Source organism: Vitreoscilla sp. C1, assembly GCF_002951955.2.
Taxonomy (GTDB): domain Bacteria; phylum Pseudomonadota; class Gammaproteobacteria; order Burkholderiales; family Neisseriaceae; genus Vitreoscilla; species Vitreoscilla stercoraria.
The window spans coordinates 570,654-628,324 of record NZ_CP019644.2; the positions used below are offsets into that span (position 1 = coordinate 570,654).

Genomic DNA, 57,671 nt, shown 5'->3' on the forward strand with positions numbered 1-57,671 from the left:
TATTCGATACACAATGTGGTGTTGCAGCATATTTTGCGTGAAAGCGGCCTGAAAGTTACTGAAAAAACGCCTAAAAATGCGCAAGAAGTGCGTTTGTCGGTGATGGCACCTGCGGACATGGTGGCGGCGTTGGCTGCCAAAACCATTGCAGGTTTCATCGTGGCAGAGCCGTTTAATGCGGTGGCGGAAGTCAAAGGCGTGGGCAAAATCTTGCGTTTCAGTGCCGATGTTTGGCGCGATCATGCGTGTTGCGTGACGCTGATGCACGAACACGATGTGCAAAACCGTCCTGAATGGGTCGGTTCGGTGGTGGATGCATTGGTTGAAGCGCAATTGTGGGCAAATGCAAACCGCGCCCAAACCGCGCATTTGATGAGTAAGCAAGGGCAAAACAAATTCACGCCACACGAAGAAAAAGTGTTGCAACGCGTGTTGTCGCCTGACAGTGCGCAATGGCAATCGTATGTCGACAGCGGCATCATTCGCCATCCCGATTGGCAGCAACACCGCATTGATTTTCAACCATATCCTTTCCCAAGTTATACCGAATCCTTGGTAGACATGCTCCAACAAACGCATATTGCTGGTGTGAACACGTTCTTAAATGATTTGGATGGCAAGCAAGTGGCGCAAGATTTGGTGGACACACGTTTTGTCAAAGCGGCTTTGCAGCGCCAAAATGCGTTTGAAAAATTTGCTTTACCGCCATCTTTGCAACGCCAAGAAACCATCATTGTGTAAGGTCTTTGTATGAATCAGAAAAATTTGTTGTTGAACCTTGCAGGTTTGGCGGTTTTGTTGCTGTTGTGGTCGGTGGGCGTGGCGGCTTTGGGGCAAAATTTGCCATTGGCAAAATTATTATCACCAACGGCGACATTCAGTCATTTATACCATTTGTTGGCTGAAAATTTACTGACTGAGCATATTTTAGCCAGTTTGCAGCGTGTGGGCATTAGCTTAGGTTTGGCTTTGGCTTTGGGCGTGCCCATTGGTTTGGCAGTTGGACAATCGCGTTTATTGGAGACGGCCAGTAGCGGCTCGTTTCAATTGTTGCGCATGATTTCGCCATTATCATGGATGCCGATTGTGGTGATGCTTTTTGGCATTGGCAATGCGCCGATTTACTTTTTGCTGACCTTTGCAGCGATTTGGCCGATTATTTTGAATACTGCCACAGGTGTTAAAAACATTGATCCGCATTGGTTGCAACTGGGTGCATCTTTAAGTGCCACACGTTGGGAAATGCTGACTAAAATCACTTTGCCCGCCATCATAGGCCCGATTCTAACTGGTTTGCGTTTGGCCATAGGCGTGGTGTGGATTGTGCTCGTACCATGTGAGATGTTGGGCGTGAACGAAGGTTTGGGTTATTTTATTTTGGATACGCGCGACCGTTTGGCCTATTCAGAATTGATGGCGGCGATTATTTTGATTGGCGTGATTGGTTGGGCATTGGACAGCAGCGCTCGCGCTTTACACCGTTATTGGTTGCATTCATAAATTAGGTTATATCTATTCTAAATAAGCGTCCTGTAAATATTTACAGGACGCTTTGGTTTTTGTATGGTGCTGAAATAAAATTGAATAAGACAATGCAAAATGAATGAAAAAATGAAAATAGCCGTGTTGTACACAGGTGGTACAATCGGCATGTATGCGGGTGAGAATGGTTTGCGTCCGAGCCAAGAGACTGTTTTACAAGCTTTGAAGGTTTATCAAACACAAGCCGATTTTGACGTGACGGTGTGTCATCCATTGATAGACTCATCGCAAGTGACACAAGTGCATTGGTGCGAATGGCAGCAATGGTTGCAACAGCAAACTCATACAGATGCCATTTTGATTTTACATGGCACCGATACGATGGCGTATACGGCGAATGTATTGGCGTTGGCAATGGGCAGCTTGCGTGTGCCTGTGGTGTTGACAGGTTCGCAATATCCGTTGGGCACCGAAAATGGCGATGCTGAAACCAATTTAGAAGCGGCGGTACAAGCATTGTTGCAAAAAGCCGCGCCCAAACAAGTGAGTGTGGTGTTTGCAAACCAAATGTTGGCAGCCATTGGCAGCCGTAAAATCAGCACACAAAGTTTGGATGGTTTTGCCAATAAGCATCACCCACCTTTGAATGAATTTCAAAACGCTTTATGGTTGAAATCTTTATGCGAAACCAATGTGGCGTTGATGCCAAAAACTGCTATGACACCGCTCAACCCCAATATTCGTATCGCCAGTCATTATTGCGTGCCAGCAAGTGAGCAATGGGCGCTGCGTGCTATTTTGCACAGCGGTGCAGATGCCGTGATTTTGCAAAGTTTTGGTCATGGCAATGGTTGGTTTAGCCAAGCAGATGTGCAAGTGATGCAAGCGTATCAAGCGCAAGGCGGTATGATTATCAATGTTTCACAAGTTTTTGATGGACATGTCGCAGCGCAATATGAAGCTTCCAAAGCTTTGTTAGATGCGAAGGTGTTTATGGCGGGAGCTTGGACAGTGGAAACCGCTTATGCCAAAGTATGGGTGGGATTGAGCCAAGGTTTGCGTGGACATGCATTGCAGCATTATTTACAACAAGATGTGTTGGGTGACGCAGGTTGTGGGTCTTGATGCTGCGACAACAGATGATTAAAAGCGTCCTGTAAACTTTACAGGACGCTTTTTAATGGGTTTAACCATGTATGTCTAAGTGTTTGCGCATCAATTGGCATTGCACAGTCACTTGTTCATTCAAATTCAATTCGGCATCACCCAAAGCATGGTAATCGTTCAGTTCATAAAATGGCACTGAATTGAGCGATGCATACAGTTTCACAAAGCCCAAACCTGCATCAAACGCGACTTTTTCAGCTCTTTGTAGCAAAGCCGTACCCAAGCCTTGTTTGAATACAAACGGATGCACATACAAAGCATCCAATTGTGCTTCTTGGGTATCGAGCTGGAAAAAGCCTTGTACATGCCCTTTGTATTCAATCACCCATAAGGCTTTGTGTGGCAAAGTCATGGTTTCCAAATAGCTCTCAGGCGACAACAACACAGACCACGCATTCAAAATCGTGTCATTGTATGTGCTGGCGCAGGTATAACGCACCGCATACAAATGGGCATGATAAATCTCATCACAATCGGCAACAGTAGCAGGGCGAATCACAGTAGGTAAAGGCATGCAGTCAGGCTTTCTGAATCTATCGCATTACATGCGTGACAATTCGTTTTGCAAGGCTTGGACGTTTTGCATGCGATCATCAACCGCACGTTGCAAGCTGGCCAAGTTTTGTTGTTGGCGTTGGTCATTGTCTGAGCGGATCAATCGTCCATTGCTCAAAGCCAAACGGGCTTGTGCCAAGGCTTTTTTCTCATTGGACAATTCGGTGGTGAGAATGTCTCGTCGACCTTGGTCACGATGGTTTTGCGGATGATTGACAGGTTTGGCAGTGGCCGCCGCAGGCGCGGGTGTTGCTGCGTGTGTCGCGGCGGCGGCGGTTTGGGTACGAGCTTTGGGTGCGGCAGCGGGTGGATTGGCTGCGCTGGCATGATTGGCTTCATTTTGGCGAGCTAAAATCGTTTTATCGCTGGTATAAGAGCCAATTTTCTCTAATTTTGCCGTTTGACAATTGCCACTGGGCTTATTGGTGTAGACGTTTTGACCGTTGACCACACAATGATAAACGTTTGCTTGTGCCGCAGACACCGATAACATGCCAAAGCCGACACAAGCCAACCACAAGATGGGCTTCATGTTCATACTCCTGTTTGATTATTCACCGAATTGGGCTTGTATGTCGGCAGTCAATTGTTCTAATTCGTCTTGCCACATCAGCCAATCTTCTTCTATTTGTGCCAATTGTGCTTTGATTTCACCCAAGCGTGTGGCACTTTGCTGCATTTGGGCTTTGTTTTCGGGCGCATAAGCTTCTTCAGAAGACAAAAAGCTTTCTAAGCTTTGTTGTTCGTCTCCCAATTTTGCCATTGTCGTTTCGGCGGTGGCAATTTTTTTCTGCAAAGGCTTGGCTTGTTGTGATAATTGTTGGCGTATTTGCGCTTGCTGGCGTTTTTGGTCTTTGCGATTGCTGCTGCTCGAAGGCGTGGCATTGGCGTTGCCTGTGGATTGGTTGGCAGCTTGTTCTTGTTGCAAACGCCATTGGCGGTAATCGTTCAAATCGCCATCAAATTGGTGCAATTGATGGTCGTGAATGAACACAAAACCATCGGTCGTGGCTTCGAGCAAGCTTCTGTCGTGCGACACCACAATCAAAGCGCCCTGAAAGCTTTGTAAAGCCACTGTTAAAGCGTGGCGCATGTCCAAATCCAAATGGTTGGTCGGCTCGTCCAATAACAATAAATTCGGTTGTTGCCACACAATCATCGCCAAAGCCAAACGCGCTTTTTCACCGCCTGAAAACGGGGCAATCGCTTGCATCGCCATCTCGCCTTGAAATTGAAAACCGCCTAGAAAATTGCGAATTTCTTGTTCACGCACTTGCGGGCTCAATTGTTGAATGTGCCAAATCGGGCTTTGGTCGGAGCGCAGCGTTTCCAATTGGTGTTGGGCAAAATAGCCAATATTGAGTTTTTCAGCACGGATGATTTGACCTGCCAAAGCAGGAATTTCGCCTGAAATGGTTTTGATTAAAGTCGATTTACCGCTGCCATTGACGCCAAGCAAGCCAATGCGCGCGCCACTTTCTATCGAGAGCGACACTTTTTTCACAATGGTTTTGTCAGCATAACCCAAATCCACCTCGTCCAATTTCAACAAAGGATTGGGCAAATGTGCCGGTTCAATGAATTCAAAGGAAAATTCACTGTCCAGATGGGCAGGTGCAATGCGCTCCAAACGTGCCAAAGCTTTGATGCGGCTTTGCGCTTGTACGGCTTTGGTGGCTTTGGCTTTGAAGCGGTCGATGAACGATTGCAAATGGGCAATGTGCGCTTGTTGTTTCACATAGGCTGATTGTTGTTGTGCCAAACGCTGTGCGCGTTCTTGTTCGTAAAAATCGTAATTGCCGCCGTAAACCGTCAATTTTTGTTGGCTTAATTCCACGGTCGTGTTGGTCACAGCATTCAAAAAATCGCGGTCGTGCGAAATGATGATTTGAGTGCAATTTAAATTCGCCAAATGTTGCTCGAGCCACAACACCGTTTCTAAATCCAAGTGGTTGGTCGGCTCGTCAAGCAATAATAAATCCGCGCGACACATCAATGCTTGTGCCAAATTCAAACGCATGCGCCAGCCGCCCGAGAAAGTTTTAACGGCATTTTGTTGCTCTTCGGTGGAAAACCCCAAACCGTTGAGCAATTTTCCCGCACGAGCAGGCGCGCTGTAAGCATCAATTTCGTCCAATTGTGCCAACACATGCGCCATTTCTTCACCGTTATTGCTGTCTTCGGCTTGTTTCAAAGCGTCCTGTAAACGTTGCAATTGCGCATCGCCTTGCAAGACATAATCGATGGCTGAACAATCCAATGCAGGCGTGTTTTGTGCCACAGAAGCGAGCAGCCAATGCGCAGGCACAGAAGCATCGCCGCCATCGCTGTGCAATTCGCCTTTGAGCAAGGCGAACAAAGACGATTTGCCCGTTCCGTTTTTACCAATCAAGCCGATGCGTTGATTGGGATTGATGGTCAGATTGGCTTGGTCAAATAAGACTTTATTGCCGCGTTGTAAGGTCAGGTTTTGAATGTAAATCATGATGGCACACAGAACAAATGAGCCACCATTTTAACACCATCTGCCCATCATGATGTATGGATTACAGGACGCTTTTTAACGCATCGCGTTTGCCAGTGCTTGAATATTGTGGCGCATCAATCCCAAATAAGTATTGGCAGGCGCTTGCTGGCTCAAAGCATCGGCATACAATACGCCGCTTTGGCGTGTATGGGTTTCTTTGGCAATTTGCTGCACCAGTTTGGGATTGACCATATTTTCCACAAACACCGCCTTGATTTTGTCCCGTTTGATTTGTTGGATGAGTGCCGCCACGCTGGCTGCACTGGCGGCATCATGGGTAGAAATGCCTTGCGGTGCATAAAAATGAATGTGGTAGCGCTTGCCCAAATAAGCAAACGACTCATGTGCCGTCAAAGCTTTGCGTTGTGCCTGTGGAATGTTTTGAAACTGTTGCGCTGCCCAAGTGTGCAATTGCTGCAATTGGCTTTGGTATTGTTGCAAACGCTGTTGGTAATACGCTTTGCTTTGCGGGTCTATTTGTATCAATGCTTGGCTGATATTGCGGCTGTAAGTTTGCATCAAAATCGGGTCATGCCAAACGTGTGGGTCGAATGCACCGTGTTCGTGACTTGCATGGTGTTCGTGTTCTGCCATAGGCAATGCAGGTAAACCAGCAGCAGCGTGAACGATTTTTTTACCACTGTTTTGAGTAGCTCGGCGAATGTCTGCGCGCTCAAAACTCAAACCATTGAGCACAATCAATTGAGCGGCCTGAATCTTTTGCATGTCTTGCGCACGCAATTGATAAGTATGGGCATCGGTATTGGGACTTATCAGCGTGGTGACCTGAACCCGATTGCCACCTAATTGCTGCGTGATGTCTTGCAAAATACTGAAACTGGTCACAATCGCAATGGGTTTTTGAGCCCAAACCATCACAGGCATGAAAGCCAGCATAAGTATAAGAATCCAACGTTTAAAAATATTCATTTATAGGTCTTTCATTGCCAATTGAAATGGTCTTAATCATGGAGAGAATCGATAATCAGGCTTTACAATTGAAATGTTATAACATAACATAAATTAACAGCAAGCAAATTCGATTCAAAACATTGGGAGTCATGAATGAAGAAAACAGCAGTTTGGGTGGTATTGGGTTTGGTCGCAGCACAAGCGGCATCGGCACATGAAATGTGGGCAGCAGCCAAACACACACATGGCGGCGAAATGTTGCAAGCGGCGATTGGTTATGGACATTTTCCCAAGCAAGAGCCGATTGTGGCGGAGCGTTTGGCGATTTTCAAAGCCATGGAATTGGTTGGACGTGAAGGCAAACAAACGCTGAAGCAACAGGGTAAAAATTATCAATATGTCAGCAAAAAACCATTAAAAGAAGGCTCGTATTTGTTGTTGGCGACGTATCAGCCGACATTTTGGTCGGAAAACCAACAAGGTTGGAAGCAGCAATCTTTGTTGCAAATGAGAGATGCCCATTATTGTGAACAATCGGCGATGTATGGTAAGGCTGTTTTGAATATCGGTCATGGCGTGACCGACAATGCTGTTATCAGCCGTCCTGTAGGGCAAATGCTGGAGATTGTGCCTTTACTCAATCCTGCCAAAGTGCATGTGGGTGAAAAAATGCCGGTGCAAGTGTTGTTCAAAGGTGAGCCATTGGCGGGCGCGACTTTGGTGGCGACGTTCGATGGTTTTAGCCCAAGAGATTCTAACGATAAAAGCCATGCTTTGGGTGCACAAGCATTTTCGGATCAAACCGATGCTCAAGGCATCACACACATCATTCCTTTGCGTGAAGGGCATTGGAAGGCGAAAGTAGTGCACAAAGCCGATTATGCCAATTTAAGTGAATGTCAAAAATTGGCGGCTTATGCCACGTTGACTTTTGAAATTGGTTCTGCACACTGACAAGCATTCTTGTTGTAAGATGTGTCGATGACTGTTTGGCAAGCAGCAACAAACAGCTTTTTATCACCACACATGGGAGCAAATACATGGCAACAGTGAATTTACAAGGTAGCGCAGTACAATTGAACGGTGAGTTTGCACAAGTGGGTCAAGCGGCAACGGATTTTCAGCTGACCGCAGCGGATTTGAGCGATAAGGCTTTGGCAGATTTTGCAGGCAAACGCAAAATTTTGAACATTTTCCCAAGCGTGGACACGCCTGTGTGCGCCAATTCCGTTCGCAAATTCAATCAAGAAGCGAGTGCTTTGGACAATGCAGTGGTATTGTGTATTTCTGCTGATTTACCGTTTGCGCAAGCGCGTTTTTGTGGTGCTGAAGGTTTGGACAATGTGGTGAATTTGTCGACTTTCCGCAGCGCCTCGTTCCAAAGCGATTACGGTGTTGACTTGGCAGAAGGTCCTTTGAAAGGTTTGTGCGCTCGTGCGGTGGTGGTGTTGGATGAAAACAACCAAGTCATTCATGCGCAATTGGTGCCTGAAATCAAAGAAGAGCCAGATTACGCTGCGGCGTTGGCGGTGTTGTAATTGTATTGAATGGCTATAATATAAGCGTCCTGTAAACTTTTACAGGACGCTTTTGATGTGCGCTTAACGTGTGGCAATCAATGGCCAGCGCGGTTTGACATCAAAGCCGCCAACCGTTTGCGCTTTGTGCAAATTCATCGCCCCTGCAAACGCAATCATCGCGCCATTGTCGGTACACAAAGCCAAAGGCGGGAAAAACACCTTGGCAGGCAATTGTTTTAAATGTTCACGCAATTTCCAATTGGCACCGACGCCACCGGCAACGACCAAAGTATTGAAGCCTGTTTGTTTCAAAGCGTCTTGTACTTTGCGTGTTAATACATCGACCACAGCGTCCTGAAACGCCAAACAAATGTCTTTGCGGGTTTGTTCATCAATTTCGCCTTGTTCGGCTTTGATTTTGTTTACCGTGGTCAAAACAGATGTTTTCAAACCAGAAAAACTCATATTCAAATCGTGTGAATGCAACATCGGACGAGGAAATTCAAAGCGTCCTGTAACACCTTCTTTGGCCAATTGCGATAATTTGGCACCACCTGGGTATGGCAATCCGAGCAGTTTGGCGGTTTTGTCGAATGCTTCACCTGCAGCATCGTCAATGCTTTCGCCTAGCAATTGATATTGTCCGACATTGGTCACCGCCATGATTTGCGTGTGACCGCCTGAAACCAATAAAGCGACAAATGGAAATTCAGGTTTGTCATCGGCCAACATCGGTGACAATAAATGACCTTCCAAATGGTGTACCGCAATCACAGGTTTGTCATTGGCAAAAGCCAACGCATTGGCAAAACTGGTGCCTGTGAGCAAAGCGCCACCCAAGCCGGGACCTTGTGTGTAAGCGATGGCATCGATGTCGGCAATGTTGACATTTGCTTCTGCCAAACACGCTTGCGTCAATGGCACCAAACGGTGGATGTGGTCACGACTAGCCAATTCAGGCACCACGCCGCCGTATTCGGCATGCATCGCCATTTGCGTGTGCAATTGGTTGCCAATCAAGCCACGTTCGGTGTCATACAAAGCGACGCCAGTTTCATCACAAGAAGATTCAATTCCCAAAACCAACATGTTGCATATCCTATTTTTACAGACCGTTATTGTAGCCCAAATTGCCACAGCTTGCCCGCATGTGTGAGAGCTTATGGCAATGGTATTGATTGATGGATTTTGATGGTTTTTAAATCAGGGAAATGGGCGATGAGGATGAATGTGATGGTCGATGAAGTGTGGTGTTGTGGCTGATTGGAGGTGTGGCGTGTGTGGTTGAATATTTGAATAGAGTGGCTTAATCAGCTGATTGTATAAATTGTTGTTTGGATTGAACTGGCTATGGATTTTTTTGGAAGCGCGTCATGATAAAGCCACGGAGATGGTGAAAAACGCAGAAATGACTTGTCAGCTTAGAAAAAACGAAGTTTAATGGTCGGCAAGTTTACCGTCATAAATCAGTCAAACTTTATAGGCTTGACCCACGTCATTACATACATTCCAACGTGGGTGAAGGTCAGTCAACTTTATGGAATACAATTATGAAAAAAACACTTCTGGCATCTTCAATTGTGGTTATGTTTTTAGCGGCATGTGGTGGCGGTAATAGCAATGCAACACAAACGGCGCCATCTGAAACAAACAATGCTCCAGCGGCCAGTAGTGGTGCAGCAGCCGCACCTGTGGCAGCGGCAACAGGTGATTTGAAAATTTACAATTGGTCTGATTATGTTGACCCAGAAACCATCAAAGAATTTGAAGCTGCCAACAGCGTAAAAGTCACTTACGATGTGTATGACAGCAACGAAGCATTGGAAGCCAAAGTATTGACCGGCAAATCAGGTTACGATTTGGTGGCACCAAGCAATTCATTTGCAGGCCGCCAAATTAAAGCGGGCGCTTATTTGAAATTGGATAAGAGCCAAATCCCTAATTACAATAATATTGACCCATCTTTGTTGAAATTGTTGAATGAAGTCGATCCTGGCAATGAATATGCCGTGCCTTATTTCTGGGGCATCAATACTTTGGCGATTAACAAAGACAAAGTAGAAGCGGCTTTGGGCGGTCCATTGCCTGACAATCAATGGGATTTGTTGTTCAAGCCTGAATATTCGAGCAAATTGAAGTCTTGTGGCGTCAGCATTTTGGACAGCGCTGCTGAAGTATTCCCAATGGTTTTGAACTATATGGGTAAAGACCCACACAGTGACAAAGCGGAAGATTTGAAAGCCGCGCAAGAAGTGTTGATGAAGGCTCGTCCGAACATCCGCCGTTTCAGTTCGTCAGGCTATATTGATGACATGGCGCGTGGTGATTTGTGTGTGGTGTTGGGTTACGGTGGTGATTTGAACATCGCTGCACGCCGTGCCAAAGAAGTCGGCAGCAATGTGAACATTGATGTGTTGGTGCCTAAAGAAGGCTTTGGTGTGTGGATTGACTCTTGGATGATTCCAAAAGATGCGGCGAATGTGGCCAATGCTTACAAATACATCAATTCTACTTTGGATGCCAAAGTAGCGGCTAAAAATGGCAATTTTGTGACTTATGCGCCTGCGAGCAAAGGTGCGAAAGATTTGATGGAAAAAGAATATGCTGATAACCGTTCTATTTTCCCAACAGAACAAGATTTGCAAAATGGTTTTGTGATGATTCCAATGAATCCTGACAGTTTGAAATTGGCTGTGCGCTTGTGGCAAGACATCAAAAAAGGCAGCTAAAGTGATGGTTTTAAACAAAAGCCCGCGTGAATGCGGGCTTTTTTGTGTTTAAGGCATTTAAAAAGCGGTTTCTAAGGCAAAACGTGGAACGATTTGATGGTGGTGTTCAACCGATTCGGTAAACATCTTGAAAGGTCGCACCCACAAACCATAATCACCATACAAAGCACGGTATACCACGAGTATTTCTTCGGTTTCGCTGTGACGGGCACAATCTAAAACTTCGTACAATTGACCTTTGTAATGGCGGTAAATGCCTCGGGCAAGGATAGACATGAAAGCTTCTTTCTTAATAAATGCAAATGGTAGTAAATGATACAAGACAAGCGTCCTGTAACATTTGCAGGACGCTTGTTATTTGATGGAATGGGCATCAACGTTCGTTCATGCGCCGATTTTGAAATTCACGCGCTTGGCGATTTTGTTGGTATTGTATTTGACGATTTTGCTGCGTTTGGCGCATGATTTCTTGGCGTTGCGCCGCATTCAAATTAGGCCCCATTTTTTGTGGCGCAGGTCGATTTTGTTGGGCATTCGGACGCTGTTGGACGGTTGGTCGAGTGAGCTGTGGTCGATTTTGATTCACTTGTGGTCGTTGCTGATTGACCTGTGGTTGATTGGGTCTTACTTGTTGTGTATTGGGGCGACCATTGTTTGGGCGTACGTTGGGTCTGTTTTGATTTGGACGTTGTATGTGCGGTGGCGTTGGGCGATATTGGGGATCAAAAGACGAGGTTTGATTGTGTTTCCAATGATTCATTTGTGCCGCATTCAAATTGCGGTAACGCGCATTGGGATGGTACATCGAAGGGCGGTTAAAATCAGGGCGGTAATAACGGCGGTTATTATTGGTGTAATAATTCACTGGATAATAGCGGTCGTTCCAGTAATAAGCGTTGCCAATCAAAAAACCTGTGGTCAAGGCGGCAGCAGAATGGGTATAAACGGTTTGGGTGCTTACCGTATTGATAGGGTGTACTGTGGTGCCAGTGTAGTCGTAATCCACACCAGAATAATAAGGATCTATCACGCATGCGGTCGTGCTCAAAACTGCCATAGCAGCACAAATTTGCAGGCTTCGTTTGAACAAGAGATTCATATGGGTACTCCTAAAAAGATGCAGTCAAAAATTGCGAATGTACAAAGCTGCATCTGGGTGGTGACAGACAACAATATGATAACATTTGTTTTTTCTATTTTATCAAGGCAATGTTTGGTTTTACTTAGTTTTATGCTTATTCACATTGAGTAGGCAGCGTTAAGAAGGGTATAAAATCAAGACCACAGACAAGCTCACAAACATCATCAAAGTGGTCAATAGTAAAACCGCCGCGCTGCGTGGACCAATGCCATATTGCTGTCCAAACAAACTGAAAACCGTTGCCATTGAAATCGATGCAAGCAACACGCCTGCCATTTCCATTTCGGCGCTGACATTGGGTAAAAATTGAAACACCAACCAAACGGTCGCCGGCATCAACACCAATTTGATTGCGCTGATGAATAAAGCATGTTTGCCAGCGGCCTGTATGGATGTGCCTGCCAATGAACCACCAATGACCAATAATGCAATCGGTGAAGCGCACATGCTGATGAGGTTTAATACCCGTTCTATTGGGGCACCGACGCTGATTTTGAAGCCTGATAACAGCAAACCTATCACCAAACCAATGACTAATGGATTTTTGATGACGCTTTTGAAAGTTTGCAAAGCGATTTTGCTCATAGAAGCCGTGCTGTTTTGCTGTTTTCCCCATTCGGCTAAGGTCAAGACCAAAGGGATGATTAATAAGTTTTCAATCAGCAAATTCATGGAAAAATACACTGCCGCTTGCGGGCCAATGAGCATGCTTAAAACACCATAACCAATAAAGCCTGTATTGGACATAGACGCACCCATCGCCATAATCGCCGCTTGCGGCAAAGCTTCTTGTAAACGAATATGGTAGAGCCACAAAGCGGTGAATGCCGCCACCAAAGAGCCGATGCCATAAGCAATCAGATATTGGGTTTGCCAAATTTCGGCAAAATCTTTTTGCATCAACGCATTCACAATCAACAAAGGCAAAGCCACTTTCAAGACAAAAACACCCATGCCTTGAATGTGTTCACGTTTGAGCCATTCATAACGCACACAGACAAAACCCAAACCTATTAAGATTAAAATAGGTGCAATGATATTGAAAATTTGATTCATATTCGCATGTTATCAGAATAAAAACAGAGCGACATTATGCTCTTATAATTTAAAAACAACCACTAGGCTGACGGCAGTTTACAGGACACTTGTTGATTTAAATCTTTGGTGGCTTGCTCTAGCCATTGTGCAAATGCGTGCTCTTGGCAAAAAGCCACATTAAAACGAAACCACGGATGGCTTTGCCATTGGTCTATGGCAAACAACATGCCCGGTGCAAAGGTGAGATTGTCTTGGTAATGGTCTTGAGCAAATTGATAGGCATCGTCAATCAACGGGTGTTTGGCAAAAACGAACAAGCCGCTGCTGGCATGAGCAAATACTTCCCAACCCAAGCTTTCTAATAATTGTTGTATTTGGTGTTGTGCTTGGCTTAAACGGCTGCGCCACGAACTTAATTGTTTGTGACTGCGCAAGTCTTGCCACATCAACAAAGCCAAATGTTCGCTGATGACGGATGTTGTTAATCCCGCCAGCATTTTTTGTTGCATCAAAGCTTGGATGCGGCCTTCTGTGGCAAACACATAACCGACACGCAAAGCAGGTGACAAATGTTTGGTAAAACTGCCTATCAAAATGCTGTTTTGAATATTGTCCAATGCGCTCAAAGGTGGCGGTGGATTGTGGGCGAGCCAAAACGACACTTGGCTTTCAACCAACAAGCAATCGGCCTGCTTGAGCAATTGCAACACTTGATGCGCAGTGGCAAGACTGTATGACGCGCCTGTGGGATTTTGTAAAACGGGATTGGTAAACATCAATTTGGGCTGATATTGCTGTAATAATTGCGCCAATTGCACCACATCAGGACCATCTTCACGCCAAGGCACGCCCACAATGTTCAATTGTTTGCTGCGCAAACGTGTGAGCAAATTGGTATAGCCGGGGCTGTCGATAAAAACAGTGTCGCCTGCTTGGCAATATGTGGCGGTGATGATGTCTAAAGCTTGGCTAGCGCCTTGGGTTAACAACACTTGTTGGTCATCCAGCGGCAGATGGTGTGCTGCCCAGCGTTGGCTGAGCAATTGGCGCAATGGCAATAAGCCTTGCGGTTGACCGTATTGGTTTAACTGTAATGGTGAACGTGCCAATTTGCGCAAAGCAGCGCTGGCCAATTCTGGATCATACCAATCATCTGGCAGCCAACCGCAGCCCGCTTGCAACATGGCATCATCGCTTTGGTAAATGCCTTGCAATAACCATTCTGGATTCAATGGTTGGCGGGGTGTGCGAATGTGTAAAGGCGTGGTTTTGGCTTGGCTGACAAAAAATCCACGACCAGCTTCAGATTGAATACAGCCTTGTGTATTCAAGCGTGAATATGCTTCGGCAACGGTAAACGTGCTGACTTGATGCAATTTGGCTGCTTGGCGTATGGATGGCAATTTGCTGCCATGAGGCAATTGTCCTCGCTCAATTTGTGCACGTATGGTTCGAATCAATTCGTCTACTAAAGTGGTCATGGTTGGGCAGGATTCAGGTGAATGAAAATATCTTAACTGTATAGGAAAACAGACCTATACAGTAAGTCTAAAATTGTCAAAAGTGTCACTGTTTTTTTAGGCTGCAAATGCATAGAGTGAGCACTTCATTTGAATGTAATCCCCCACAAAGACAGAAAAGAGAAACGCCATGAATTTAGATGCAATGTGGATGCCTTTTAGTGCCAATGAGAGCTTTAAAGCCAATCCTCGCATTATCACTGCCGCGCAAGGCATGTACTTTACCGACAATACAGGCCGCCAAATTTTGGATGCCAGTGCCAGTTTATGGTGTGTCAATGCAGGTCATGGTAATGAGCGCATCATCAATGCGGTGACAGAACAAGCAAAAAAATTGGATTATGCACCATTTTTCAATATGTCTCATGACATTGGTTTTAAGGCCGCTGAGCGTTTGGTTGAGATGGCACCTAAAGGTTTTGATAAAGTCTTTTTCACCAATTCAGGTTCTGAGTCTGCAGACACGTCTTTGAAAATCGCCTTGGCTTACCATGCTGCGCGCGGTGAAACAGGTCGCATCAAATTCATCGGTCGTGAAAAAGGCTATCATGGTGTGAATTTCGGTGGTACTTCTGTTGGCGGTATTGGTTTTAACCGCAAAGCGTTCAACCATTTGTTGCCGTTTGTCGATCATTTGCGCCACACTTTGGACATTGAGCGCAATGGTTTTACCAAAGGTTTGCCTGCATATGGCGCGGAGTGGGCGGATGAATTGGAAAATCGTATTTTCACTTTGCACGATCCTAAAACCATCGCAGCCGTGATTATTGAGCCTATGGCAGGTTCTGCGGGCGTGATTTTGCCACCACAAGGTTATTTGCAACGCATTCGTGACATTTGTACCAAACATGGCATTTTGTTGATTTTTGATGAAGTGATTACGGGTTTTGGTCGCACAGGCGGCGATTGGGCGACCAACACGATGGGCGTGACACCTGATATTTTAAATTGTGCCAAAGGCATCACCAACGGTGTGGTGCCGATGGGTGCGGTGTTGGTGGGTAATGGCATTTACAATACGGTGGTGGATGCCGCGTCTGAGAAAACCATTGAGTTTGCACATGGCTATACTTATTCAGCGCATCCTTTGGCTTGTGCCGCAATGATTGCGACTTTAGACGTTTACCGCGATGAAGGTTTGTTTGAGCGCGCAGCGCAATTGTCACCTGTGTTTGAGCAAGCAGCGCACAGTTTACAAGGCACACCATTTGTCAAAGACATCCGCAATATCGGTTTGGTCGCTGGCGTGGAGTTGGAAACAAGCAGCGCAGGCTTGGGCAAACGTGCAGGCTTAGTACAACAAAAATGTTGGGAAGCGGGTGTGTTGATGCGCTTGACGGGCGAAACTTTGGCATTCTCTCCGCCATTGATTGTCAATGAAGCGGAAATTGAACGCATCTTCTCGACTTTAGGTCAGGCGATTACAGAAGTGGCCAATCAAGAAGCGGCTACGGTTTAAATTGTATTAAAATCAAGCGTCCTGTAACTTTACAGGACGCTTTTTTGTGGTTGGCAAAAGGGAAAATATGAACATTAGATTGGCACAACAGACCGATGTTGCTGCGATTGAAGCTTGTGCAATTGCTGCTTATTCGCCTTATATTGTAGCCATAGGGCGAAAACCTGCGCCCATGTTGGCAGATTTTGCGGCACAAATTGCGGCAAAATGTGTGTATGTGGCTGAGAATGAGGATGGGATTTTATGCGGTTATATTGTGTTTTTCCAACAAGATGAAGCGGTATTATTGGAAAGCGTGGCGGTTATCCAAGCTGCTCAAGGGCAAGGCGTGGGTAAGGCATTGGTGGCGTTTTGTGAACAAACGGCGCAATCTTGGGGCATCCACAAAGTGTGTTTGTACACCAATGAGAAAATGACGAACAATTCGGCGATGTATCCAAAAATCGGTTATGTGGAAGTGGATAGGCGCAGCGAAGAGGGTTTTAATCGGGTGTATTTTGAAAAAGTGTTATAAATGGGTGGTTGATGGTTTTGAAATTGTCTTGCAAATGGTTTTAGTGAGAGAAGATTGGGCGTGTTGTGATGGTTCAATTTGGTAACAATCAAGCGTCCTGTAAACCTTTACAGGACGCTTGATTGCTTATCGCTTTAAGGTTTTAAAATTTTCAACAAACTGCGAATCACGACACCATAAGGTGGCCCCATCAAACCCATGGTATTGAAGCGTTTTTGTACCAATACCGCTTTCAGATGTGACAAGCTGTCAAATCCTGTTTTGCCATGATACGCGCCCATGCCCGATGGACCAATGCCGCCAAAAGGCAAACCGTCTTGCGCCACATGCAGCAACACTTCATTGATACACATGCCGCCTGCCACAATTTCTTGCAAACAGCGTTCTTGTACGGCTGAGTCTTGGCTGAACACATAACAGGCCAAAGGGCGAGGGCGGGCGTTGATGTAATGAATGCTGTCGTCCAATGATGCGGTGGTGACAATCGGCAAAATGGGACCAAAAATCTCTTCTTGCATCAAAGCGCAATGATTGGGTGCATCGATGACCAAACTTGGTGCTATTAAGCCTTCTTTGGCAGGTGCCAATGCCATGATGCGCGCGCCTTGGATTTGGGCTTCATCCAAATAAGCTTGCAAGCGTTGGTTTTGTTGGGTGTTGATGATGTGCGTGAAGTCGGAATTTTGTTCCCATTTTGGATAGGTCTTCGCAAACCAAGCTTGTGCCGCTGCGACAAAATCATCGAGTAAAGTATGGTGGATGAGCAAATAGTCTGGCGCAATACAAGTTTGCCCTGCATTGACCATTTTCCCATACATAATGCGTGCAACAGCTTGCTGTAAATGGCGCACATCGTGAATCAGAACAGGTGATTTGCCGCCCAATTCTAAGGTTACAGGGGTTAAATTTGGCGCTGCTGCTTGCATCACATGTTTACCGATAGCCGTTGAGCCGGTGAACAGCAAATGGTCAAATGGCAAGGCGCAAAATGCCGCTGCGACCTCTGCGCCGCCTGTGACCATGTTCACTTCGTCGTCTTGAAAATACAAAGGTATGATGCGTGCCATCAATGCCGCAAAGACAGGTGCGTGTTCAGACAATTTAATCATCGCTCGATTGCCGGCGACCAAAGCATCGACCAAAGGACCGATGGTCAAAAACAAAGGATAATTCCACGGCACCACAATACCAATCACGCCTTTCGGCTGTGGCAAGACATGATTGGATGCAGGCAAAAACAACCACGAAGTTTTTACAGGCCGCTTGCGCATCCATTTTTTGCCATGTTTCAAAGCATGTTGGATGGCTTGTGTGCTTGGAATCAGTTCCAATACCGAGGTTTCAATTGGGTTGCGTTGCCCAAAATCTTCAGCAATGGCTGCTGTTATGGCGTGTTGCTGTTCTTTGAGCAATAACAATAATTGCTGCAAACGGTGTTGGCGCGTTGCCCAATCGACAATGATGTGGCGGCGACTGGCAGCATGGATTGCCGCAAACGATTCTTGTAAAGACTCAGCACTCATCAACACACTTTCTCAAATCAATTCAATGGGAGGCATCTACTTGGGTAATGCGTTGGTGGTCGGACAAATTGATGGCAGTCAAGGTGCGCCCCCAAATGGCACCCGTGTCCAAACCAATTACATGGTCATCTATATGCAAGCCCAAAGCTGACCAATGTCCAAATACAATGGTATGGTCGTTCCATGCTGGATTTTTGGCTTTGAACCAAGGCAATAAATTTTCAGGCATATCAGACACTTCACCTTTGAAATCCAAATCCAACTCGTGTTGTTGATTGATCACGCGCATCCGCGTCATCACATTCAAAGTAAAGCGCAAACGTTCTAATTCGGTCATTTCGCCATGGTCTTTAATCGGTTTGTTGCCATACATGTTTTGTAAAAACCAATCCAAACGCTCTGATGTGAGCACGTTTTGCACTTGTTCGGCATATTGCTTTGCCATATCAATGTCCCAGTGCGGCAGCAAGCCTGCATGCACCATCACATGTTGTTTGTGTTGGACCAGCAATGGTTGCGCACGCAGCCAATCGAGCAACACATCTTTGTCTGTGGCTTTTAAAATCGGGCTTAAAGTATCGCCTTTTTTGGCTTCAGCATGACCATGTGCCACCGCCAGCAAATGCAAATCATGATTGCCCAAAACGGTTTGCACACAATAATCATGTTCTTTGGCAAAGCGCAAAACTTCTAAAGATTTGGGACCGCGATTGACCAAATCGCCTGTCAACCATAAGGTGTCGCTGCCAAAATTGAAGGCAATTTTAGACAACAATTTCATCAATTGTGTGTAACAACCTTGTACATCGCCAATAGCATAATGGGCCATGTGGTACTCCTGTTTGTGAATGTCATACGAGGATATTGAGAATGTATGACAGTGTTCTTGCACAAAGTTCTGAGAATCAAACTTTGAAGTGGGATTGGGTTTTATCTTACTGCAATTGTGAGGCAGACAAAAAGCGTCCTGTAGCCGATTTACAGGACGCTTGGCAAAGTCTTTGATTTGATTTGAATCTTTTTAATCGTCGCTGATAGACGCTAACAATTCTGCTTGGTGTTCGGTGACCAAAGCACTGGTGATTTCGCTCAAATCGCCATCCATGATGAAATCCAATTTGTACAAAGTCAGGTTGATGCGATGGTCGGTCACACGACCTTGAGGGTAGTTGTAAGTGCGAATGCGCTCTGAGCGGTCGCCACTGCCGACCAAACTCTTGCGTTCAGCCGCTTCTTTGTCGTGTGCTTCACGGCGTTGCAAATCGTTCAAACGTGCGGCCAAGACTTTCATCGCTTGCGCTTTGTTGCTGTGTTGCGAACGACCGTCTTGGCACTCCACCACCAAGCCTGTTGGAAAGTGGGTAATGCGAATCGCTGAGTCGGTTTTGTTGATGTGTTGACCACCTGCGCCTGAAGCACGGAAGGTGTCAATGCGAATGTCGGCGGCATTGATGGTGATTTCTTCGAGTTCATCTGCTTCCGCCATCACCGCCACCGTACAAGCGGAAGTGTGTACTCGACCTTGGCTTTCGGTGGCAGGCACACGTTGCACACGGTGCGCGCCCGATTCAAATTTCAATTGGCTGTAAACGCCTGTACCAATGATGCGCACAATCGCTTCTTTGTAGCCGCCCAAATCCGATTCGCTTTCAGATACCATTTCCGTTTGCCAGCCTTGACGCTCGGCATAACGCACATACATGCGCAGCAAATCACCTGCAAACAAAGCCGCTTCGTCGCCGCCTGTGCCTGCACGCACTTCGATGAAGACGTTTTTGTCATCATCTTGGTCTTTAGGTAAAAGCAATTTTTGCAAAGCCAAATCCAATTGCTCGATTTTGTCATTGGCGGCCTGAATTTCTTCAGCTGCAAATTCTTTCATGTCAGGGTCAGATAACATGTCTTCAGCATCGATTTTGTCTTGTTTGGCTTGCTCGTAAGCTTGGTAAGTTTCTACCAATGGCGTCAATTCTGCATATTCTTTGTTCAGCTTACGGTATTCATCCATATTGGCAGTGGCGTTTTCACTGGCCAATAAATGTGTCACTTCTTCTAAACGGTCTGCCAATTGGTGCAGTTTTTGTAACAAGGATTCTTTCATGTCAACTTTCTAAAGAGCGATTCAAAATAGCGTGTGTACAATGCAAACAAGCAAGATGCGTCCGATGGACACATCTTGCTTGTGTGAAAAACAGCGCTACAAATGTTCAGGTAAACGGTAAATTTCGGAGACCGCTTCAGACAAATGCGGATGTTGGTTGATTTGGTGTAAAGCGACAGTGGGCGCATGCAAAAGCTTGTTGGTCAATTGCAAAGACAATTTTTCTAAAACTTCTTCGGCAGACACGCCTTTGCCCAATTGCTTCAACGCGGTATTCAAAGCTTGCTGACGCTGCACATCTGCCGCTTCACGCAAAGCCTTGATGGTCGGAATGACTTGGCGTGAGCGTTGCCACAATAAAAATTCGTTTACACGGTTTTCGATGATGGATTCTGCTTCTGCGGCGGCTTCTTGGCGGGCTTCTTTGCCCATTTGTACCACTTGCATCATGTCATCGACGGTATACAAATAAGCATCGTTGATGTCTGCCACTTGCGCTTCAATGTCGCGAGGCACCGCCAAGTCTAATAAGAACATCGGATGGCGGCGACGTTGTTTCAGGGCGCATTCAATCATGCCTTTGCCGACTATCGGCAATGGGCTGGCAGTAGAAGACACCACCACATCGTATTGATGAATGATATTGGGTAAATCGGTCAATAAAGATGCATCGGTATTGCCGCCCAATTGTGAACACAATTGGCGGGCGCGCTCTAAAGTACGGTTGGCAACGGTGATTTTTTTCGGGCTTTTGGCAGCAAAATAAGTCGCTACCAATTCAATCATCTCGCCTGCGCCAATGAACAACACATTCAAATCGGCAATTTTAGGAAAAATTTGTTCAGCCATTTTGACCGATGCAGCCGCCATAGACACAGAGCTGTCGCCGACGGCAGTATTGCTGCGCACTTCTTTGGCGACGGAAAATGTTTTTTGAAACAGATTGTTCAGTGTGGTGTCGATGCTGGCTTGTTCTTGTGCCACACGCACGGCATCTTTAAGTTGTCCTAAAATTTGTGGTTCACCCAAAACCATAGAATCCAAGCCGCAAGAAACGCGAAAAGCGTGGCGGATGGTTTCGTCGCTGTCTAAGGTGTATAAATAAGGGCGGATGTCGTTTTCAGGCAAGCTGTGGTAGTCTGCCAACCAGTGGACGATGTCATTGGCTTTGCCGACGCAATAAAGCTCGGTGCGGTTGCAAGTGGATAAAATCACTGCTTCGCGCGCCGCACGGTTTTGTACAATTTGTTTCACTGCGTCAGGCAACGATTGTGCCGCAAACGCCAAGCGTTCGCGTATGCTCAATGGGGCTGTCTGATGGTTCAAACCGATTGCAGTCAATTGCATGGCAAAATGCATCCTTTTGAAAAGCTTGGGTCGTATTTTAACGCATTTTGCGTCAAAACGACATATTAATGGGTTGTTTAATAACTTAATTAAATTGGATTTATCGAGGCGTTTGCTTTGATTGGGGGTTGAGAATGGATTTACATGTCATCAGACAAGATTATGCCAAAGAAAGTTTAGAATTGAATGATTGCGCTGAACTTCCTTTGACGCAGCTCAAAACTTGGCTGGAGGCGGCTTTGCATGCCAAAGTCAATGAACCGACAGCGATGAATGTGGCGGCAGTCGATGCAAACGGGCGTCCGAATGCGCGCATTGTGTTGCTCAAAGAATTGAGTGATGACGGTTTGGTGTTTTTTACCAATTACGACAGTCGCAAAGGTCAGGCTTTGCAAGCACATCCATTCGCGGCGGTGACGTTTTTTTGGCCAGAATTGGAGCGTCAAGTGCGGGTGGAAGGCAAAGTCGTTAAATTGGATGAAGCGGCATCGGATGAATATTTTGCTTCGCGCCCATACGCCAGCCGTATTGGTGCTTGGGCGAGTGAACAAAGCCAAGTGATTCCGAACAAAACCCATTTGATGAAACGTGCCACTGCCATCGGTTTGAAACATCCGTTAAATGTACCTCGTCCGCCGCATTGGGGTGGTTTTGTGGTGATTCCTGATTGTGTGGAGTTTTGGCAAGGTCGCCCAAGTCGTTTGCATGACCGAGTGCAATACCGTTTGCAAGACGATGGACAGTGGACGAAAGTACGTTTGGCACCTTGATGTGCGGCTTTATTAGCACATGTGTGTGATGGCAAGCGGCCTGTAAACATTTGCAATACGTGGATCATGAAAACAGGAGTGCGATTATGAAAGGTTGGCTTGTGGGGGTATTGGGTATTTGGATGGCTCAGGCGCAGGCTTTGAGCTGTTTGCCTTCTGCACCATTTTCTGTGGTTCACACCCAAACCATGCAGCCGCATTCGGTGGTATGGTTGAATCGAGTCGAATCCGCACCTTACGCGCCAGTATGGCTACAAAGCCAACATGGTAAGAGCGATACCATGACCCAAACCGTGCATTGGTTGCCACAATGGGTGGCATTGGTGCCCAATCGCCCTTATGTTGCTGGTCGAACGTATACCGTGACTTCCAAGCAAATCACCGCTGAATATACGGACATGGTGGCGTTGAACAATTCGTTTCAGGTTGGTGTTTCTCAACCCAATACCGAGTTGAAGTGGCGACAAAAGCCCGTTTTGGATGCGGTGCAAGTGCATCAATCGCCATGGGGACAGGTGGGACATGTGACTTTGGGATTGGATGTGACAGTGGCACCTGAAAATTATTTGGTGATGGTAACCGCAGCTGATGATGCTGACATGCGAGATGCCAAAACGTGGTTGTTGCAGCCTACGCTCATCAATGGGCATACCAAATTGAAATTGTCTCACGGTCCTTGTATGGCCAACCATCAGGCATTTTGGTTTCAGGTAGGTCAAAGCAAATGGCTGACTTTGGCGCTTATCAGCCACGATGGTCGCATCATACCTTGGCAGGGCTCGCCTTGGCGTTTGGATTTGCCAGCCAAGTGAGGTGGTGATTAACTGCATTCAGTTGTTTGGTACCTGCGCCATCAGCTCTGCGCTGGTATTTCAAGTTGATACAATCCAGACCATTGATGTGTTGTCTGAGAATTTTGATGATGGTATCCAATCAAGCGTCCTGTAACTTTTTACAGGACGCTTGATTGGGTCAATCAGGATGATTCATTGACCACGCAAAAACAAAGCATCCAAATCGTTAAGTTTGAGTTTGACCCAAGTTGGTCTGCCATGATTGCATTGGTTGGCGCGAGGGGTTTGTTCCATGTCACGCAGCAATGCGTTCATTTCAGGTAAAGTCAAACTGCGTCCTGCTCGCACCGAGCCATGACACGCCATCGTGGCTAAGATATGGTTTTGGCTGGCTTGTAAGGTGTCGCTGCTGCCTACTTGTGCCAATTCTGCCAACACATTACGACTGAGTTTTTCGACATCACTTTTGGCCAGTAATGCAGGCACGGATTCAATGGCAATCGTGTGTTCAGCAACGGCTTTCAAGCTCAATCCCCATTGTTGTAAGGCGTTCTGAAAACCGTTTAATGTGGCCATTTCCAACGCGCTTGCGCGAAAGTCTTGCGCAATCAGCAACGCTTGTGTGGCGACATTGCCGCTTTCATGTTGGCTTTTGAGTTTTTCGTAAGTCACCCGTTCATGCGCGGCATGCATGTCTACCAAAATCAAACCATCGGCCGTTTGCGCCAAAATATAAATGCCCAACAATTGCGCCAAAGCATAACCTAATGGATTTTCCACCTCATCGTCGACTGCCAAATCCATATTCAAATCGTGTGAATGGTTGGTATGGGTTGAGGTTGATGCGCTGGTATGCGCTTGAGTGGCGGCAGCTGGGTGCAAAGGCTTGTCGTACAAGGTGGCATACGTTTGTAAAGCCTGTCTGCTTTCATGCGCGCTCAATGGTTTGGAAGAGGTGTTGCTAGCGTATTGAAACGGCGTTTGTGAACGAGTGGGGTGATGGTCTTGGCTGTTGTATGCTGGTGATGTGTGGCGTTCGAAAGCCGACGTATCACGCCATGGCAAGCTGTTTTGAGTGGGCGCAGCAGCAGTTTTTTGGACTTGTTGTTGTAAAACTTCACCAGCATTGCTGACTGAATCTGTGTGGCGTGCATCGGTTTTGGACAGTGCTTGGTGTAAAGCATGAAACACCAAACGATGTACCGATTGGCTGTCACGAAAACGCACTTCGGATTTGGTTGGATGCACATTGACATCCACCTCATGCGCAGGCACGTTGACGTTTAACACAAAAGCAGGCGTCAAAGCTACATGTAACACATCTTGATATGCTTGTTTGACTGCATGCAAAACGATTTTATCGCGCACAAAACGCCCATTCACAAACACAAATTGTTTGTCGCTTTTGCCTTTGCTGTAAGTGGGTTTGCCGATAAAGCCTGATAAATGCATCAAGCCATTGTCGCCTTGTACGGGCAAACAAGCGTCCTGAAAATCGTTGCCAACGATAGCGCCTATGCGTTCAAGCAAGGTTTGTGCAGGCAATTGGTGTACGGTTTTTTGATTGTGTGAAATATAAAATGCGACATCAGGACGGCTCAAAGCAATGCGTTCGATGGCGGTCAAACAATGCGCCCATTCGGTTTGGTCAGATTTTAGAAATTTGCGTCGCGCAGGCGTGTTGAAATAAATGTCTGCCACTTCCACCGTGGTGCCTAGGCCGTGAGCGGCAGCCGTTGGGGCATGTAAGACGCCATCGATGGCGGTGACGCTCATGGCGTGCGGCGCATCCGCAGTTTTGCTGGTCAATGTTAAGCGGCTGATGGCGGCAATACTCGCCAAACCTTCGCCCCGAAAACCCATGCTCGAAACATTTTCCAAGTCTTGCAAAGAGCGAATCTTGCTGGTGGCGTGGCGGTGCAAAGCCAAAGCCAAATCTTCGTGAGCGATGCCATTGCCATTGTCAGTCAAACGAATGTGTTTGATGCCGCCTTGCTGCAAAGCAATGTCCACGCGCGTAGCACCAGCATCCAACGCATTTTCTAACAACTCTTTGAGCGCGTTTGCAGGACGCTCGACCACTTCGCCTGCGGCAATTTGGTTGATGAGGTGGTCGGGTAAGGTATGGATGCGTTGGTTCATGCGGTTTCTTTTTTGGCAGCCATTTTGTGACGGACAATTTCAATCACTGCAGGCAAAACAGACAACACAATAATGGCAATCAAAACCAAGCTTAAATTGTCTTTAACGATTTGCATATTGCCAAAGAAATAACCCAAATAAGAAAAACCCACTACCCACAACACCGCACCAATGACGTTGTACAAGAAAAATTGTCCATAATGCATGCGACCCATGCCAGCTACAAATGGTGCAAAAGTTCGCACAATCGGCATAAAGCGGGCAATGATGATGGTTTTGCCGCCATGTTTGGTGTAAAAATCTTGGGTTTTTTGTAAGTGAGATTGTTTGAATATCTTGGAATTGGGATTGGAAAACAGCTTTTCACCAAAATATTTGCCGATGGTGAAATTGACCGCATCGCCCAAAATCGCAGCAATAATCAGCAATAAAACCATCAAATGAATGTTCATGCCACCAATGGCCGCAATGCTGCCTGCGGCAAATAACAATGAATCACCTGGCAATAAAGGCATGACTACCAAGCCAGTTTCACAAAAAATAATCGCGAACAATATGGCGTAAATCCACACGCCATATTGTGCGCTCAGTTGGGTTAAGTGTTCATCAATGTGCAAAATGAAATCGATGATGAAATAGAAAAAATCCATAATATTGTATGTATTTCAAATGTAGAGGCGACCTGAAAGGTTTCAGGCCGCTTTGAGAGGCAGAAATTAAACCACAATTTCTTCTTTTTTCTTACGCTCTTTGACCAAGTTTTGACGGTTCAAACCAAATGCCATTAACAATGGGCTGGCCACCAAAACCGATGAATACACGCCAAACACAATACCGATGGTCAAAGCCATGGCAAAACCATGCAATGCCGCGCCACCGAAAATCAACATTGAAATCACCATCGCTTCGGTCGAGCCGTGGGTGATGATGGTACGGCTCATCGTGGCAGTGATGGCGTTGTCGATAACTTCAGGGATGGTTTTGTCACGCATTTGTGGTTTGCGGAAGTTCTCACGAATACGGTCAAATACCACCACCGATTCGTTCACCGAATAACCCAAAACCGCTAAAATGCCCGCCAAAACCGTCAATGAGAATTCCCATTGGAAGAGGGCAAAACAGCCCAAAATGATGATGACGTCGTGCATATTGGCAATGATGGCAGATACCGCAAAACGCCATTCAAAGCGCACCGACAAATAAATAATAATGCCGATACACACCATCGCCAAAGCCGATAAGCCATGGCTTACCAACTCTTCACCCACTTGTGGACCAATAAAATCGTTTTGCAATAATTGCACGTTCGGGTCTTGCTTTTTGAGCAATTCCATCACTTGATTGGACAAATTGGCATTGGCTTCTGAGCCTTTGTTAGGCAAGCGTATCATGATGTCACGCGTGGTGCCTAAGGCTTGAACTTGTACTTCACCTATGTTCAAAGTGTGCAAATCGTCACGGATTTTATTGACGTCTGCACCTTGGCTGTATTGCACTTGCATCACCGTGCCGCCTGTAAACTCTACTGAGAAATTCAGACCTTTGGTAAACAAGAAAAACATTGCCAAGATGAAAGTGATCAATGAAATGGCTGTGGTCAATTTGCCATAGCGCATGAACGGAATGTCACGTTTGATTTTGAACAATTCCATGGTTTACTCCTTTTCTACCGCAGGGCGTGTGTCTGTTTCAGGACGCCATACTTGACCAATGGAAATGGATTTCAAACGGGCTTGGCGACCGTACCACAAATTCACCAACGCACGTGAGCACACTACCGATGAGAACATCGAAGTCAAAATACCCAAACAATGCACCACCGCAAAACCACGAACAGGACCTGAACCAAAGATGAGCAATGCCACACCTGCAATCAACGAAGTCAAGTTAGAGTCCACAATCGTCGCCCAAGCATGTTCATAACCTTTGCTGATGGCAATATGAGGATGGAGCCCTGCGCGCAACTCTTCTCGAATGCGTTCATTGACCAACACGTTAGAGTCAATGGCCATACCCAAAGTCAATGCAATGGCAGCAATACCTGGTAAGGTTAAGGTCGCTTGTAAGATGGACAGCAAAGCAATTAAGAACAATAAGTTGAAGGTCAACGCAATCACAGAGAATACACCAAACACACGGTAGTAAATCACCATGAATACGGCCACAGCTATAAAGCCCCATAAGGTTGAATGGAAACCTTTGGTAATGTTGTCTGCACCCAAGCTAGGGCCAATGGTACGTTCTTCAATGATGTGCATCGGTGCTGCCAAAGAACCCGCGCGCAATAATAAGGCTGTATCGTTGGCTTCCGCCGCTGTCATGCTGCCTGAAATTTGTACACGACCACCGGTAATCGGTTCGTTGATGGTCGGTGCAGTCACCACTTCGGCATTGCCTTGGTCGATTAAGACCATCGCCATGCGCTTGTTGCGGTTGGCGCGAGTCAAATCTGCAAAAATGTCTGAACCAGAACTGTCCAAAACCAAATTCACAGATGCTTGGTTGTTTTCAGTAAAACCAGGTTGAGCGTCCTGAATGTTGTCACCAGTCAATTCCACTTGTTTGCTGACCAAAGTTGAACCTTGACCGCCTGCATTTGGCAACAATTCATAACCATCAGGTGCAGTACCTAACATCGCTTGTTGTACCAAAGCGGGATCATCCGACACCATGCGCACTTCCAACGTTGCCGTACGACCCAAAATGTCTTTGGCTTTGGCTGTGTCTTGTACGCCTGGCAATTGCACCACAATGCGGTTGCTACCTGCTTGTTGAATCACAGGTTCCGCTACGCCCAATTCATTGACACGATTGTGCAAGGTGTTCATGTTTTGTGACACAGCAGCCGAGCTGATTTGCAATAGTTGTGCTTCGGTTAACGATGCTTGTAATTGATTGCCTTCAAGCAATTGCAACGTGGCTTCTTGACCCAATTGGCGGCTCATGCTGCGGAACATTTCTTGCGCAGCAGCAGCGTCCTGAAACGGAATGATGACGCTGTTATCGGTGAGTTTGACTTCGCCCATCATTAATTTTTGTTTGGCTGCTTCACGACGGATATCGCCTGTGATGCGGTCTAAGGTTTTTTGCTGCGCTGCTTTCATGTCCACTTCTAAAGTGAAATGCACGCCACCACGTAAATCCAAACCTAAGAACATCGGGCGAGCGTTGATGTTGCTCATCCAAGTCGGTGTGTTGGGAATCAAGTTCAAAGCAATGATGTAGCCATCGCCCAAAGCTTGGTCTATCACATCACGCGCTTTGATTTGTTCTTCAGTAGACGCAAAACGGAATTTCAAACTGCCATCATCAAAAAAATCACCTTCGGTTTTGATGTTTGCTTGAGTCAGCGCAGTATTGATTTTTTGTGCCAATACATCGTCAATGACAATGGCTTGGCGGTTGGTAGAAACCTGTACAGCAGGGGTTTCACCATAGAAATTGGGTATGGTGTAAATACAACTGATGACGACCAATACGGCAATCAACAGGTATTTCCATAAAGGATAGCGATTCATGCCTTAAGCCTTTGAAGCACAATAAACCGCTCTTCAGAGCGGTTTATTGGAGAGAAATGATTAGTCTTTTTTGTCTTCGACGGCTGCGCCAGTGGCATCCAAACGAGCAGTAATGGCTTGACGTTCAAATTCCACATTCACATTAGGAGCAATTTCAACAGTGAAAAAACGGTCACTCACTTTGGTGATTTTGCCAACCATACCTGAGCCAGTCACGACTTTGTCGCCTTTTTTCAACTCAGTTAACATTTGTTGATGGGCTTTGAATTTCTTTTGTTGCGGACGCATGATCAAGAAATAAAACACACCCAAAACCAAAATCATTGGCAAAAACGACAGTACTTGTTCGTTCATTGTCTTCCTTAATGTATTAAAAATTGAATTAACAGTCAGCGGCTATTGTAATGACTCTTGCTTAAAAGTCAAAAACGCCACTTGTTTTTTACGTAGACTTTACACGCCGCGCGCACGCTCTGCTGCAAATTGCACACGGAAAGCTGCAAATTGACCTGCATCAATGGCGTCGCGTACGTCTTGCATCAATTGTTGGTAGTAGTGCAAATTGTGAATGGTGTTCAATTGTGCACCTAAAATTTCGCCAACACGATGCAAATGGTGTAAATAACCACGGCTGAAATTGCGACATGTGTAACAGGTGCAAGTTTCATCAATGGGACGTTTGTCTAATTTATGGACAGCATTTTTGATTTTCAAGTCACCAAAGCGGGTAAATAACCAACCATTACGCGCATTGCGTGTTGGCATCACACAGTCAAACATGTCCACACCATTGGCAACGCCTTCAATCAAATCTTCAGGTGTGCCCACGCCCATCAAATAATGTGGCTTGTTAGCAGGCAATTGCGGACCGATGTGTTGCAAAATGCGATACATGTTTTCTTTGGCTTCGCCCACTGACAAACCGCCAATGGCCACACCATCAAAATCCAGTTCATTCAAACCTGCCAAAGATTCATCACGCAAATCTTCATACATCGCGCCCTGAACAATGCCAAACAATGCATTAGGATTGTTCAAGCGGTCAAATTCATTTTTAGAGCGTTCCGCCCAACGTAAACTCATTTGCAAAGATTTTTGTGCCGCTTGAGCGCTGGCATCACCAGGAGTACATTCATCCAATTGCATCACAATATCAGAATTCAGGACGGTTTGAATTTGCATCGAGATTTCAGGAGACAAAAACAATTTGTCGCCATTGATTGGATTTTTGAAAGTACAGCCTTCTTCGGTGAGTTTGCGCATGTCAGACAAGCTGAATACTTGGAAGCCGCCTGAATCGGTCAAAATAGGCTTTTGCCAGCCCATAAAATCATGCAAGCCACCAAACTCACGAATCACATCCAAACCAGGACGCAACCACAAATGATAAGTATTGCCCAAAATGATTTGGGCATTGATGTCGTCTAAGTCTTTTGGCGTCATGGCTTTGACAGTGCCGTAAGTGCCAACAGGTTGGAAAACGGGCGTTTCGACCGTACCATGGTTCAAAGTGATGCGACCACGGCGGGCCAAACCATCTTGTTTTAACAGTTCAAATTTCAACATAGAATTGGTAGAGCAAATAAAAAAGCCATTATAAGCCAATCACGCCTGTATTGTATTGCCAATTAAATCGAATCTCGCTACAATAATCGCCTATTTTAAAAGTTAAGCATAGGCATGTAGCTCAGTTGGTTAGAGCATCACCTTGACATGGTGGGGGTCGTTGGTTCGAATCCAATCATGCCTACCAAAAATACCCATAGCGAACCTGAAGTTCGCTGTTTTTTTTGCAAGTAGTGGTAAAAACAACAGCGCATCAAGTTGGTGTTCAAACACGGAGTGTGAACCATGCCTCAAATTACTTTACCGGACGGCTCAGTTCGGTCATTCGATCATCCTGTCAGTGTCATGGAAGTGGCGCAATCTATTGGCGCTGGCTTGGCCAAAGCGACGATTGCAGGCAAAGTCAATGGTCAATTAGTAGACGCTTCAGACATCATTGCAGATGATGCCAAATTGAACATCATCACTGCCAAAGACAAAGAAGGCGTGGAAATCATCCGCCATTCTTGTGCGCATTTGATGGGTCACGCGGTGAAACAGTTGTACCCTGATGTGAAAATGGTTATCGGTCCTGTGATTGAAGATGGTTTTTACTACGATATTTACAGTGAAACGCCGTTTACACCTGAACACATGCAAGCGATTGAAGCACGCATGCAAAAATTGATTGATCAAGACTATGATGTCATCAAGAAGATGACACCGCGTGATGAAGTCATCAAAGTGTTTGCTGAGCGTGGCGAAACGTATAAATTGCGTTTGATTGACGACATGCCAAATGAAACGCATATGGGTTTGTATTACCATCAAGAATATGTCGACATGTGTCGTGGTCCTCACGTACCAAATACCCGTTTCTTAAAAGCGTTTAAATTGACCAAAATGTCGGGTGCTTACTGGCGTGGTGATGCTAAAAATGAGCAATTACAACGTGTTTACGGTACTGCGTGGGCAGACAAAAAACAATTAAAAGAATACATTCAACGCATTGAAGAAGCAGAAAAGCGTGATCACCGTAAATTGGGTCGCCAATTGGACTTGTTCCACATGCAAGACGAAGCGCCTGGTATGGCATTTTGGCATCCTAAAGGTTGGTCTTTGTGGCAAACCATTGAACAACACATGCGCAAAGAGTTGACTGCGGCAGGTTATAAAGAAATCCGTACGCCAACCATTATGGATAAAGTGTTGTGGGAAAAATCAGGTCACTGGGCGAACTATAAAGACAATATGTTCATCACAGAATCTGAAAAACGCGATTATGCTGTGAAACCGATGAATTGCCCAGGTCACGTACAAGTGTTCAACCAAGGCTTGCGTTCGTATCGTGATTTGCCATTGCGCTTGGCTGAGTTTGGCTCATGTCATCGCAATGAACCTTCTGGTGCTTTACATGGTTTGATGCGCGTGCGTGGATTTGTGCAAGACGATGCGCATATTTTCTGTACCGAAGACCAAATTGACAGCGAAGCGCAAGCTTTTAACCGTTTGGTGATGAAAGTTTATAAACAATTTGATTTTACCGATATCGATATCAAATTGTCATTGCGTCCTGAAAAACGTGCTGGCTCAGATGAGATTTGGGATAAAGCCGAAGAAGGTTTGCGCAATGCTTTGCGTGCTTGTGGTGTGCAGTGGGAAGAATTGCCGGGTGAGGGTGCATTCTACGGTCCTAAGGTTGAATACCATATTAAAGATGCTTTGGGTCGCTCATGGCAGTGTGGTACTATTCAGCTTGACTTTGTGTTGCCTGAACGATTGGATGCTGAGTATGTGACCGAAGACAATGGCCGTGCCCGTCCTGTGATGTTGCACCGTGCTATTTTGGGTTCTTTGGAGCGCTTTATTGGCATTTTGATTGAGCACCATGCAGGTGCATTCCCATTGTGGTTGGCGCCAGTGCAATTGGTGGTGATGAACATCACTTCAGACCAAGCTGAGTATTGCAGCAATATTGCAACACAATTTACCGAAGCCGGTTTCCGCGTTGAAACCGACTTGCGCAATGAAAAAATCGGTTACAAAATCCGTGAACACAGTGCGCAGCGTGTCCCTTATCAATTGGTGATTGGGGAAAAAGAAAAACAAGCGGGCAAAGTGGCCATTCGCCGTCGTGGTGAAGATTTAGGTCAAATGACTGTGGCAGAGTTTATTGCTTATATGCAGCAAGAAATCGCTACGACTTTCGCTCATTGATGATAGAACTGAAGGAGTATTACCATCGCTCAAGAACGCGAAGCACGTATAAACGGTGAAATCACTGTTAGAGAAGTGCGTTTAATCAGCAATACCGGTGAACAACTGGGTGTCGTTTCAACTCGTCAAGCCATGGCTTTGGCTGAAGAGCAAGATGTGGATTTGGTAGAAATTTCTCCCAACGCCACGCCACCTGTGTGCAAATTGATGGATTTTGGTAAGTTTAAATACGAACAAGCCAAAAAACGTGATGAAGCCAAAAAGAAACAAAAACAAGTGCAAATTAAGGAAATCAAATTCCGTCCAGGCACTGATGATGGCGATTACAACATCAAAATGCGCAATATCGTGCGATTCTTGGCCGATGGTGACAAAGTGAAAATCACTTTGCGTTTCCGTGGTCGTGAGATGGCTCACCAACAATTGGGTGCCCAATTGTTAAAACGTGTTCAGGAAGACTTGGTCGAAGTGGGTGCGGTAGAGCAATTTCCGAAAATGGAAGGCCGTCAAATGGTAATGATGGTTGCCCCAAAGAAAAAATAAAGCTATAATTTATGGCTGCCAAGTTGAGGCTGACCGACTTGGCAGTTTTATTGTTTAAGTTAGCATAAAAACCGTGGTGCTGGGCTTTAAAGGGCTTGTTTCAGGCCGCCCAATGCCTAATTAAATAACTGGAGTATTCCATGCCAAAAATGAAAAGCAAGTCGAGCGCGAAAAAACGCTTCATCGTGCAAGGCAGTGGTGGTATCAAACGCGCTAAAGCGTTCAAAAGCCATATCTTGACCAAGAAATCCACTAAAGTTAAACGTAACTTACGTGGTACCACTCAAGTTCATGACAGCGATACTTTGGCTGTCAAAAAAATGTTGCCTTACGCTTAATTGGAGTAGATTATGCCTCGCGTAAAACGCGGTGTTACCGCACGTGCTCGTCACAAAAAAGTCTTAGCCTTAGCCAAAGGTTACCGTGGTCGTCGTAAGAACGTCTACCGTGTAGCCAAACAAGCGGTGATGAAAGCCGGTCAATATGCATACCGTGACCGTCGTCAACGCAAACGCCAATTCCGTCAATTGTGGATTGTGCGTATTAACGCTGCAGCTCGTGAAAATGGTTTGTCTTACAGCAAATTCATGAACGGCTTGAAAAAAGCGTCAATCAACATTGACCGTAAAGTATTGGCTGATTTAGCCGTGTTCGACAAACCAGCATTTGCTAAATTGGTTGAACAAGCTAAAGCCCAACTTGCTTAATACAGGTTCATAAAAAGGGAGGCCTAGCCTCCCTTTTTTATCGATAGTTTGCCTATTGGTTTGTTCACATACAATCAATCAGCAAACTATTGTTTTTTTTAGGCGTCCTGTAAAGCTGTCACAAGATGCCACCTTCTTTATTTCGCAAGGTTATATTATGGACATGAAAGAAGTCACCGCGCTTGTGGATGGCGGTATTGCGCAAGTGGCGCAAATTGCCGATTTGCAAGCTTGGGAAGTGGTCAAAGCTGAATATTTGGGTAAGACTGGTAAAATCACTTCGTTGATGAAAGGTTTGGGCGCATTGTCTATCGAAGAGAAAAAAACCTTCGGTGCGGCCATTAATATTGAAAAACAACGTTTTCAGGACGCTATCAATCAAAAACGTGATGATTTGAATGCGGCTAAGTTAGAGGCACAATTGCAAGCGGAGAGCTTGGATGTGACTTTGCCTGGACGTGGTCAAGCGATGGGTGGTATGCATCCTGTCACCAATACTTTAGAACGTGTGGTGACTTTATTCGCTGGCATGGGTTTTGAAGTGGCAGATGGTCCTGAGATTGAAGAAGACTTCTACAATTTCCAAGCTTTGAATATTCCAGAAAATCATCCAGCGCGTGCGATGGCAGATACGTTTTATGTGGAGAATGGCGATGTGTTGCGTACGCATACTTCTCCTATTCAAGTACGCTATATGTTGGACAAGAAAAATCCACCGATTCGCATCATTGCGCCTGGTCGTGTTTACCGTGTCGATTCCGATGCCACCCATTCACCGATGTTCCACCAAGCTGAAGGCTTGTGGGTAGAAGAAGGTGTGACGATGGCAGATTTGAAAGCGGTCTTTACTGAGTTTATTCGCAATTTCTTTGAACGTGACGACATGCAAGTGCGTTTCCGTCCTTCATTCTTCCCATTTACCGAACCATCTGCTGAAATTGATATTTTGGGCGAGCGTGGTTGGTTGGAAGTAGGCGGTTGTGGCATGGTGCATCCGAACGTGTTGCGTAACGTGGGCATTGATCCTGAAAAATACACAGGTTTTGCGTTTGGTATTGGCCTCGATCGCTTTGCGATGTTGCGTTACGGCGTGAATGACTTGCGCTTGTTCTTCGACAACGACTTGAATTTCTTGAATCAATTCTAATTGGGAATCCATCATGCAATTTTCATATGACTGGTTAAAAAAATGGGTTTCACCCAATAAAACCGCGGACGAATTGGCACATTTGTTGACCATGTCGGGTTTGGAAGTGGAAGAAGTTGAAAAAGCAGCGCCTGAGTTTTCAGGAGTGGTGATTGCTGAAATCAAACACATTGAAAAACACCCTGATGCAGACCGTTTGAATATCACGCAAGTGGATGCTGGTACAGGCCAATTGGTGCAAATCGTCTGTGGCGCACCGAATGTAAAAGTTGGTATTAAAGTGCCTTGCTCGTTGCCAGGGGCTGTGTTGTCAGGCAACTTCAAAATCAAACCGACCAAAATGCGTGGTCAGGTTTCCAATGGCATGTTGTGTTCAGGCAAAGAATTAGGCATTCCTGATGATGTGGATGGCTTGTTGGTGTTGCCGGAAGACGCACCTGTTGGGACTGATATTCGTGAATACTTGGCTTTGAACGATGATTTGTTGACGTTGAAAATCACACCGAATCGTGCCGATTGTTTGGGTATTAAAGGCATTGCACGTGAAGTAGTGGCTTTAACGCAGTGTGAGCACCACAGTTTCAGTATTCCAGCCATGCCTGTGGCATCGACACGAACACAAGCGGTGCGCATTGATGCGCCTGCGGATTGCGGTCGTTTTATTGCGCGTGTAATTGAAGGCGTGGATGCTCAAGCAGTGACACCTGCTTGGATGGTGCAGCGCTTGAACCGTTCAGGCATTCGTTCGATTTCAGCATTGGTAGACATTGGTAACTATGTGATGCTTGAATTAGGTCAACCGATGCACATTTTTGATGCCGATAAAGTGACAGGTTCTATCATTGTGCGCCGTGCCAATGAAGGCGAAACTTTGTTGTGCTTGAATGACAAAGAAGTGACTTTGGCTGCCGATACTTTGGTGGTGGCAGACGAAGCGGGCGCGTTGAGTATGGCTGGTTTGATGGGCGGTGCTGCGAGTGCCGTATCGGATGAAACAGCCAATGTGGTTTTGGAGTCGGCTTGGTTCCAGCCTGATACGATTGCTGGCAAATCACGCCAATACGGTTTCGGTTCTGATTCTTCGTTCCGTTATGAGCGCGGTGTTGATTACCAATTGCAACAAGAGGCGATTGAACGTGCTTCATTCTTGGTGCAAAGCATTTGTGGTGGCAAAATTGGCGCATTGACTGAGGCTGTAGGGGATTTGCCAGCGGCAAACAAAGTTACTGTGCGTTTGGCGCGCATCAATCAAATTTTGGGTATTGAAGTGCCTGAGACCGAAGTGGTGACGATTTTAAACCATTTGGGTTTGGAGCCTGTGGCGGTTGCAGGTGGCTTTGAAGTGACGGCACCAAGTTTCCGTTTTGACATTGAGCAAGAAGTAGACATCATCGAAGAAGTCGGCCGTGTGTATGGCTATGACAAAATTCCTGATGATTACACTTCAGGCCGCTTGTCTATGCTTAAGCGTCCTGAAAGTCGTCGTCCACGTTTTGCTGCTTACCATGCCTTTGCTGCACGTGGCTATCGTGAGATTGTCAGCTATGCGTTTGTAGACGAAGCTTGGGAAAAAGATTTTGCCAATAATGACAATCCGATTCGTTTGCAAAATCCATTGGCCAGTCACATGAGCGTGATGCGTTCGACTTTGATTGGCGGTTTGATCAAAACCTTGCAACACAATTTGAATTATAAGCAAAATCGTGTGCGCTTATTTGAAGTGGCGCGCGTGTTCAGTAAAGATGAACAAGGTGGTTTTGTACAAATTGAAAAAGTAGGCGGTTTGGCTTATGGCTTGGCTGTGCCTGAACAATGGGGCGAAGCGGCGCGCATTGTGGACTTTTTTGATGTAAAAGGCGATTTAGAACAGTTGCTCCACCCAAGTTTACCGTTACAATATCAATCTGTTACGCATCCTGCTTTTCATCCGGGTCGTTGTGCGGCTATTTTGTTGGATGGCCAACAAGTGGGTGTCTTGGGTCAGTTGCATCCGAAATGGGTACAACAATATGATTTGCCACAAGCGCCGATATTGTTTCAATTGGATTTGAGCGTGGTATTGCAAAGCCAAGCAGTTGCGTACAAAACAGTATCGAAATTGCCACCTGTGCGTCGTGATTTGGCGTTTTTGGTAGCAGACAGCATCAAAGCTGGTGATTTATTACAAGCATTGCGTCAGAGCGCCAACAGCTTGGTGCGTGATGTGCAATTGTTTGATGTATACAGCGGTACAGGCATTGAACCAGGCTTTAAGAGTATGGCAGTGAAAATCATTTTACAGGACGCTGAAAATACTTTGACCGATGTGGTGGTTGAAGAAGCGGTTCAACAATTGATTCAAGCAGCCCAAGCATTAGGTGTGTCTTTGCGCGCATAATGTTTTAGAAGTGAATAACACGTTTTTAGCTGATTAACAGCACACATTTAGAGTATAAAGGTAGTTGGAATATGACATTAACGAAAGCCGAATTGGCAGATATTTTGGTCGACAAAGTCGCTGGAATGAATAAAAATGATGCCAAAGAAATTGTAGAATTGTTTTTTGAGGAAATTCGTCAGGCTTTGGAAAGTGGCGAAGAAGTCAAAATCTCTGGTTTTGGCAACTTCCAATTACGTGACAAACCGCAGCGCCCAGGTCGCAACCCTAAAACCGGTGAAGAAGTACCGATTAGCGCGCGTCGCGTTGTCACTTTCCACGCAAGCCAAAAATTAAAAGGCATGGTGGAACATCATTATGATAAGCAAAGATAATTGGTCGATTCCGGCACAGCGTTATTTTACGTTAGATCAGTTGTGTCAATTGGTTGGTATCAGTCAAAAGCAGTTTGAAGCGTGGCAGCGTGATTATGGTTACGTTGGTTATGGTGGTCGACACTATACCCGTTTGGATGTGTTAAAAGTGATGCAGCTCAAACACACATTTGCCCCTTATGTGGATGCGTTCACGCACAATTTTGTGGATGAGGCGGGAAACCCTGCTGTTGATGCCATAGAAGTGCAGCAACAATTACAGCAATTGTTGCACAGCATAGACCATGTTTTGACGGTTTCTAATTTGGTTGAACAACAAACTTCGTAATATTCAGTTGTGTTTTAAAAAAAGCAGCGTCCTGTAAAGGCGCTGCTTTTTTGTATTCATTCATGCCCAATATGGGCATCAAATCAGTCATTTTTGATGGTTCTTCGAGTTCATTTATTGCCAATGGACAGTCTCTTTTTTCGTGTCAGCATTTTTTCAATCATAAAAATTTAAAAACCATCTTGATTTAACGCAAAAAAAGTAAGCCTTTGTAAGCCTTTTTTAATGAAAAAAAGGAACCAATTGCAAAAAAAATGGTTTATTGAAGCGACGTAATTCGTTGATATAGTTTTGTTTCTTTGAATCTTGTTCTAAAAGAGAAAGAGTCTTTTGGAACAAAGCGTATTTTTTGAGTCATATACAAAGCCATAAAAAATTTACATTTTTTATATGAACGTAAATCTGATATTGCACCAAAAATGGGTTTGATGACCCGTCTTGATAGAGAAGGAATGTACCATGAACAAGGCATATAAAGTTGTCTACAACGAAACAACGGGAACCTATGTTGCCGTCGCAGAGATTGAATCTTCTAGAGGGAAAAAAACCTCCAGTACAGTACAAATCAATGAGACAGGGGTGATGGTGGATAAACTTCGGGCTTTAGGCGTTGATAACGCAAAGCTCTTGACTATTCCACTGGCAGTGATGTCCATATTTACAGTGATGCCAGAACAGGCAGAAGCTGCTAACACCATTTTTATTAACGATGGCAATGATTCAAGCTGTATCAATTTGTATGATGATGGTCAAACAGGCGGTTTCAATGCAATCAATGGGGGTGGTAAAAGTGTTACGGATATTTACTCTGACGGGCGAGTATCAGACGGTAAAGGGGGACATATACTTGGTACAGGTACATCTTCGACTATTTTTGGTAGTGCTACTATAAATCCATGTCAATATAATGGAGGTACTGGAGCTCAAAATCGTGATACACAAACCAACCGTACTTTATTTTATGCCAACAATTGGGCGACGACTCCAAGTGATGGGCAAATGGGTGCAACTAGTTTGACATTGGGCGGTCGTTTGGATGTGAACTCAGGCGTTCTTGGTTTGGGTAATCGCGGTACGAATGGTGATGGTAACAATAGTATTCGCATCGGTACTGGTACCACTTTATCAAATTCTGGAAATAACAATACAAATTCTATTGCTATTGGTGTAAATCTTACTGCTGCGGCTGCCAATTCTGTTGCTATTGGTTCATTGGGTAGTGCAAATGGTGCTTCCAGTATCGCATTAGGACAAAACGCTAGAGCCCAAAATACCAATTCGGTGGCGGTGGGTACCAATACTATTGCGGGTAACCAAAATGATGTGGTGATTGGTAACAACATTACCAGTACATCCACTCTTTTAACTTCTAGCGCCGAAGCTACAAGTAAAGAGTTTGGCACTATTGCTATTGGTAATGAAGTCAATGTTGGTGGCACCCGCATGGTGGTGATTGGCAATGAGTCAGGTATGACTGTTGGCAGTGGCACTGATTCCCATGACAGTATCGCCATCGGTACTCAAACACGGCTTAATGGTCAAAGGGTGATTGCCATTGGTACAGGTGTGAATAATATTGGTATCAACAGTATTGCAATGGGTAGCTATTCTAATGTGGATTTCGCTTCTCAAGGAGGAACCGCAGTGGGTCGTGAGACCAAATTGCAAAATTCTTTTTTAGGAACTGCCATTGGTAATCAAACTCATGTTGTAGGGAGTGATGGTGGTACGGCTGTGGGTGACCGCCATAAAGTAACGAACAGTGGTTATGCAGCTGCATTTGGTAGCCGTGCTGAAGTGACGGACTCGGCAAATGCTATTGCAATAGGTGCTGCTACTAAAGTAACCGGGGCTTCAAATGGTATTGCTATTGGTCGAGATTCAGCGACCAGTGCTGAGAATGGATTGGCATTGGGTACTGCATCTTCTACAAGTGGGTCGGCCAGTATTGCGATAGGCTCTAACTCCAAAAATCCAGCTGCCAATTCGATTGCATTAGGACATAAGGCATCTATTGTAAATGCTCAGAATGTAGGTGCTATTGTCATTGGTGACAATGCCAGATCAGAATATTATGGTGCTGCGGAACAATTTGTTATTGCCATAGGTGCAAATAGCAACAGCTATGCTTACAGTGTCGCATTAGGTAAGGAAGCTTCAGCTGATCGCGGTGCTTATGATGCCGAAGGTGGTTCGATTGCGATTGGTTATCGTGCTAATACGACTGATGCTAGTCGAGCCAGTATTGCAATGGGTGTCAATTCACAGGTAACCAGTCAATATGGCGTGGCTATTGGTACACAAAGTAAAGCATCGGGCGCTAATGCAACTGCAATGGGCCACAATGCTTTGGCATCACGAGCTAATTCTATTGTGATAGGTACCAACGCAGTCAGCAATGGTGTGGCGGATAGTACGGTTGTCATTGGTGATGGCGCTAGCTCAGTTGGAGATGGTAGTCAGGGTATTATTATTGGTGCCAAGAGTTCTAACAACGATGCTGTGAATTCCATTACCATTGGTCATGATGCTTCAACTTATAAAGGTGATGCAGTTGTTAATATCGGTTATGGTGCCAATACTTCTGCAGGTTACTCTGTCACTATTGGTCCTAATGCGGCTTCTTTTGGTGCAATATCTGCTCAGCATCAAGTGACGATTGGTAGTGGTGCTAATACCAGTGCTGCAAATGCGATTGCTGTGGGCCACAGTGCTGCTTCTGCTGGTAGTAAGGCTGCGGCGTTTGGTTACCAATCTAATGCTTCTGCTTTGAGTGCCATGGCACTTGGCTCTCAATCTACTGCTTCTGGAATATATTCTGTTGCTGTTGGTGACAGCTCTAAAGCAATAGACAGATATGCTATTGCCATGGGTTACCAATCTAACGCATCAGGTCCAGACTCTATTGCCATTGGTGTTGGCAGTGCCGCATCTGGCAATCAATCCATTGCGGTTGGTTATAAAAACCAAGTCACAGGTAATAATTCTGGTGCTTTTGGTGACCCAAATGTAATCAGTGGTAACAATTCGTATGCTCTTGGTAATAATAATACGATATCAGGTAACTCAACTCATGTGCTGGGTAATAACAATACTGCCAAAGGAAGTAGCAGTTATATTATTGGTAATAACAGTTCAACCGAACTTTCTAATGATATTGCTATAGGTACAGAAGCGAAAACTGGAATTTCTACTCAGCCAACCGAAGGTTTTAGTGGCGCGCAAGTTGCAATTGGTTACAAAGCAACCACAGGCACAGATGGTCAGATTGCTTTGGGTACTATGACTAATGCCGGTGCTGTTAACCATACTATTGCAATTGGTACTAAAGCTACAACAACGGGTAATTCTAGTATTGCTGTGGGTCGTAATGCAGCATCAAGTGGACTCAACGCAGCGGCAGTTGGTGTGGGAGCTACGGCAGTAGGAAGTTCTTCTGCAGCATATGGTACCAATTCTAATTCAGAGGGCGGTAATTCAGTTGCTATTGGTTCTGCTGCACATTCAGCCTCTACCAATTCTATCGCGTTAGGCAATACTAGTGAGGTAACTGCTAACAATGCAATTGCCATAGGTAGTGGCGCAGTCGCAAGTGTAGCCAATAGTGTTGCATTGGGTAATGGTGCAACGACTTCTGCTGCGGTTGGTACTGCCTCAACAACATTGGGTAATACTACATTTAATGTGGCAGGTACTACTCCAACGGGTACAGTAAGTGTAGGTAAAGCAGGTTCTGAACGAACAGTCACCAACGTTGCTGCAGGCCGTGTAACTGCAACCAGCACCGATGCCATTAATGGCTCTCAATTATATGTGGTGGCTGCTTTTGCTGATCAAGGTTTGAATTTCACAGCCAACTCAGGTGGTACTGTGAACCGTGATTTGGGCCAAACTTTGAATATCGTAGGTTCTTTGAATAACAAAGCGTTAACAATTGAACCTACATCAGTGGCTGCAACGGCTGGTCAATATTCAGCTCGCAATACACAAACCGTTTCTGATCCAACTACAGGACGTATTCAAATCCAATTTGCAGATCGCCCAACACTTTCAGGTGTGGTATTAGATGGTAAAGATGGCCAAGATGCTGGAATACAGTTTGGTAAAGATGGTTTGTCTTTGAAGGGTGTTGGTGTTGATGGTAAAGATGGTATTACCATTGTTGGTGCGAATGGTAAAGATGGTATTACCTTTAATAAAGACGGTACCATTACCAATGTGGTTCAAAGCACAACTCCTGATGGTTTGGCAACTAACAAATCAGTAGATGATAAAGTGGCAGCCAATAAAGCATTGGGATTGAATTTCACTGGTAATACAGGTCCTACTTTACACCGTGATTTGGGTCAAACTTTAAGTATTATCGGTTCGGCTCAAACTTTGAATAAGAGCAGTGATGCGACCAAAGAAACGACTGCTGGCTCTTACTATGCTCGTAACTTGCAGACAGTCACAGTTGTCAATTCATTGACTGGTGACACAACGTTGCAAATGTTATTGGCTGATCGCCCGACATTCTCAGGTGTGGTTTTGGATGGTAAAGACGGTAAAGACGCTTCGATTCAATTTGGTAAAGATGGTTTGTCTTTGAAAGGTGTTGGTGTTGATGGTAAAGATGGTATTACCATTGTGGGTGCTAATGGTAAAGATGGTATCACCTTTAATAAAGATGGCACGATTACCAATGTCGTACAAAGTACAGGTCCTGATGGTTTGGTTACCAATAAACAATTGGACGATACCAAAGCACTTGGTCTGAATTTTACGGGCAATGCAGGTGGAACCGTTCATCGTAACTTGGGTGAAACCTTAAACATCATTGGTTCTGCTCAGGGTTTGAATAAGACTTTTGATACTGCCACTACAGGTTCTACGACTGGTGCATATTATAGTCGTAACTTGCAAACTGTGACCGATCCAATTACAGGCCGCGTTCAAGTTCAATTTGCAGACCGTCCAACTTTGTCAGGTGTGGTTTTGGATGGCAAAGATGGTAAGGATGCTTCGATTCAATTTGGTAAAGATGGTTTGTCTTTGAAGGGTGTGGGTGTTGATGGTAAAGATGGTATTACCATTGTGGGTGCCAATGGCAAAGATGGCATTACCTTTAATCAAGATGGCACGATTACCAATGTCGTACAAAATACGGATCCTGACGGTTTGGTTACCAACAAACAATTGGACGACACCAAAGCACTTGGTCTGAATTTTACGGGCAATGCAGGTGGAACTGTTCATCGTAACTTGGGTGAAACCTTAAACATCATTGGTTCTGCTCAGAGTTTGAATAAGACTTTTGATACTGCTACTACAGGTTCTACGACTGGTGCATATTATAGCCGTAACTTGCAAACCGTGACCGATCCAAATACAGGCCGCGTTCAAGTTCAATTTGCAGACCGTCCAACTTTGTCAGGTGTGGTTTTGGATGGCAAAGATGGTAAAGATGCATCCGTACAGTTTGGTAAAGATGGCTTGTCCATCACAGGTTTGGGCGTCAATGGCAAAGATGGCATTGGTATTCAAGGCATGACGGGTGCCAATGGTAAAGATGGTATTTCTTTCAATCCAGATGGCACGATTTCGAATGTGACCGATGGTAAAAATCCAGGTGATGTGGCGACGAAAGACCAAATTGACAAATTGGCTAGCGGTGGTTTGGATTTCTTAGGCAATGCTGGTGGTTTGGTACACCGTAATTTGGGTCAGACTTTGAGTATTATTGGCTCTGCCCAAAACTTGAATAAGGCATTTGACAACGCAGCTGCAGGTTCTACGACTGGCGAATACTACAGCCGTAATTTGCAAACTGTGACCGATCCAAATACAGGCCGCGTTCAAGTTCAATTTGCAGATCGTCCAACTTTGTCAGGTGTGGTTTTGGATGGCAAAGATGGTAAAGATGCATCCGTACAGTTTGGTAAAGATGGCTTGTCCATCACAGGTTTGGGCGTCAATGGCAAAGATGGCATTGGTATTCAAGGCATGACGGGTGCCAATGGTAAAGATGGTATTTCTTTCAATCCAGATGGCACGATTTCGAATGTGACCGATGGTAAAAATCCAGGTGATGTGGCGACGAAAGACCAAATTGACAAATTGGCTAGCGGTGGTTTGGATTTCTTAGGCAATGCTGGTGGTTTGGTACACCGTAATTTGGGTCAGACTTTGAGTATTATTGGCTCTGCCCAAAACTTGAATAAGGCATTTGACAACGCAGCTGCAGGTTCTACGACTGGCGAATACTACAGCCGTAATTTGCAAACTGTGACCGATCCAAATACAGGCCGCGTTCAAGTTCAATTTGCAGATCGTCCAACTTTGTCAGGTGTGGTATTGGATGGCAAAGATGGTAAAGATGCATCAGTGCAATTTGGTAAAGATGGCTTGTCCATCACAGGTTTGGGCGTCAATGGCAAAGATGGCATTGGTATTCAAGGCATGACGGGTGCCAATGGTAAAGATGGTATTTCTTTCAATCCAGATGGCACGATTTCGAATGTGACCGATGGTAAAAATCCAGGTGATGTGGCGACGAAAGACCAAATTGACAAATTGGCTAGCGGTGGTTTGGATTTCTTAGGCAATGCTGGTGGTTTGGTACACCGTAATTTGGGTCAGACTTTGAGTATTATTGGCTCTGCCCAAAACTTGAATAAGGCATTTGACAACGCAGCTGCAGGTTCTACGACTGGCGAATACTACAGCCGTAATTTGCAAACTGTGACCGATCCAAATACAGGCCGCGTTCAAGTTCAATTTGCAGATCGTCCAACTTTGTCAGGTGTGGTTTTGGATGGCAAAGATGGTAAAGATGCATCCGTACAGTTTGGTAAAGATGGCTTGTCCATCACAGGTTTGGGCGTCAATGGCAAAGATGGCATTGGTATTCAAGGCATGACGGGTGCCAATGGTAAAGATGGTATTTCTTTCAATCCAGATGGCACGATTTCGAATGTGACCGATGGTAAAAATCCAGGTGATGTGGCGACGAAAGACCAAATTGACAAATTGGCTAGCGGTGGTTTGGATTTCTTAGGCAATGCTGGTGGTTTGGTACACCGTAATTTGGGTCAGACTTTGAGTATTATTGGCTCTGCCCAAAACTTGAATAAGGCATTTGACAACGCAGCTGCAGGTTCTACGACTGGCGAATACTACAGCCGTAATTTGCAAACTGTGACCGATCCAAATACAGGCCGCGTTCAAGTTCAATTTGCAGATCGTCCAACTTTGTCAGGTGTGGTTTTGGATGGCAAAGATGGTAAAGATGCATCAGTGCAATTTGGTAAAGATGGCTTGTCCATCACAGGTTTGGGCGTCAATGGCAAAGATGGCATTGGTATTCAAGGCATGACGGGTGCCAATGGTAAAGATGGTATTTCTTTCAATCCAGATGGCACGATTTCGAATGTGACCGATGGTAAAAATCCAGGTGATGTGGCGACGAAAGACCAAATTGACAAATTGGCTAGCGGTGGTTTGGATTTCTTAGGCAATGCTGGTGGTTTGGTACACCGTAATTTGGGTCAGACTTTGAGTATTATTGGCTCTGCCCAAAACTTGAATAAGGCATTTGACAACGCAGCTGCAGGTTCTACGACTGGCGAATACTACAGCCGTAATTTGCAAACTGTGACCGATCCAAATACAGGCCGCGTTCAAGTTCAATTTGCAGATCGTCCAACTTTGTCAGGTGTGGTATTGGATGGCAAAGATGGTAAAGATGCATCAGTGCAATTTGGTAAAGATGGCTTGTCCATCACAGGTTTGGGCGTCAATGGCAAAGATGGCATTGGTATTCAAGGCATGACGGGTGCCAATGGTAAAGATGGTATTTCTTTCAATCCAGATGGCACGATTTCGAATGTGACCGATGGTAAAAATCCAGGTGATGTGGCGACGAAAGACCAAATTGACAAATTGGCTAGCGGTGGTTTGGATTTCTTAGGCAATGCTGGTGGTTTGGTACACCGTAATTTGGGTCAGACTTTGAGTATTATTGGCTCTGCCCAAAACTTGAATAAGGCATTTGACAACGCAGCTGCAGGTTCTACGACTGGCGAATACTACAGCCGTAATTTGCAAACTGTGACCGATCCAAATACAGGCCGCGTTCAAGTTCAATTTGCAGATCGTCCAACTTTGTCAGGTGTGGTATTGGATGGCAAAGATGGTAAAGATGCATCAGTGCAATTTGGTAAAGATGGCTTGTCCATCACAGGTTTGGGCGTCAATGGCAAAGATGGCATTGGTATTCAAGGCATGACGGGTGCCAATGGTAAAGATGGTATTTCTTTCAATCCAGATGGCACGATTTCGAATGTGACCGATGGTAAAAATCCAGGTGATGTGGCGACGAAAGACCAAATTGACAAATTGGCTAGCGGTGGTTTGGATTTCTTAGGCAATGCTGGTGGTTTGGTACACCGTAATTTGGGTCAGACTTTGAGTATTATTGGCTCTGCCCAAAACTTGAATAAGGCATTTGACAACGCAGCTGCAGGTTCTACGACTGGCGAATACTACAGCCGTAATTTGCAAACTGTGACCGATCCAAATACAGGCCGCGTTCAAGTTCAATTTGCAGATCGTCCAACTTTGTCAGGTGTGGTTTTGGATGGCAAAGATGGTAAAGATGCATCAGTGCAATTTGGTAAAGATGGCTTGTCCATCACAGGTTTGGGCGTCAATGGCAAAGATGGCATTGGTATTCAAGGCATGACGGGTGCCAATGGTAAAGATGGTATTTCTTTCAATCCAGATGGCACGATTTCGAATGTGACCGATGGTAAAAATCCAGGTGATGTCGTTAATAAAGGACAGTTGGATGATATCGCATCAGCTGGCTTGGATTTCACTGCAAACTCTGGTGCATTGGTACACCGCGACTTGGGTCAAACTTTGGGTGTGATTGGCTCAGAAACTGGCTTGAATTTGGCAGTGGACACCTCTAAAAATGCAACGGCCAGTAAATACAACTCAAGCAATATTCAAACTGTAACCACAGGTAATGGTATTCAGGTGCAGTTTGCAGATCGTCCTGAATTCTCAGGTTTGGTTGTGAATGGCAAAGATGGTAAAGATGCATCGATTCAATTTACCGATTCTAGTGGTAACAAAGGTACCTCTTTGGTGGGTAAACCAGGAGCTGATGGTGCACCAGGTTTGACTGTTGTGGGTAAAGATGGCAAAGATGGTGTGAGCTTCAACAACGATGGCACGATTTCTAATGTGACAGATGGTACTCGTCCGAATGATGCTGTAAACAAAGGTCAATTGGATGATATTGCTGATGGTTTGACTAATTCAGGTTTGAGTTTTACTGATGATGCAGGCACTGTGATTCATCGTAAATTGGGTGAAACCTTGGGCTTGACCACCACTTCAGTGAATATGAAAACCGTGGTTGGAAAAGATGGCATTGCGATTAACTTCTCAGACCGTCCTGAATTCTCAGGTTTGGTTGTGAATGGCAAAGATGGTAAAGATGCATCGATTCAATTTACCGATCCTAGTGGTAACAAAGGTGCCTCTTTGGTGGGTAAACCAGGAGCTGATGGCTTGCCAGGCTTAACTGTAGTGGGTAAAGACGGTAAAGACGGTGTGAGCTTCAATAACGATGGCACGATTTCTAATGTGACAGATGGTACTCGTCCAAATGATGCAGTGAATAAAGGTCAATTGGATGATATCGCTTCAGCAGGTTTGGATTTCACTGCAAACTCTGGTGCATTGGTACATCGTGATTTGGGTCAGACTTTAGGTGTGATTGGCTCAGAAACTGGCTTGAGTTTAGCAGTGGATACCTCTAAAAATGCAACAGCGGGTAAATACAACTCAAGCAATGTTCAAACAGTGACCACAAGCAATGGTCTTCAAGTTCAGTTTGCAGACCGTCCTGAATTCTCAGGTTTGGTTGTGAATGGTAAAGACGGTAAAGATGCATCGATTCAATTTACCGATCCTAGTGGTAACAAAGGTGCCTCTTTGGTGGGTAAACAAGGAGCTGATGGTGTGCCAGGTTTGACTGTTGTAGGTAAAGACGGCAAAGACGGTGTGAGCTTCAACAACGATGGCACGATTTCTAATGTGACAGATGGTACTCGTCCGAAAGATGCAGTGAATAAAGGTCAATTGGATGATATCGCATCAGCAGGTTTGGATTTCACTGCAAACTCTGGTGCATTGGTACATCGTGATTTGGGTCAAACTTTGGGTGTGATTGGCTCAGAAACTGGCTTGAGTTTAGCAGTGGATACCTCTAAAAATGCAACAGCGGGTAAATACAACTCAAGCAATATTCAAACAGTGACCACAGGTAATGGTATTCAGATGCAGTTTGCAGATCGTCCTGAATTCTCAGGTTTGGTTGTGAATGGCAAAGATGGTAAAGATGCATCGATTCAATTTACCGATCCTAGTGGTAACAAAGGTGCCTCTTTGGTGGGTAAACAAGGAGCTGATGGTGTGCCAGGTTTGACTGTTGTAGGTAAAGATGGCAAAGACGGTGTGAGCTTCAACAACGATGGCACGATTTCTAATGTGACAGATGGTACTCGTCCTAAAGATGCAGTGAACAAAGGTCAATTGGATGGTGTGTCAGATGCATTAACCAATTCTGGTTTGAACTTCACTGATGATGCAGGCACAGTGATTCATCGCAAATTGGGTGAAACTTTGGGCTTGACCACCACTTCAGTGAATATGGAAACCGTGGTTGGAAAAGATGGTATTGCCATTAACTTCTCAGACCGTCCTGAATTCTCAGGTTTGGTTGTGAATGGTAAAGATGGTAAAGATGCATCGATTCAATTTACCGATCCTAGTGGCAACAAAGGTGCATCTTTGGTGGGTAAACCAGGCGCTGATGGCGTGCCAGGCTTAACCGTAGTGGGTAAAGACGGTAAAGATGGTGTGAGTTTCAATAACGATGGCACGATTTCTAACTTGGCAGACGGCACACGTCCGAAAGATGCTGTGAATAAAGGCCAGTTAGATGGTATTGCTTCTGATGGCTTGAACTTTACAGCCAACTCAGGTGCATTGGTACACCGTGATTTGGGTCAAACTTTGGGTGTGATTGGTTCAGAAACTGGCTTGAATTTGGCAGTGGACACCTCTAAAAATGCAACAGCGGGTAAATACAACTCAAGCAATATTCAAACAGTGACCACAGGTAATGGTATTCAGATGCAGTTTGCAGATCGTCCTGAATTCTCAGGTTTGGTTGTGAATGGCAAAGATGGTAAAGATGCATCGATTCAATTTACCGATCCTAGTGGTAACAAAGGTGCCTCTTTGGTGGGTAAACAAGGAGCTGATGGTGTGCCAGGTTTGACTGTTGTAGGTAAAGATGGCAAAGACGGTGTGAGCTTCAACAACGATGGCACGATTTCTAATGTGACAGATGGTACTCGTCCTAAAGATGCAGTGAACAAAGGTCAATTGGATGGTGTGTCAGATGCATTAACCAATTCTGGTTTGAACTTCACTGATGATGCAGGCACAGTGATTCATCGCAAATTGGGTGAAACTTTGGGCTTGACCACCACTTCAGTGAATATGGAAACCGTGGTTGGAAAAGATGGCATTGCGATTAACTTCTCAGACCGTCCTGAATTCTCAGGTTTGGTTGTGAATGGCAAAGATGGTAAAGATGCATCGATTCAATTTACCGATCCTAGTGGTAACAAAGGTGCCTCTTTGGTGGGTAAACCAGGAGCTGATGGCTTGCCAGGCTTAACTGTAGTGGGTAAAGACGGTAAAGACGGTGTGAGCTTTAACAACGATGGCACGATTTCTAACTTGGCAGACGGCACGCGTCCGAAAGATGCGGTGAATAAAGGCCAGTTGGATGGTATTGCTTCTGATGGCTTAAACTTTACAGCCAACTCAGGTGCATTGGTACACCGTGATTTGGGTCAAACTTTGGGTGTGATTGGTTCAGAAACTGGCTTGAATTTGGCAGTTGATACCTCTAAAGATGCAACAGCAGGTAAATACAGTGCTAGCAATATTCAAACAGTGACTACAGGTGAAGGCATCCAATTGCAGTTTGCAGATCGTCCTGAATTCTCAGGCTTGGTAGTAAATGGTCAAGATGGACAGCCAGCGCAGATTCAATTCACTGATTCTAGTGGCAATCCAGGTACTGCATTAGTAGGTAAACCAGGTGCTGATGGCTTACCAGGCTTAACCGTAGTGGGTAAAGACGGTAAAGACGGTGTGAGCTTCAATAACGATGGCACGATTTCTAACTTGGCAGATGGCACGCGTCCGAAAGATGCAGTGAATTTGAGTCAGTTGACTGGTGTATCAGATGCATTGACCAATGCAGGTTTGAACTTCACTGATGATGCAGGCACAGTGATTCATCGCAAATTGGGTGAAACTTTGGGCTTGACCACCACTTCAGTGAATATGGAAACCGTGGTTGGAAAAGATGGTATTGCCATTAACTTCTCAGACCGTCCTGAATTCTCAGGTTTGGTTGTGAATGGTAAAGATGGTAAAGATGCATCGATCCAATTTACCGACCCTAGTGGTAATAAGGGTGCTGCATTAGTAGGGAAACCAGGTGCAGATGGTTTGCCAGGCTTAACTGTAGTGGGTAAAGATGGCAAAGACGGTGTGAGCTTCAACAACGATGGCACGATTTCTAATGTGACAGATGGTACTCGTCCTAAAGATGCAGTGAACAAAGGTCAATTGGATGGTGTGTCAGATGCATTAACCAATTCTGGTTTGAACTTCACTGATGATGCAGGCACAGTGATTCATCGCAAATTGGGTGAAACTTTGGGCTTGACCACCACTTCAGTGAATATGGAAACCGTGGTTGGAAAAGATGGTATTGCCATTAACTTCTCAGACCGTCCTGAATTCTCAGGTTTGGTTGTGAATGGTAAAGATGGTAAAGATGCATCGATTCAATTTACCGATCCTAGTGGCAACAAAGGTGCATCTTTGGTGGGTAAACCAGGCGCTGATGGCGTGCCAGGCTTAACCGTAGTGGGTAAAGACGGTAAAGATGGTGTGAGTTTCAATAACGATGGCACGATTTCTAACTTGGCAGATGGTTTCCGTCCGAATGATGCGGTGAATAAAGGTCAGTTAGATGGTATTGCTTCTGATGGCTTGAACTTTACAGCCAACTCAGGTGCGTTGGTACACCGTGACTTGGGTCAAACTTTGGGTGTGATTGGTTCAGAAACTGGCTTGAATTTGGCAGTTGATACCTCTAAAGATGCAACAGCAGGTAAATACAGTGCTAGCAATATTCAAACAGTGACTACAGGTGAAGGCATCCAATTGCAGTTTGCAGACCGTCCTGAATTCTCAGGTTTGGTTGTGAATGGTAAAGATGGTAAAGATGCATCGATCCAATTCACTGATCCTAGTGGCAACAAAGGTGCATCTTTGGTGGGTAAACCAGGTGCAGATGGCTTGCCAGGCTTAACCGTAGTGGGTAAAGATGGTAAAGACGGTGTGAGCTTCAACAACGATGGCACGATTTCTAACTTGGCGGATGGTTTCCGTCCGAATGATGCGGTGAATAAAGGCCAGTTAGATGGTATTGCATCAGATGGCTTGAACTTTACAGCCAACTCAGGTGCGTTGGTACACCGTGACTTGGGTCAAACTTTGGGTGTGATTGGTTCAGAAACTGGCTTGAATTTGGCAGTTGATACCTCTAAAGATGCAACAGCAGGTAAATACAGTGCTAGCAATATTCAAACAGTGACTACAGGTGAAGGCATCCAATTGCAGTTTGCAGATCGTCCTGAATTCTCAGGCTTGGTGGTAAATGGTCAAGATGGACAGCCAGCACAGATTCAATTCACTGATTCTAGTGGCAATCCAGGTACCGCATTAGTAGGTAAACCAGGTGCAGATGGTTTGCCAGGCTTAACCGTAGTGGGTAAAGATGGTAAAGATGGTGTGAGCTTCAATAACGATGGTACGATTTCTAACTTGGCAGACGGCACTCGTCCGAAAGATGCAGTGAATTTGAGTCAGTTGGATGGTGTATCAGATGCATTGACCAACGCAGGTTTGAGTTTTACTGACGATGCAGGCACAGTGATTCATCGCAAATTGGGTGAAACTTTGGGCTTGACCACCACTTCTCCAAATATGGAAACCGTGGTTGGAAAAGATGGTATTGCCATTAACTTCTCAGACCGTCCTGAATTCTCAGGTTTGGTTGTGAATGGCAAAGATGGTAAAGATGCATCGATTCAATTCACCGATCCTAGTGGCAACAAAGGTGCATCTTTGGTGGGTAAACCAGGCGCTGATGGCGTGCCAGGCTTAACCGTAGTGGGTAAAGACGGTAAAGATGGTGTGAGTTTCAATAACGATGGCACGATTTCTAACTTGGCAGATGGTTTCCGTCCGAATGATGCGGTGAATAAAGGTCAGTTAGATGGTATTGCTTCTGATGGCTTGAACTTTACAGCCAACTCAGGTGCGTTGGTACACCGTGACTTGGGTCAAACTTTGGGTGTGATTGGTTCAGAAACTGGCTTGAATTTGGCAGTTGATACCTCTAAAGATGCAACAGCAGGTAAATACAGTGCTAGCAATATTCAAACAGTGACTACAGGTGAAGGCATCCAATTGCAGTTTGCAGACCGTCCTGAATTCTCAGGTTTGGTTGTGAATGGTAAAGATGGTAAAGATGCATCGATCCAATTCACTGATCCTAGTGGCAACAAAGGTGCATCTTTGGTGGGTAAACCAGGTGCAGATGGCTTGCCAGGCTTAACCGTAGTGGGTAAAGATGGTAAAGACGGTGTGAGCTTCAACAACGATGGCACGATTTCTAACTTGGCGGATGGTTTCCGTCCGAATGATGCGGTGAATAAAGGCCAGTTAGATGGTATTGCATCAGATGGCTTGAACTTTACAGCCAACTCAGGTGCGTTGGTACACCGTGACTTGGGTCAAACTTTGGGTGTGATTGGTTCAGAAACTGGCTTGAATTTGGCAGTTGATACCTCTAAAGATGCAACAGCAGGTAAATACAGTGCTAGCAATATTCAAACAGTGACTACAGGTGAAGGCATCCAATTGCAGTTTGCAGACCGACCTGAATTCTCAGGCTTAGTAGTCAATGGTCAAGATGGACAGCCAGCGCAGATTCAATTCACTGATTCTAGTGGCAATCCAGGTACCGCATTAGTAGGTAAACCAGGTGCAGATGGTTTGCCAGGCTTAACCGTAGTGGGTAAAGACGGTAAAGACGGTGTGAGCTTCAATAACGATGGCACGATTTCTAACTTGGCAGATGGCACGCGTCCGAAAGATGCAGTGAATTTGAGTCAGTTGACTGGTGTATCAGATGCATTGACCAATGCAGGTTTGAGCTTTACTGACGATGCAGGCACAGTGATTCATCGCAAATTGGGTGAAACTTTGGGCTTGACCACCACTTCTCCAAATATGGAAACCGTGGTTGGAAAAGATGGTATTGCCATTAACTTCTCAGACCGTCCTGAATTCTCAGGTTTGGTTGTGAATGGCAAAGATGGTAAAGATGCATCGATTCAATTCACCGATCCTAGTGGCAACAAAGGTGCATCTTTGGTGGGTAAACCAGGCGCTGATGGTGTGCCAGGTTTGACTGTTGTAGGTAAAGATGGTAAAGATGGTGTGAGCTTCAACAACGATGGCACGATTTCTAATGTGACAGATGGTACTCGTCCTAAAGATGCCGTGAACAAAGGTCAATTGGATGGCGTGTCAGATGCATTAACCAATTCTGGTTTGAACTTCACTGATGATGCAGGCACAGTGATTCATCGCAAATTGGGTGAAACTTTGGGCTTGACTACCACTTCTCCAAATATGGAAACCGTGGTTGGAAAAGATGGTATTGCCATTAACTTCTCAGACCGTCCTGAATTCTCAGGTTTGGTTGTGAATGGTAAAGATGGTAAAGATGCATCGATCCAATTCACTGATCCTAGTGGCAACAAAGGTGCATCTTTGGTGGGTAAACCAGGTGCAGATGGCTTGCCAGGCTTAACCGTAGTGGGTAAAGATGGTAAAGACGGTGTGAGCTTCAACAACGATGGCACGATTTCTAACTTGGCGGATGGTTTCCGTCCGAATGATGCGGTGAATAAAGGCCAGTTAGATGGTATTGCATCAGATGGCTTGAACTTTACAGCCAACTCAGGTGCGTTGGTACACCGTGACTTGGGTCAAACTTTGGGTGTGATTGGTTCAGAAACTGGCTTGAATTTGGCAGTTGATACCTCTAAAGATGCAACAGCAGGTAAATACAGTGCTAGCAATATTCAAACAGTGACTACAGGTGAAGGCATCCAATTGCAGTTTGCAGATCGTCCTGAATTCTCAGGCTTGGTGGTAAATGGTCAAGATGGACAGCCAGCACAGATTCAATTCACTGATTCTAGTGGCAATCCAGGTACCGCATTAGTAGGTAAACCAGGTGCAGATGGTTTGCCAGGCTTAACCGTAGTGGGTAAAGATGGTAAAGATGGTGTGAGCTTCAATAACGATGGTACGATTTCTAACTTGGCAGACGGCACTCGTCCGAAAGATGCAGTGAATTTGAGTCAGTTGGATGGTGTATCAGATGCATTGACCAACGCAGGTTTGAGTTTTACTGACGATGCAGGCACAGTGATTCATCGCAAATTGGGTGAAACTTTGGGCTTGACCACCACTTCTTCAAATATGGAAACAGTAGTTGGTAAAGATGGTATTGCCATTAACTTCTCAGACCGTCCTGAATTCTCAGGTTTGGTTGTGAATGGCAAAGATGGTAAAGATGCATCGATTCAATTCACCGATCCTAGTGGCAACAAAGGTGCATCTTTGGTGGGTAAACCAGGCGCTGATGGCGTGCCAGGCTTAACCGTAGTGGGTAAAGATGGTAAAGACGGTGTGAGCTTTAATAATGATGGCACTATATCTAACTTGGCAGATGGTACACGTCCAAATGATGCGGTGAATAAGAGTCAGTTGGATGGTGTGTCTGCTAACTTGACTAGTGATGGTTTAAACTTCACTGCCAGTGATGGCAATGTAATTCACAGAGACTTGGGTGATACATTGAGCATCATTGGTGCCTTGACTGGATTGGGTATTTCTGAAGATAAGAGCTTGTATGCAACTGCGGGTGACTATTCTGCGAAAAACATCCAAACAGTGGTAACCAAAAATGGTTTGCAAATTCAATTGGCAGATCGTCCTGAATTCTCAGGTTTAGTACTCAATGGCAAAGATGGACAAGATGCTTCAATTCAGTTTGCAGATAGTAAAGGACATCCAGGCTTTAGCATTGTAGGTACAGCGGGTTCAGGCGGTGTTAACCCTAGTCTTACTTTTGTAAATAGTTTTGGAGAAGAGGGTGTTAAATTGGTTGCTGATGGCAGAATTACCAATGTAGCAGAAGGTAAAGACGGTAAGGATGCTGTGAATGTTGACCAATTGACAACGGTTAGTAATGTAGCGAATCGTGGTTGGGATGTATCAACTAACGGTGGTCCTGTTCATAACGTGGCTCCAGGGTCGCAAGTAGATTTTTCGAATAACGATGGTAATGTTGTGATTGCCAATCAAGCGGGTAACATCACTGTTGGTTTGGCTAAAAATGTCACAGTAGATTCAATAGACTTGGGTGGTACTGTTTTGAATCAAGGTGGTTTGACGATTAAAGATGGACCAAGCATTACCCAAGGTGGCATTGATATGGCAGGTAAAAACATTAGCAATGTTGCTGATGCAGTTACTGACGATCAGGCGGTGAATTTAGGCCAATTGAATAGTTTGGTAACATCTACTAACAACCAACAAAATGTTGTCATCAATCAGATTAAAACTGATATTGGTGATATGGATAAATTGGGTGCTACATTCGATGTGTCAGGTCAAAATATGACTGAGCATAAAGACTTGGTAAGTACTATTAATGCAATGAATACTGGTGGTATTAAGTATATGCATACTAATGGCGTACCAGAGGTTGACGAACAAGGCAAGATTGGACCTACCAATGACTCAAGCGCTGGTGGTAAAAACTCAAGCGCAATTGGTGTGAATGCCATTATTCAAGCAGGCGGTACTAGCTCTGTGGCTATGGGACATAACAGCTTTGTTGGCAATGATGCAACCGATGCTGTGGCCATAGGTTCTGGTGCTCAAGCGACTGGTAGCAGTGCAATTGCAATTGGTCACAATTCAATAGCCAGTGGTAAGCAAGCATTGAGTGTTGGTACTGGTAATGTGGTTAGTGGTAATAATTCCGGTGCATTTGGTGACCCTAATATCGTAAGTGGCAATAACTCTTATGCATTGGGTAACAACAATACCATTGCAGCAGACAACTCATTTACAGTTGGTAACGATATAGTTATTGATCGTAATGTTGATGATATGACTCAGGCAAATGGAGCAAGCTTTAAAGGCTCTATGGGCTTAGGTAATGGCTCAACAGTGGCTGCGGCAGTGGGTACTAAGAGTGTGACCATTCAAAATCATACTTATGATTTTGCAGGCTCTGCTCCAGTAGGTACTGTCAGTGTCGGTAGTGCAGGTTCTGAACGTACTGTTACCAATGTTGCAGCAGGTCGCATCAGTGAAACCAGTACCGATGCCATCAATGGTAGCCAGTTGTATGCAACCAATGAAGCTGTTAATAATTTGAATAAAGGTGCAGCGGGTATCGTGCAGTATTCAGATGGTAACAATCCAACAGTTAGCAATGGCGGCGTGGTTAGCAATAACGCAACCTTGACGGGTAAACCGGCAACTGTGGATAGAAATGGCGATGGTAAGGTTGATGCTGCAGATGGTACTGATCCTGTACGATTGTCTAATGTTGCGGCAGGTGCAGCACCAACAGATGCTGCCAATGTAGGACAGTTGCAACAAATGGGCAGCACCCTGAACAACCGTATTAATCAGGTAGAAAACAATGCTAATGCAGGTACTGCCACTGCGATGGCTGTAGCTGGATTGCCACAAGCATATTTACCTGGTAAGAGCATGGTTGCGGTTGCTGGTAGTGTGTACCGAGGTGAAACTGGTTATGCAGTAGGCTACTCAAGTATTTCAGATGGTGGTAACTGGGTAGTCAAAGCCTCAGCAAGTGGTAATTCTCGCGGTCACATTGGTGGTACGCTTGGTGCAGGTTATCAGTGGTGAGGTAGTTAGGTTGTAATGAAAGCCGCTCGAAAGAGCGGCTTTTTTGATGTCAACTGACAATTGAAATCGAATTGATATGCTTGGATATTCATCACTGAAAAAAGCCCACATCGTGTGGGCTTTTGATAATCAATAAAACTTTTATTCAATATTAGTTGTAGGTGTCTCAATACTGTTAGCTTCAATGGCATCTTCTGATAAATCTTCCTCAGTTTCTGCAATACGAGTCAAACTGACCAATTGTTCGCCTTCATCTAAATTAATTAAGCGAACGCCTTGAGCAGCACGCCCTGTTTCGCGTACTTGATTGACTTTCGTGCGAATCAACACGCCACCAGAGGTAATCAACATCAAATCATCGGTTTCGTCGGTTAAAGTGGCAGCGACCAACTCACCATTGCGCTCACCTGTATTGATGGCAATATTGCCTTGACCACCTTTGCCTTTGCGGCTGTAGTGAGCAATAGGTGTACGCTTGCCATAGCCATT

At 45.2% G+C, this 57,671-nt stretch carries 40 protein-coding genes and 1 tRNA gene (2 of these 41 cut by a window edge); 21 read left to right on the forward strand and 20 right to left on the reverse strand.

The genetic code is table 11. From position 1 onward, the window contains the following. The 3 genes from ADP71_RS02850 to ADP71_RS02860 form a co-directional block, all read left to right on the forward strand. Nucleotides 1-741, forward strand: the 3' portion of a protein-coding gene (locus ADP71_RS02850) for an ABC transporter substrate-binding protein (RefSeq protein ID WP_019957449.1). Its footprint begins 438 nt before the window's first position; only the last 741 of its 1,179 coding nucleotides appear in the window; the start codon falls outside the window, past its left edge; the stop codon is at nucleotides 739-741. 9 nt (nucleotides 742-750) lie between these two features. Further along, on the forward strand, nucleotides 751-1,500 hold the full coding sequence (locus ADP71_RS02855; protein WP_019957450.1) for an ABC transporter permease: 750 nt from the start codon (nucleotides 751-753) through the stop codon (nucleotides 1,498-1,500). Nucleotides 1,501-1,611: 111 nt separating this feature from the next. Next, nucleotides 1,612-2,607 (forward strand): asparaginase domain-containing protein, encoded by a 996-nt coding sequence (locus ADP71_RS02860; protein WP_051082968.1) that lies wholly within the window; start codon nucleotides 1,612-1,614, stop codon nucleotides 2,605-2,607. A gap of 61 nt (nucleotides 2,608-2,668) precedes the next feature. Here ADP71_RS02860 and ADP71_RS02865 read toward each other — a convergent pair whose 3' ends face one another. The 4 genes from ADP71_RS02865 to ADP71_RS02880 form a co-directional block, all read right to left on the reverse strand. Next, a complete protein-coding gene (locus tag ADP71_RS02865) occupies nucleotides 2,669-3,163 on the reverse strand; it encodes a GNAT family N-acetyltransferase (RefSeq protein WP_019957452.1) in 495 nt (164 codons plus the stop codon). 27 nt (nucleotides 3,164-3,190) lie between these two features. Continuing rightward, complete coding sequence (locus ADP71_RS02870; protein WP_104931456.1) at nucleotides 3,191-3,736, reverse strand: DUF4124 domain-containing protein; 546 nt, start codon at nucleotides 3,734-3,736, stop codon at nucleotides 3,191-3,193. Nucleotides 3,737-3,754: 18 nt separating this feature from the next. Further along, the gene (locus tag ADP71_RS02875; RefSeq protein WP_019957454.1) at nucleotides 3,755-5,689 is read right to left on the reverse strand and encodes an ATP-binding cassette domain-containing protein; all 1,935 of its coding nucleotides are present in this window, start codon (nucleotides 5,687-5,689) and stop codon (nucleotides 3,755-3,757) included. Nucleotides 5,690-5,764: 75 nt separating this feature from the next. Then, the gene (locus ADP71_RS02880) at nucleotides 5,765-6,628 is read right to left on the reverse strand and encodes a metal ABC transporter solute-binding protein, Zn/Mn family (protein ID WP_019957455.1); all 864 of its coding nucleotides are present in this window, start codon (nucleotides 6,626-6,628) and stop codon (nucleotides 5,765-5,767) included. Nucleotides 6,629-6,796: 168 nt separating this feature from the next. Here ADP71_RS02880 and ADP71_RS02885 point away from each other — a divergent pair, with 168 nt between their 5' ends. Both ADP71_RS02885 and tpx read left to right on the forward strand, forming a co-directional pair. Beyond that, on the forward strand, nucleotides 6,797-7,597 hold the full coding sequence (locus ADP71_RS02885) for a DUF4198 domain-containing protein (protein WP_019957456.1): 801 nt from the start codon (nucleotides 6,797-6,799) through the stop codon (nucleotides 7,595-7,597). An 86-nt stretch (nucleotides 7,598-7,683) separates the two neighbouring features. Beyond that, nucleotides 7,684-8,181, forward strand: coding sequence for a thiol peroxidase (tpx, locus tag ADP71_RS02890; RefSeq protein WP_019957457.1), 498 nt, complete (start codon nucleotides 7,684-7,686; stop codon nucleotides 8,179-8,181). Nucleotides 8,182-8,244: 63 nt separating this feature from the next. On the opposite strand, the gene tsaD is transcribed toward tpx, so the two are convergent. After that, nucleotides 8,245-9,252 (reverse strand): tRNA (adenosine(37)-N6)-threonylcarbamoyltransferase complex transferase subunit TsaD, encoded by a 1,008-nt coding sequence (gene tsaD, locus ADP71_RS02895; protein ID WP_019957458.1) that lies wholly within the window; start codon nucleotides 9,250-9,252, stop codon nucleotides 8,245-8,247. 461 nt (nucleotides 9,253-9,713) lie between these two features. Here tsaD and ADP71_RS02900 point away from each other — a divergent pair, with 461 nt between their 5' ends. Continuing rightward, nucleotides 9,714-10,892: a polyamine ABC transporter substrate-binding protein gene (locus ADP71_RS02900; protein WP_019957459.1), complete on the forward strand. Its 1,179-nt coding sequence runs from the start codon at nucleotides 9,714-9,716 to the stop codon at nucleotides 10,890-10,892. A gap of 57 nt (nucleotides 10,893-10,949) precedes the next feature. Here the strand turns inward: ADP71_RS02900 and ADP71_RS02905 are convergent, their stop codons facing one another. The 4 genes from ADP71_RS02905 to ADP71_RS02920 form a co-directional block, all read right to left on the reverse strand. Continuing rightward, complete coding sequence (locus ADP71_RS02905; RefSeq protein WP_019957460.1) at nucleotides 10,950-11,168, reverse strand: DUF1653 domain-containing protein; 219 nt, start codon at nucleotides 11,166-11,168, stop codon at nucleotides 10,950-10,952. A 97-nt stretch (nucleotides 11,169-11,265) separates the two neighbouring features. Further along, nucleotides 11,266-11,991, reverse strand: a complete 726-nt coding sequence (locus ADP71_RS02910; protein ID WP_104931457.1) for a hypothetical protein — start codon at nucleotides 11,989-11,991, stop codon at nucleotides 11,266-11,268. 159 nt (nucleotides 11,992-12,150) lie between these two features. Continuing rightward, nucleotides 12,151-13,089, reverse strand: coding sequence for an AEC family transporter (locus ADP71_RS02915; RefSeq protein ID WP_104931458.1), 939 nt, complete (start codon nucleotides 13,087-13,089; stop codon nucleotides 12,151-12,153). A gap of 62 nt (nucleotides 13,090-13,151) precedes the next feature. Then, a complete protein-coding gene (locus tag ADP71_RS02920; RefSeq protein WP_171460877.1) occupies nucleotides 13,152-14,552 on the reverse strand; it encodes an aminotransferase-like domain-containing protein in 1,401 nt (466 codons plus the stop codon). Between the two features lie 169 nt (nucleotides 14,553-14,721). Here ADP71_RS02920 and ADP71_RS02925 point away from each other — a divergent pair, with 169 nt between their 5' ends. Next, on the forward strand, nucleotides 14,722-16,050 hold the full coding sequence (locus ADP71_RS02925) for an aspartate aminotransferase family protein (RefSeq protein ID WP_104931461.1): 1,329 nt from the start codon (nucleotides 14,722-14,724) through the stop codon (nucleotides 16,048-16,050). A gap of 67 nt (nucleotides 16,051-16,117) precedes the next feature. Next, nucleotides 16,118-16,564, forward strand: a complete 447-nt coding sequence (locus tag ADP71_RS02930; protein WP_019957465.1) for a GNAT family N-acetyltransferase — start codon at nucleotides 16,118-16,120, stop codon at nucleotides 16,562-16,564. A gap of 134 nt (nucleotides 16,565-16,698) precedes the next feature. Here ADP71_RS02930 and ADP71_RS02935 read toward each other — a convergent pair whose 3' ends face one another. Beyond that, the gene (locus ADP71_RS02935) at nucleotides 16,699-18,087 is read right to left on the reverse strand and encodes a coniferyl aldehyde dehydrogenase (protein WP_171460878.1); all 1,389 of its coding nucleotides are present in this window, start codon (nucleotides 18,085-18,087) and stop codon (nucleotides 16,699-16,701) included. A gap of 22 nt (nucleotides 18,088-18,109) precedes the next feature. After that, the gene (locus tag ADP71_RS02940) at nucleotides 18,110-18,916 is read right to left on the reverse strand and encodes a symmetrical bis(5'-nucleosyl)-tetraphosphatase (RefSeq protein ID WP_019957467.1); all 807 of its coding nucleotides are present in this window, start codon (nucleotides 18,914-18,916) and stop codon (nucleotides 18,110-18,112) included. Between the two features lie 41 nt (nucleotides 18,917-18,957). Between ADP71_RS02940 and ADP71_RS13110 the strand changes: the two genes are divergently transcribed. Then, nucleotides 18,958-19,092: a hypothetical protein gene (locus ADP71_RS13110; RefSeq protein WP_257793068.1), complete on the forward strand. Its 135-nt coding sequence runs from the start codon at nucleotides 18,958-18,960 to the stop codon at nucleotides 19,090-19,092. Between the two features lie 16 nt (nucleotides 19,093-19,108). Here ADP71_RS13110 and prfA read toward each other — a convergent pair whose 3' ends face one another. Beyond that, nucleotides 19,109-20,188: a peptide chain release factor 1 gene (gene prfA, locus ADP71_RS02945; protein WP_104931463.1), complete on the reverse strand. Its 1,080-nt coding sequence runs from the start codon at nucleotides 20,186-20,188 to the stop codon at nucleotides 19,109-19,111. Nucleotides 20,189-20,284: 96 nt separating this feature from the next. Then, nucleotides 20,285-21,535 (reverse strand): glutamyl-tRNA reductase, encoded by a 1,251-nt coding sequence (gene hemA / locus ADP71_RS02950; RefSeq protein WP_104931464.1) that lies wholly within the window; start codon nucleotides 21,533-21,535, stop codon nucleotides 20,285-20,287. A 134-nt stretch (nucleotides 21,536-21,669) separates the two neighbouring features. Here hemA and pdxH point away from each other — a divergent pair, with 134 nt between their 5' ends. Further along, entirely contained in the window at nucleotides 21,670-22,305 is a 636-nt protein-coding gene (gene pdxH, locus ADP71_RS02955) for a pyridoxamine 5'-phosphate oxidase (RefSeq protein WP_104931465.1), read from the forward strand. Between the two features lie 86 nt (nucleotides 22,306-22,391). After that, entirely contained in the window at nucleotides 22,392-23,117 is a 726-nt protein-coding gene (locus tag ADP71_RS02960; protein ID WP_019957471.1) for a hypothetical protein, read from the forward strand. 174 nt (nucleotides 23,118-23,291) lie between these two features. Here ADP71_RS02960 and mutL read toward each other — a convergent pair whose 3' ends face one another. The 6 genes from mutL to tgt form a co-directional block, all read right to left on the reverse strand. After that, complete coding sequence (gene mutL / locus ADP71_RS02965; RefSeq protein ID WP_104931467.1) at nucleotides 23,292-25,241, reverse strand: DNA mismatch repair endonuclease MutL; 1,950 nt, start codon at nucleotides 25,239-25,241, stop codon at nucleotides 23,292-23,294. After that, on the reverse strand, nucleotides 25,238-25,891 hold the full coding sequence (locus ADP71_RS02970) for a DedA family protein (protein ID WP_104931468.1): 654 nt from the start codon (nucleotides 25,889-25,891) through the stop codon (nucleotides 25,238-25,240). The genes mutL and ADP71_RS02970 overlap by 4 nt, the downstream gene beginning before the upstream one ends. Before the next feature lie 66 nt (nucleotides 25,892-25,957). After that, a complete protein-coding gene (gene secF / locus ADP71_RS02975; protein ID WP_104931469.1) occupies nucleotides 25,958-26,893 on the reverse strand; it encodes a protein translocase subunit SecF in 936 nt (311 codons plus the stop codon). Nucleotides 26,894-26,896: 3 nt separating this feature from the next. Beyond that, nucleotides 26,897-28,759, reverse strand: coding sequence for a protein translocase subunit SecD (gene secD, locus ADP71_RS02980; protein ID WP_019957475.1), 1,863 nt, complete (start codon nucleotides 28,757-28,759; stop codon nucleotides 26,897-26,899). A 60-nt stretch (nucleotides 28,760-28,819) separates the two neighbouring features. Next, on the reverse strand, nucleotides 28,820-29,113 hold the full coding sequence (yajC, locus tag ADP71_RS02985) for a preprotein translocase subunit YajC (protein WP_019957476.1): 294 nt from the start codon (nucleotides 29,111-29,113) through the stop codon (nucleotides 28,820-28,822). A 99-nt stretch (nucleotides 29,114-29,212) separates the two neighbouring features. Beyond that, nucleotides 29,213-30,325: a tRNA guanosine(34) transglycosylase Tgt gene (gene tgt / locus ADP71_RS02990; protein WP_104932362.1), complete on the reverse strand. Its 1,113-nt coding sequence runs from the start codon at nucleotides 30,323-30,325 to the stop codon at nucleotides 29,213-29,215. Nucleotides 30,326-30,435: 110 nt separating this feature from the next. Between tgt and ADP71_RS02995 the strand changes: the two genes are divergently transcribed. The 10 genes from ADP71_RS02995 (at nucleotide 30,436) to ADP71_RS03040 (ending at nucleotide 57,182) form a co-directional block, all read left to right on the forward strand. Next, nucleotides 30,436-30,512: transfer RNA gene (locus ADP71_RS02995), tRNA-Val, on the forward strand. A gap of 98 nt (nucleotides 30,513-30,610) precedes the next feature. Then, nucleotides 30,611-32,521, forward strand: coding sequence for a threonine--tRNA ligase (gene thrS, locus ADP71_RS03000; protein WP_019957478.1), 1,911 nt, complete (start codon nucleotides 30,611-30,613; stop codon nucleotides 32,519-32,521). Between the two features lie 18 nt (nucleotides 32,522-32,539). Continuing rightward, on the forward strand, nucleotides 32,540-33,064 hold the full coding sequence (gene infC, locus ADP71_RS03005) for a translation initiation factor IF-3 (RefSeq protein ID WP_081619531.1): 525 nt from the start codon (nucleotides 32,540-32,542) through the stop codon (nucleotides 33,062-33,064). A gap of 140 nt (nucleotides 33,065-33,204) precedes the next feature. Beyond that, entirely contained in the window at nucleotides 33,205-33,402 is a 198-nt protein-coding gene (rpmI, locus tag ADP71_RS03010; RefSeq protein WP_019957480.1) for a 50S ribosomal protein L35, read from the forward strand. A 12-nt stretch (nucleotides 33,403-33,414) separates the two neighbouring features. Then, entirely contained in the window at nucleotides 33,415-33,771 is a 357-nt protein-coding gene (gene rplT / locus ADP71_RS03015; protein WP_019957481.1) for a 50S ribosomal protein L20, read from the forward strand. A 163-nt stretch (nucleotides 33,772-33,934) separates the two neighbouring features. After that, nucleotides 33,935-34,918, forward strand: coding sequence for a phenylalanine--tRNA ligase subunit alpha (gene pheS / locus ADP71_RS03020; protein ID WP_026353409.1), 984 nt, complete (start codon nucleotides 33,935-33,937; stop codon nucleotides 34,916-34,918). A 13-nt stretch (nucleotides 34,919-34,931) separates the two neighbouring features. Beyond that, nucleotides 34,932-37,295, forward strand: a complete 2,364-nt coding sequence (pheT, locus tag ADP71_RS03025; RefSeq protein ID WP_104931470.1) for a phenylalanine--tRNA ligase subunit beta — start codon at nucleotides 34,932-34,934, stop codon at nucleotides 37,293-37,295. Between the two features lie 71 nt (nucleotides 37,296-37,366). Further along, the gene (locus tag ADP71_RS03030) at nucleotides 37,367-37,669 is read left to right on the forward strand and encodes an integration host factor subunit alpha (protein ID WP_019957484.1); all 303 of its coding nucleotides are present in this window, start codon (nucleotides 37,367-37,369) and stop codon (nucleotides 37,667-37,669) included. Next, entirely contained in the window at nucleotides 37,653-37,997 is a 345-nt protein-coding gene (locus ADP71_RS03035; protein WP_019957485.1) for a hypothetical protein, read from the forward strand. The genes ADP71_RS03030 and ADP71_RS03035 overlap by 17 nt, the downstream gene beginning before the upstream one ends. A gap of 459 nt (nucleotides 37,998-38,456) precedes the next feature. Beyond that, entirely contained in the window at nucleotides 38,457-57,182 is an 18,726-nt protein-coding gene (locus ADP71_RS03040; RefSeq protein ID WP_171460879.1) for a YadA-like family protein, read from the forward strand. Nucleotides 57,183-57,323: 141 nt separating this feature from the next. Here ADP71_RS03040 and gyrA read toward each other — a convergent pair whose 3' ends face one another. Continuing rightward, nucleotides 57,324-57,671, reverse strand: partial view of a DNA gyrase subunit A gene (gene gyrA, locus ADP71_RS03045; protein ID WP_026353596.1) — the 3' end only. It continues 2,376 nt past the right edge of the window; 348 of the gene's 2,724 nt are visible here — the last part of the coding sequence; its start codon lies beyond the right edge, outside the window — the gene reads right to left on this strand; the stop codon is at nucleotides 57,324-57,326.

Coding starts and splice junctions, on each gene's coding strand:
- ADP71_RS02855 (WP_019957450.1), top strand. CDS start 751: ATGAATCAGAAAAATTTGTTGTTGAACCTTGCAGGTTTGGCGGTTTTG.
- ADP71_RS02860 (WP_051082968.1), top strand. CDS start 1,612: ATGAAAATAGCCGTGTTGTACACAGGTGGTACAATCGGCATGTATGCG.
- ADP71_RS02865 (WP_019957452.1), bottom strand. CDS start 3,163: ATGCCTTTACCTACTGTGATTCGCCCTGCTACTGTTGCCGATTGTGAT.
- ADP71_RS02870 (WP_104931456.1), bottom strand. CDS start 3,736: ATGAAGCCCATCTTGTGGTTGGCTTGTGTCGGCTTTGGCATGTTATCG.
- ADP71_RS02875 (WP_019957454.1), bottom strand. CDS start 5,689: ATGATTTACATTCAAAACCTGACCTTACAACGCGGCAATAAAGTCTTA.
- ADP71_RS02880 (WP_019957455.1), bottom strand. CDS start 6,628: ATGCTGGCTTTCATGCCTGTGATGGTTTGGGCTCAAAAACCCATTGCG.
- ADP71_RS02885 (WP_019957456.1), top strand. CDS start 6,797: ATGAAGAAAACAGCAGTTTGGGTGGTATTGGGTTTGGTCGCAGCACAA.
- tpx (WP_019957457.1), top strand. CDS start 7,684: ATGGCAACAGTGAATTTACAAGGTAGCGCAGTACAATTGAACGGTGAG.
- tsaD (WP_019957458.1), bottom strand. CDS start 9,252: ATGTTGGTTTTGGGAATTGAATCTTCTTGTGATGAAACTGGCGTCGCT.
- ADP71_RS02900 (WP_019957459.1), top strand. CDS start 9,714: ATGAAAAAAACACTTCTGGCATCTTCAATTGTGGTTATGTTTTTAGCG.
- ADP71_RS02905 (WP_019957460.1), bottom strand. CDS start 11,168: ATGTCTATCCTTGCCCGAGGCATTTACCGCCATTACAAAGGTCAATTG.
- ADP71_RS02910 (WP_104931457.1), bottom strand. CDS start 11,991: ATGAATCTCTTGTTCAAACGAAGCCTGCAAATTTGTGCTGCTATGGCA.
- ADP71_RS02915 (WP_104931458.1), bottom strand. CDS start 13,089: ATGAATCAAATTTTCAATATCATTGCACCTATTTTAATCTTAATAGGT.
- ADP71_RS02920 (WP_171460877.1), bottom strand. CDS start 14,552: ATGACCACTTTAGTAGACGAATTGATTCGAACCATACGTGCACAAATT.
- ADP71_RS02925 (WP_104931461.1), top strand. CDS start 14,722: ATGAATTTAGATGCAATGTGGATGCCTTTTAGTGCCAATGAGAGCTTT.
- ADP71_RS02930 (WP_019957465.1), top strand. CDS start 16,118: ATGAACATTAGATTGGCACAACAGACCGATGTTGCTGCGATTGAAGCT.
- ADP71_RS02935 (WP_171460878.1), bottom strand. CDS start 18,087: ATGAGTGCTGAGTCTTTACAAGAATCGTTTGCGGCAATCCATGCTGCC.
- ADP71_RS02940 (WP_019957467.1), bottom strand. CDS start 18,916: ATGGCCCATTATGCTATTGGCGATGTACAAGGTTGTTACACACAATTG.
- ADP71_RS13110 (WP_257793068.1), top strand. CDS start 18,958: ATGTATGACAGTGTTCTTGCACAAAGTTCTGAGAATCAAACTTTGAAG.
- prfA (WP_104931463.1), bottom strand. CDS start 20,188: ATGAAAGAATCCTTGTTACAAAAACTGCACCAATTGGCAGACCGTTTA.
- hemA (WP_104931464.1), bottom strand. CDS start 21,535: ATGCAATTGACTGCAATCGGTTTGAACCATCAGACAGCCCCATTGAGC.
- pdxH (WP_104931465.1), top strand. CDS start 21,670: ATGGATTTACATGTCATCAGACAAGATTATGCCAAAGAAAGTTTAGAA.
- ADP71_RS02960 (WP_019957471.1), top strand. CDS start 22,392: ATGAAAGGTTGGCTTGTGGGGGTATTGGGTATTTGGATGGCTCAGGCG.
- mutL (WP_104931467.1), bottom strand. CDS start 25,241: ATGAACCAACGCATCCATACCTTACCCGACCACCTCATCAACCAAATT.
- ADP71_RS02970 (WP_104931468.1), bottom strand. CDS start 25,891: ATGGATTTTTTCTATTTCATCATCGATTTCATTTTGCACATTGATGAA.
- secF (WP_104931469.1), bottom strand. CDS start 26,893: ATGGAATTGTTCAAAATCAAACGTGACATTCCGTTCATGCGCTATGGC.
- secD (WP_019957475.1), bottom strand. CDS start 28,759: ATGAATCGCTATCCTTTATGGAAATACCTGTTGATTGCCGTATTGGTC.
- yajC (WP_019957476.1), bottom strand. CDS start 29,113: ATGAACGAACAAGTACTGTCGTTTTTGCCAATGATTTTGGTTTTGGGT.
- tgt (WP_104932362.1), bottom strand. CDS start 30,325: ATGTTGAAATTTGAACTGTTAAAACAAGATGGTTTGGCCCGCCGTGGT.
- thrS (WP_019957478.1), top strand. CDS start 30,611: ATGCCTCAAATTACTTTACCGGACGGCTCAGTTCGGTCATTCGATCAT.
- rpmI (WP_019957480.1), top strand. CDS start 33,205: ATGCCAAAAATGAAAAGCAAGTCGAGCGCGAAAAAACGCTTCATCGTG.
- rplT (WP_019957481.1), top strand. CDS start 33,415: ATGCCTCGCGTAAAACGCGGTGTTACCGCACGTGCTCGTCACAAAAAA.
- pheS (WP_026353409.1), top strand. CDS start 33,935: ATGAAAGAAGTCACCGCGCTTGTGGATGGCGGTATTGCGCAAGTGGCG.
- pheT (WP_104931470.1), top strand. CDS start 34,932: ATGCAATTTTCATATGACTGGTTAAAAAAATGGGTTTCACCCAATAAA.
- ADP71_RS03030 (WP_019957484.1), top strand. CDS start 37,367: ATGACATTAACGAAAGCCGAATTGGCAGATATTTTGGTCGACAAAGTC.
- ADP71_RS03035 (WP_019957485.1), top strand. CDS start 37,653: ATGATAAGCAAAGATAATTGGTCGATTCCGGCACAGCGTTATTTTACG.
- ADP71_RS03040 (WP_171460879.1), top strand. CDS start 38,457: ATGAACAAGGCATATAAAGTTGTCTACAACGAAACAACGGGAACCTAT.